The sequence below is a fragment of the Serratia sp. NCCP-200 genome, assembly GCF_059697885.1.
Genome location: NZ_BAAKUJ010000003.1, coordinates 771,925 through 829,450, shown reverse-complemented (window position 1 = coordinate 829,450; position 57,526 = coordinate 771,925). Strand labels below are relative to the sequence as shown.

The window sequence follows — 57,526 nt, the reverse complement described above, 5'->3', positions numbered from 1 at the left end:
TACAACATCAAAAGGGAAGAGGCTGGGTCGATGGCATTACCACTGATAAGCAAGCGCATCTTAATCGTTGAGGACGAACAGGTTTTCCGTTCTGTGCTTGTAGGTTATCTTGCATCCTTGGGAGCACAAACCAGCGAGGCGGCCAATGGCCTTGTGGCGTTGAGTGCGGTTGAAGAGTTCGCTCCCGATCTGATCCTGTGCGATCTCGCCATGCCGGAAATGGACGGCATCGAGTTTGTTGAGCATCTGCGCTTGCAAGGGATAAAGATACCGGTATTGGTGATCTCGGCGACCGATAAAATGGCGGATATCGCCAAGGTGCTGCGGCTCGGCGTTCAGGATGTGCTGCTGAAACCGTTGAGCGATCTCAATCGGCTGCGCGAAGCGGTACTGGCTTGCCTCTATCCTAATATGTTTACTTCGCAGGCGATCGAAGAGGCTGAGCTTTTTCAGGATTGGCAGGCATTAAGCCAAAACCCCTCCGAGGCCGTGAGATTACTCAAGCAGTTACAGCCACCCGTGCAGCAGTCTATTGCCGGTTGCCGTATTAATTATCGGCAATTAACCACCAGCGAAAATCCGGGGTTGGTGCTGGATATCGCGGCGCTATCGGATAAAGACCTGGCGTTTTATTGCCTGGATGTCACCCGTGCGGGAGATAATGGCGTGATGGCTGCCTTGCTGTTGCGTGCTTTATTCAACGGCTTACTACAAGATCATTTAGCCAATCAACAGCATCGCCTGCCGCAAATGTCTGCATTGTTAAAACAAGTTAACCAATTATTGCGCCAAGGCAAGTTGGAAGGCCAATTTCCGCTGTTGGTGGGCTATTATCATGCCGAATATAAGAATCTGGTGCTGGCCTCTGCCGGTTTGCATGCCAATGTAAATACAGGGGATAACCTGATTCAATTAAGTAATGGCGTACCTTTGGGAACGCTTGGCACCACTTACATGAATCAAATAAGCCAACGCTGTGATGCTTGGCAGTGCCAAGTCTGGGGTAGCGGCGGTCGGTTACGTCTGATGCTGAGTGCTGAATAAATCATCAATGGAACTCCAGCAATTGCCTCTGCCTATTCTCCATTAACGTCGTTTCCATAGGTAGTTGTCTTAATTTATTGCTATTTGAGCTTGGGGTAATACTCAGCGGATTTAAGCTGGTATACTTTGCGGGTTTTTCGTATGGCGGAGTAAGTGCGCAATTTGAGAGCGAAAATAGAGCTACTTAGATAGATCGTCAGGACCTCAGTAGCCATTTGCGGGTGATAAGCCCGTTTGTGAGCTCTTTAACCCATAGCGTGTCGAGACGAAAAGACCACCCAACGCGGGTAAAGAATTGTTGGTTGCGGGTAAAGAATTGTTGGTTTGGCTGCGGCCTAGGGCGGCGGACAAACAGAAGTAGCTTGATAACTTTTTGTTAAATTTGAAAATTAGGACTTCCCGATGAAAGTAACCGTTTTCGGTATTGGCTATGTTGGCCTGGTACAGGCAGCCGTGTTGGCTGACGTGGGTCATGATGTCATGTGTATCGACATCGATGAACAGAAGGTCGAAAACCTCAAAAAAGGCAATATTCCGATCTTTGAACCGGGCCTGACCTCTTTGGTACAGCAAAACTATGAAGCCGGTCGTCTACATTTCACTACCGATGCAAAAGCCGGTGTTGCTCATGGCGCTATCCAGTTTATCGCCGTGGGAACGCCACCGGACGAAGATGGTTCTGCCGATCTGAAATATGTCACCGCCGTGGCACGCACCATCGCCGAACATATGACAGACCGCAAAGTGGTGATCGATAAGTCAACCGTACCGGTAGGTACCGCTGATAAAGTTCGTGAAGTGATGACCGAAACGCTGCGCAAGCGCGGCAGCGACTTGGCGTTTGATGTTGTCTCCAACCCGGAGTTCCTCAAGGAAGGGGCCGCCGTTGCCGATTGTATGCGCCCTGAGCGTATCGTGCTGGGCACAGACAACAAAGACGTCATCGAGCCGCTGCGTGAGCTGTATGAGCCGTTTAACCGCAATCACGACCGCATGATCCTGATGGATATCCGCAGCGCAGAGCTGACCAAATATGCCGCCAACTGCATGCTGGCGACCAAAATCAGCTTTATGAACGAAATCTCCAATCTGGCAGAGATGCTGGGTGCGGACATTGAAAAAGTGCGTCAGGGGATCGGTTCGGATTCACGTATTGGCTATCACTTCATTTATCCAGGCTGTGGCTACGGCGGCTCCTGCTTCCCGAAAGACGTTCAGGCGTTAATCCGTACCGCAGAGCATATCGGCTATCAACCGAAATTGTTGCAGGCGGTAGAGCAGGTGAACAACCAGCAGAAATATAAGCTGACCCAGTTCATCAAGCATCATTTTGCTGATGATATAAAAGGGAAAACCTTCGCGCTGTGGGGCCTGGCGTTTAAACCTAATACCGACGATATGCGTGAGGCTTCCAGCCGTGTGCTGATGGAAACCTTGTGGGAGTTAGGCGCCAGCGTGCAAGCCTATGACCCGGAAGCCATGGCAGAAGCGCAGCGTATCTATGGGCAACGTGCCGATCTGAAACTGATGGGTACCAAGGAGGCGGCGTTACAAGGAGCCGATGCGTTGGTGATCTGTACCGAATGGCAGAATTTCCGCGCTCCGGATTTTGATGCGATTAAGGCAGCCTTGAAGCAGCCCGTCATTTTTGATGGCCGTAACTTGTATGATCCAGAACGTCTGCAAGCTCGCGGCTTTACTTATTATGGTATTGGTCGTGGCGCATCGATTAAGCCGGTCATCTAAGAGGTGAGCATGAAATTCCTGGTTACAGGCGCTGCAGGGTTTATTGGTTATCACGTTACGGAGCGTCTGCTAGCCATGGGGCATCAGGTTGTCGGTATCGACAACCTGAATGATTATTACGCTGTCAGCCTGAAACAGGCACGGCTCGACATGCTGGTTAATCAGCCAGCATTTCAGTTTATCAAACTGGATTTGGCCGATCGCAATGGAATTGCCGAGCTGTTTGCTGAACATCAGTTTGAGCGGGTCATTCACCTCGGCGCCCAGGCCGGGGTGCGTTATTCGCTGGATCACCCCTTGGCTTATGCGGATTCCAACCTGATTGGCCATTTGAACATTCTTGAAGGGTGTCGGCATAATAAGGTTGGGCATTTGCTGTACGCGTCCTCCAGCTCGGTTTATGGCCTGAATCGCAAGCTACCGTTTTCGACGGATGACTCTGTCGATCACCCAATATCCCTGTATGCTGCGACGAAGAAAGCCAATGAGCTTATGTCGCACAGCTATTCGCATTTATATGGTCTGCCAACCACTGGCCTGCGCTTTTTCACCGTATATGGCCCTTGGGGGCGTCCTGACATGGCGCTGTTTAAATTCACCAAGGCGATATTGGCCGGTGAGAGCATTGATGTATATAACCACGGTGAGATGCATCGTGATTTTACTTACATTGATGATATTGCCGAGGCGGTAGTGCGCTTGCAGGCCATTGTTCCTCAACCCAATGCCAATTGGACGGTGGAGCAAGGGTCTCCAGCCAGCAGTTCTGCGCCTTACCATGTCTATAATATCGGCAATAGTAGCCCTATTAAGTTAATGGAATATATTCATGCCCTGGAGGCTGCGTTAGGTATCACGGCGCACAAAAATATGCTGCCGATGCAGCCTGGTGACGTTTTGGATACCAGCGCGGATACCGAGGAGCTGTACCAGACTATCGCGTTTAAACCTGAGACTAGCGTTGATGAAGGGGTTAAACGGTTTGTTGATTGGTATCGGGCGTTTTATAACGTTCAGTAACCGAACGATAGAAGGGTAGAATAAAGGGGCTTTGGCCCCTTTTTCTTTTCCTGTACATGAGAATTTTGCTAGTCAACCGGAATAACGCGTGTGAAGGTCAGGGGGATTACCGTGGCTGCAAAGCAAAAAGGCTCCCATAGGGAGCCTTTTGAAGGTAACTAAAATGCTATTACAGCAGGAAATCGTCCAGAGATTTGCCTTGCTCTTCGATAGCTTTTTTAATCACGGCTGGAGTACGGCCCTGGCCAGTCCAGGTTTTCATTTCGCCGTTTTCGTCTTTATACTGGTATTTAGCTGGGCGTGCAGCACGCTTTGCTTTACCAGCGGCTTTGGTAGCAGCCATAGTTTGCAGCAGTTCGTTTGGATCAATACCGTCTGCAATCAGCATTTCGCGGTATTGTTGCAGTTTACGAGTGCGCTCTTCAATTTCTGCTTGAGCCTGGCTGTCTTCTTCGCGGCGTTCGTTAACAACAACTTCCAGCTTCTCCAGCATCTCTTCCAGTGTTTCCAGGCTGCATTCTCTTGCCTGTGCACGTAGAGTACGGATGTTGTTCAAAATCTTCAATGCTTCGCTCATTGTTCTAGCTCTCAAATTATATTGGTGGGGGGGCGTGACGATAATAATAGAGTGCTCCATTCTTTTCTGCAATAGCCAAATTGAAAGAGTGACTAAATTTATCTTTAAAAAACCGATATTGAGAACTGTCCGACTAATAACATAGGGGGATCAGGCTTTAATCCCTCCTGGTTTTTATGCCAAATTGTCGAGCCGGAAGGCATAATCGCCGAGCTTAAAGTCATTTTGGCCAGCTTGACATAATTATGCTCTATAACAGTATCGGGAAGGATTTGTGTGCATAATCACTTCCCCAAAAGGACTAGTACTGTAAAGAATGGGGGTATAGCGGTAAACAGTCTGTCAGCAGCGAGTAAGTTGTTAAGCGTTCCAATTAACCGGGTAGTCATCGCTCAAAACACATTTAATTGCATTGTTGGCGGGAGGGGCTGGGCAGGCTGTTTGCTGGCTGGCAGGACATATCCGTTTGAGCATTAATGAATTTAGTTAATCATTAACATTAATTAATTGTGCTTGATAAACCACAGTAATCTGTAAATAGATGTAAAAGTGTCCGTTGTGCGTGTAAAATGTTTCACATGAAACTTGGCTTGTGGCTATTTTCTTAGGTCAAGATAATGTCAGCCTGCTTGCTGAGTCTGACCACGGTCTATGCTACACTGTCAACCTGCACCTTCCGACAGTATATACCCGTTGTCTCTCAGGCCGCAGCGTTGTTAACCGCAACAGACTCATCAACCGGGGGCGAATATATTCGCCCTTATTGGCAAGGGCGCAGTGAAGCGCGCCAGCAAGGCCAGAGGATGAGTCTGCGGGGGGCTCAGCTACAACCAGAAAGTTTTAGGGTATATATTTTAAACCATTGGAGTCGCGGCCACATGGCTCAGCTTTATTTTTATTATTCCGCTATGAACGCGGGGAAATCGACGGCATTGTTACAATCTTCATATAATTATCAAGAACGTGGTATGCGCACGTTGGTGTTTACCGCGGAAATCGACCACCGCTTCGGCGTGGGCAAAGTGAGTTCGCGGATTGGGTTGTCGTCGCAGGCACAGCTTTATAATAACGCCACCCAGCTGTATGCCATGATTAATCAGGAACATCAGCAGCAGCCCGTGCATTGCGTGCTGGTGGATGAGAGCCAGTTTCTGACCAAAGAGCAGGTTGAAGAACTTTGCGAGGTGGTCGACCAACTGGATATTCCTGTGCTGTGTTATGGCTTACGTACGGATTTTCTTGGGGAACTGTTTGTTGGCAGCCATCATCTGCTTGCCTGGGCCGATAAACTGGTCGAACTTAAGACCATTTGTCATTGCGGGCGTAAGGCCAATATGGTGCTACGCCTGGGGGACGATGGCAAGGCGATGCATATGGGGGAGCAGGTGGTGATCGGGGGTAACGAAAGCTATGTTTCGGTATGCCGCAAACACTACAAGGAAGCGATCAAGATCCCAGAGTGATATTGCGCCAGAAGCGCCGCAGAAGGCCTATGCGGCGTTTTTGAATGCCGTCCTGTGGGGTAGGGTAGTATCGTTGTCAAAATCGTGTGGTGCTCATTGGGAACAATTTATCTCACGTATAAAAAAACCCGCCTTTCGGCGGGTTTTGACCATTCAGAGAACGGTTATTTCTTGGACTTTTTTTCCGCTTTGGCTGCAACTGGTGCCGCAACTACCGCCTCTTCTTCAGTCGCTTCGCTGAATTCGCGACCGTAGAAGGTATCCATCAAGATTTGCTTGAGTTCGGCAATCAGCGGATAACGTGGGTTAGCACCGGTACATTGGTCATCAAACGCATCTTCAGACAGTTTGTCGACCTTGGCCAGGAAGTCGGCTTCCTGTACGCCAGCTTCGCGGATCGAGGTTGGAATACCCAACTCTGCCTTGATTTCGTCCAGCCATTTCAGCAGTTTTTCGATCTTCTGTGCAGTACGGTCACCGGCAGCGCTCAGACCTAGGTGGTCTGCGATCTCTGCGTAGCGACGACGTGCCTGAGGACGGTCATACTGGCTGAAGGCGGTCTGCTTGGTCGGGTTGTCGTTGGCGTTATAACGGATAACGTTAGAGATCAACATGGCGTTTGCCAGACCGTGCGGGATGTGGAACTCAGAACCCAGTTTGTGGGCCATTGAGTGACAGACACCCAGGAAGGCGTTGGCAAACGCGATACCGGCGATGGTAGCGGCGTTGTGCACACGCTCACGAGCAACCGGGTTTTTCGCCCCTTCATGGTAGCTGGCTGGCAGATATTCTTTCAGCAGTTTCAGCGCTTGCAGCGCCTGGCCGTCTGAATATTCGTTGGCCAGTACGGAAACGTAGGCTTCCAGGGCATGAGTGACCGCATCCAGGCCGCCGAAGGCGCACAGGGATTTAGGCATGTTCATCACCAGGTTGGCATCGACAATCGCCATGTCCGGGGTCAGAGCATAGTCAGCCAGCGGGTATTTCTGGCCAGTGGCATCATCGGTCACAACGGCAAACGGAGTCACTTCTGAACCGGTACCTGAAGTGGTGGTGACGGCGATCATTTTCGCTTTCACGCCCATTTTCGGGAACTTGTAGATACGCTTACGGATATCCATAAAGCGCAGTGCCAGATCTTCGAAGTGAGTTTCAGGATGTTCGTACAGCACCCACATGATTTTCGCGGCGTCCATTGGTGAACCACCACCCAGCGCGATGATCACGTCTGGTTTGAAGGAGTTCATCTGCTCGGCACCTTTACGTACGATGCTCAGAGTTGGGTCAGCTTCAACCTCAAAGAACACTTCGGTTTCAATACCGTGCGATTTCAGAACTTTGGTGATCTGATCGGCATAACCGTTATTGAACAGGTAGCGGTCGGTAACGATGAAGGCGCGTTTTGCCCCGTCGGTAGCCACTTCTTCCAGCGCGATTGGCAGTGAGCCACGGCGGAAATAGATTGATTTCGGAAGTTTGTGCCACAACATGTTTTCTGCTCGCTTCGCTACAGTTTTCTTGTTGATCAAATGTTTTGGACCGACGTTTTCAGAGATGGAGTTACCACCCCAGGAACCGCAGCCCAACGTCAGTGACGGAGCGAGTTTAAAGTTGTACAGGTCACCGATACCCCCCTGAGAAGCCGGGGTGTTAATCAGAATACGTGCGGTTTTCATTTTGTCGCCAAAATATTCCACGCGTGCAGTCTGGTTATCTTGATCGGTGTACAGACAAGAGGTGTGACCGATACCGCCCATGGCGACCAGTTTCTCGGCTTTGCAGACGGCGTCTTCAAAGTCTTTGGCCCGGTACATCGCCAGGGTAGGTGACAGTTTTTCGTGAGCAAACGGCTCAGATTCGTCAACCAGTTTCACTTCACCGATCAGGATTTTGGTGTTGGCTGGCACTTTGATACCGGCCATTTCAGCGATTTTTGGTGCAGACTGGCCAACGATAGCGGCGTTCAGGCCACCGTTTTTCAGGATGATGTCCTGAACGGCTTTCAGCTCTTTGCCCTGCAGCATGTAGCCGCCGTGGGAAGCGAAGCGTGCGCGCACTGCATCGTATGCGGAATCCACCACAATCACGGACTGTTCAGACGCACAGATCACACCGCTGTCGAAGGTTTTTGACATCAGGATAGAAGCAACAACGCGTTTGATGTCGGCAGTTTCATCGACTACAACTGGAGTGTTACCGGCACCAACACCGATAGCGGGTTTACCAGAGCTGTAAGCAGCTTTAACCATGCCTGGGCCACCGGTTGCCAGGATCAGGTTGATGTCTGGGTGATGCATCAGTTGATTGGACAGTTCCACCGTTGGCTGGTCGATCCAACCGACGATGTCTTTCGGCGCGCCAGCAGCAATGGCAGCCTGCAACACGATATCTGCGGCTTTGTTGGTGGCGTTCTTGGCACGTGGGTGCGGAGAGAAGATAATGCCGTTACGGGTTTTCAGGCTGATCAGCGCTTTGAAGATCGCGGTAGAAGTTGGGTTGGTGGTTGGCACGATACCGCAAATCAGGCCAATTGGCTCTGCAATGGTGATGGTACCGAAAGTTTCGTCTTCGGAGAGGATCCCGCAGGTCTTTTCGTCTTTATAGGCGTTATAGATGTATTCGGAAGCGAAGTGGTTTTTGATGACTTTGTCTTCAACGATACCCATGCCAGATTCTTCAACGGCCATTTTAGCCAGAGGAATACGGGCATCTGCGGCGGCGAGGGCAGCGGCGCGGAAGATCTTATCAACTTGCTCTTGTGAGAAGTTGGCATACTCGCGCTGGGCTTTTTTGACACGTGCAACTAGCTCGTTCAATTCAGCGACATTCGTTACAGCCATGATGCTCTCCTGATAAATGTTAAACTCTTTCAGTAAATAAGCCGTTCGAGGAACTAGTATAGACATCTGTCAGGAAGGCGTCTGTTAGATCATGAGACTTTTCCCGCAGTTAGCGACCCATACTGCTGATTTACTTAAAGAGCTTTACCAAGTGCAAGTTGGTAGTAGGCAAGCGAGACAGAAATCGGTATCCATACCTCGTACTCCCTTTTGACTACGACTAAGAGCTTAACTATTCCTGAGTAGATATTTTGTGATGTACATCATAAAAATCGCAAGCTGACACCTTTCAGCTGGCATTTGTTGAGAGCGATTATCAACAAGGTGCTTGACGATGACGCGATGATACTTGATAACAGCATGCAACACACAAGGCATTAACAATAGCGAATTGTTTTGTAACATTCTGTTGGGGTAGGGAAAAATGCTGGCCGGGTGGATGGATTAGCTGGCGCAATTCCATTACATTAGCGCGCATCGGCAGTGTCTCTTTTTACAGCTATTTATGCGGAGTTTTTCGTGGGCCAATCTCTGTTGGATTTTTCCGGCTACATCAAGTTCTTTGTCGGCCTGTTTGCGCTGGTCAACCCGGTAGGTATTCTGCCGGTGTTTATCAGCATGACCAGCTATCAGGCCGAGGTCGGGCGTAACAAAACCAACCTGACGGCTAACCTGTCGGTGGCGATTATTTTGTGGACCTCGCTGTTCCTGGGCGAGGGCATATTGCGTATGTTTGGTATCTCCATCGATTCTTTCCGTATTGCCGGCGGCATTCTGGTGGTGACCATTGCCATGTCGATGATCAGCGGCAAGCTGGGTGAAGACAAACAGAACAAGCAGGAAAAGTCAGAGAGCGCGATCCGTGAAAGCATCGGGGTTGTTCCCTTGGCGCTGCCCCTGATGGCCGGGCCGGGTGCCATCAGTTCCACCATTGTCTGGAGCTCTCGTTACCACAGCTGGCAGAACCTGTTAGGTTTTACCGTGGCGATCGCCTTGTTCGCTTTCTGTTGCTGGCTATTGTTCCGGGCAGCTCCGCTGCTGGTGCGTCTGCTGGGGCAAACCGGCATCAACGTCATTACCCGTATCATGGGGTTATTGTTGATGGCGCTGGGGATCGAATTTATTGTCACCGGCATCAAAGCCATTTTCCCTGGGTTGTTATAACCTTAATAAAGCCGCGGACAACCCCGTTTGCGGCTTAATTTATTTTTAATTTTTCAAATTATCCCAGCTGATGCATTATTAAAGTGCATAACCTGCCTGCTTTTCATTCTATTGCCCCACCCTGTGGCACAAATCTCACTTTATCGGTTGATAAAGCACCAAGATGTTATTTTCTCCACTTTTAAACACCGCGTGACGGGGTTTTTATCTCCCTATGGGTAAAATTGTTGTTAATTTAATTACATCATTCTGTAGGGCTTGTCTCCGTTTCACACAGGTGTTATTAGTGATTAAGCACGCATAGGCAGGTGTTTATTCTCTGAACGGCATTTTTGTTAACTGAATGTTTCTTTTGAGCGGTTTTTTTCATCCGTGAAGAAAAGGTTGAAAATGAAGATGTTATTTATCCAATAAAATCATGGCGTTAACCGTCATCTAGGTGGATGGGAAGGCTAGGTGTCTGTAGGGCTATGGGATAATAAAAGAGAAATGCTTAACATTTCTGTAAAAATTATTAGCTATGAATTTTTGCTTCTGCTAATTTCCGAGCAACTTATCAGAAGGAAAAATCTTATCTTTGGCGCACCAAGTAGGAATGATTTTTGCTGATATCCGTATATTTAGCCCGCTTGATAACTATTTCACAATTATTGCTTAGCCGTGAAAAGGAGCCTGTAGTATGCCGCAAACCACGAAGCATCAACCGTTGGCCGTTATCATCGCCGCCGTGTTGGGGATGAGCGCCAGCCAAAACCTGCAGGCCGTTGAGGTTCCGGCCGGTGTGCAATTGGCACCACTGCAGCGCATGGTGATCAACAACGGTTCAGAAGTCGCTTCGTTGGATCCGCATAAGGTCGAAGGAACGCCTGAAAGCAATATTATCCTCAACCTGCTAGAAGGATTGATCAGCACCGATGCCAATGGTCATCTTGCTCCAGCAGTGGCGGAAAACTGGGAAAATGCCGATTACCAGACGTGGACCTTCCACCTGCGTCCAGGGGCAGTATGGAGTGATGGCTCTCCAGTGAACGCGCAGGATTTCGTTTACAGCTGGCAGCGGCTGGCGGATCCCAAGACCGGTTCCCCTTATGCCAGCTACTTGCAATACGCCCGAATTGAGAATATTGACGCTATTCTTGCCGGTAAGAAACCGCCTGAATCACTTGGCGTCAGCGCCATTGATGATAAAACGTTGAAGGTGACGCTCAGCGAGCCGGTGCCCTATTTTGTCAGCATGCTGTCCCATACCTCAATGAAACCGGTGAAACAGTCCGTGGTTGAGAAATTTGGCGATAAGTGGACACTGCCACAAAACTACGTGGGCAACGGGGCATATCGCTTATCCGAATGGGTCGTCAACGAACGTATCGTGCTCGAACGCAGCCCGAGCTACTGGAATAACGGTAAGACGGTAATCGAGCAGGCCACGTTCCTGCCGTTGTCTTCAGAAGTCAGCGACATTAACCGCTACCGTAGCGGTGAAATCGATATTACCAATAGCGCCATCCCGCCGAATCTGTATGCCAAAATGAAGCGTGAGATCCCGGAACAGCTGCACGTTAACCCTTACCTGTGCACCTTCTATTACGAGCTCAACAATCAGCGTGCGCCGTTTACCGACGAGCGCGTGCGTGCGGCAGTCAAATTGACGCTGGATCGCGACATTATTGCCAACAAGATCATGGGCCAGGGCCAAATCCCGGCATACAGCTTTACGCCAACCTTTACCGAGGGGGGCAACTTCAGCCAGCCAGAATGGGCTGGGTGGACGCAGGAAAAACGCAACGAAGAAGCGAAGAAACTGCTGGCGCAGGCCGGGTTCACCGCTGAGAAACCGCTCAAGTTTACCCTGTTGTACAACACCTCCGATCAAAATAAGCAACAGGCCATCGCTGCTGCCTCAATGTGGAAGAAGAACCTTGGCGCACAGGTCACATTGCAAAATCAGGAATGGAAAACCTCGCTGCAGAGCCGCCATGAAGGGCAGTTTGATGTGGCTCGTGCCACCTGGTGCGGCGATTACAACGAACCGAGCGCGTTTCTGAATATGCTGCTTTCCAACAGCAGTAATAACACTTTCTTCTATAAAAGCCCGGCGTTCGATGCGCTGATGGCCAGCACCCTGCAAGCGCCGGACGCCGCTGCACGCGGGGCGATTTATCAGCAGGCGGAGACCTTGCTGGACAAAGATTCTGCGTTGATCCCGGTTTATTATCGGGTCAGTGCGCGCCTGGTCAAACCTACGGTTGGCGGTTTCACCGGCAAAGATCCGCAAGACTATATCGATCTGAAAAACTTTTACATCATCAAACAGTAATCAAGGGATTACCGGCGGTGATAGCAGCCGGTAATACACAGGAAAGGCAGCGCCGTTTCGTTCCACGGCGTCCAGCCATAGCAACCCCCGGTTAACGGGCAACGCAGCTCCCACGACGGAGTTGTGATAATAAAAACTGGAGTTTATACACATGACCAACATCACGAAGAAGTCCCTGCTGGCAGCAGGCATTATTGCGGCGCTAGGCTTGACGGCGGCAGGAACTGCTTTTGCGGCCGATGTGCCAGCGGGCGTTCAACTGGCAGACAAGCAGGAAATCGTTAAGAACAACGGTTCCGAAGTACAATCCCTTGACCCGCACAAGATCGAAGGCGTGCCTGAAAACAACGTCACTCGCGATCTGATTGAAGGTCTGGCGAATAACAGCCTGGACGGTTCTGTGGTACCGGGTGTCGCAGAAAGCTGGGATAACAAAGATTTTAAAGTATGGACCTTCCACCTGCGCAAAGACGCCAAATGGTCGAACGGTGAGCCGGTGACGGCACAAGATTTCGTGTATAGCTGGCAGCGTTTGGTCGACCCGAAAACCGCCTCTCCTTATGCCAGCTATCTGCAGTATGCCCACGTGGAAAACGTGGATGACATCATCGCGGGTAAAAAAGACAAATCGACGCTGGGCGTGAAGGCCATCGACGATCATACCTTCCAGGTGACGCTGACCGAGCCGGTGCCGTATCTGGTAGAAATGACTCCCCACTACGCCATGAAGCCGGTGAATAAAGAAGCGGTAGAGAAGTTTGGTGAGAAATGGACCCTGCCAGAGAACTACGTCAGCAACGGCGCATACAAGCTGAAAGACTGGGTAGTTAACGAACGTATCGTGCTGGAACGTAACCCGCAATACTGGGATAACGCCAAAACCATCATTAACAAAGTCACCTTCCTGCCGATCGCTTCAGAAGTCACCGATGTTAACCGCTACCGCACCGGTGAAATCGACATGACCTATAACAACATGCCGATCGAACTGTTCCAGAAGCTGAAGAAAGAGATCCCGAACGAAGTGCACGTCGATCCTTACCTGTGTACTTATTACTATGAAATCAACAACCAGAAAGCACCGTTCACCGATGCTCGCGTACGTGAAGCGCTGAAGCTGGGGATGGATCGCGATATCATCGTCAACAAGGTGAAGAACCAGGGCGACCTGCCAGCTTACAGCTTTACTCCTCCTTACACCGACGGTGCCAAGTTGACCCCGCCAGAGTGGTTTGGCTGGACGCAGGAAAAGCGTAACGAAGAAGCCAAGAAACTGCTGGCTGAAGCGGGTTATGGCCCAGGTAAACCGCTGACCTTCTCGCTGCTGTACAACACTTCCGATCTGCACAAGAAACTGGCCATAGCCGCTGCGTCTATCTGGAAGAAAAACCTGGGTGCGGACGTGAAGCTGGTAAACCAGGAGTGGAAAACCTTCCTGGATACCCGCCATCAGGGCACCTATGACGTGTCACGTGCTGGCTGGTGTGCGGACTACAACGAACCAAGCTCCTTCCTGAACATGATGCTGTCCGACAGCAGCAGTAACACCCCGCACTATAAGAGCGCAGAATTCGACAAGCTGATGGGCAACGTCTTGACGGCGAAAACCAAAGAAGAGCGTGCCGATCTGTATCAGAAAGCCGAAGTTCAGCTGGATAAAGACTCTGCCATCGTTCCGCTTTATTACTATGTGAATGCTCGCTTGGTGAAACCTTACGTGGGTGGTTACTCAGGCAAAGATCCACTGGATAACGTTTACGACAAAAACCTGTACATCATCAAACATTGATGCGGCAAGGGCTGGCGGCACAGGTCGTCGGCCCATTTCAAGACAATAAGCCGTTATCAGGCTGAAGCACAGGGCTAGGGCAATGCTTAAATTTATCTTTCGTCGCCTGTTAGAGGCGATCCCGACACTATTTATACTCATCACCATCTCTTTCTTTATGATGCGCCTCGCACCCGGCAGCCCGTTTACCGGTGAGCGCGCGCTGCCACCCGAAGTGTTGGCCAACATTGAAGCCAAATATCACCTTAACGATCCGATCTGGAAACAGTACGGGCACTATTTGGTGCAGCTGTCGCAGGGCGATTTTGGCCCTTCATTCAAATACAAAGATTATTCGGTTAATGACCTGGTCAAGGCCTCGTTCCCCGTTTCAGCCAAACTGGGTTTTGCCGCTTTTGTTCTGGCGGTGGTGCTGGGAGTGAGCGCAGGGGTTATTGCCGCGTTGAATCAGAACACCAAGTGGGACTATACGGTGATGGGGTTCGCCATGACCGGTGTGGTGATCCCCAGCTTTGTCGTGGCCCCCTTACTGGTGCTGATTTTCGCCATTACCTTGAAGTGGTTGCCCGGTGGGGGCTGGAACGGTGGGGCGCTGAAGTTCATGATCCTGCCGATGGTGGCGCTGTCTTTGGCCTATATCGCCAGCATCGCGCGTATTACCCGTGGCTCGATGATTGAGGTGCTGCACTCCAACTTTATCCGTACCGCCCGTGCCAAAGGTTTGCCGATGCGCCGCATCATTCTGCGCCACGCATTAAAACCTGCGTTGCTGCCGGTGCTGTCGTATATGGGGCCAGCGTTTGTTGGGATTATCACCGGTTCGATGGTGATTGAAACCATCTACGGCCTGCCAGGAATTGGCCAGCTATTCGTTAACGGAGCGCTGAACCGTGACTATTCGCTGGTGTTAAGTCTGACCATTCTGGTCGGTGGCTTGACCATCCTGTTTAACGCGATCGTCGACGTGCTGTATGCCGTGATCGATCCGAAAATCCGTTACTAAGCTGGAGCACGCAAGATGTTGACGAAAAAGAACAGCGAAGCTCTGGAAAACTTCAGCGAACAGCTGGAAGTTGAAGGGCGCAGTCTGTGGCAGGACGCTCGCCGCCGCTTTATGCACAACCGTGCGGCGGTGACTAGCCTGTTTGTGTTAGCGCTGATCACCCTGTTTGTGATCTGTGCCCCCTGGCTGTCGCAGTTTGCTTATGATGACACCGATTGGGCAATGATGTCTGCCGCGCCTAACCTAGAGTCCGGGCACTATTTCGGTACCGATTCCTCAGGGCGTGACCTGCTGGTGCGCGTGGCCATAGGTGGGCGTATCTCGCTGATGGTGGGGGTCGCCGCGGCGCTGGTGGCCGTGGTCTTGGGTACCTTGTACGGTTCACTTTCTGGCTATCTGGGCGGCAAGACCGACTCGGTGATGATGCGTTTGCTGGAGATCCTGAACTCCTTCCCGTTCATGTTCTTTGTGATCCTGCTGGTGACCTTCTTTGGGCAAAACATCCTGCTGATCTTTGTGGCGATCGGCATGGTGTCGTGGCTGGATATGGCGCGTATTGTGCGCGGGCAGACGCTCAGCCTGAAACGTAAAGAGTTTATCGAAGCAGCGCTGGTGTGCGGCGTATCGACCCGCAATATCGTCCTGCGGCATATCGTGCCAAATGTACTGGGCGTGGTGGTGGTATACGCCTCGCTGCTGGTGCCGAGCATGATCCTGTTTGAATCCTTCCTCAGCTTCCTGGGCCTGGGTACTCAGGAGCCACTGAGCAGTTGGGGCGCATTGTTGAGCGATGGCGCCAACTCAATGGAAGTATCACCGTGGTTGCTGCTGTTCCCAGCCTGTTTCCTGGTTATCACTCTGTTTTGTTTCAACTTTATTGGCGATGGCCTGCGTGATGCCCTCGACCCGAAAGATCGTTAAGGAGTGCAACCATGAGCATTAATTCTCAACCACAAGACGGACTGCTGCTGGACGTCAAAGATCTGCGAGTGACGTTCGGTACGCCAGACGGCGATGTTACCGCGGTGAACGATCTCAACTTCGATCTGCGCGCGGGTGAAACCCTGGGCATCGTCGGGGAGTCGGGTTCCGGCAAGTCACAGACGGCATTTGCGTTGATGGGCCTGCTGGCCAGCAATGGCCGCATCGGTGGCTCGGCAAAATTCAACGGCCGCGAAATTCTCAACCTGCCAGAAAGCCAGCTCAACAAGCTGCGGGCCGAAGAGATCTCGATGATCTTCCAGGACCCGATGACTTCATTGAACCCTTATATGCGGGTTGGTGAGCAGTTGATGGAAGTGCTGATGCTGCATAAAAAAATGAGCAAAAGCGAGGCGTTTGAAGAGTCGGTCCGCATGCTGGATGCGGTCAAAATGCCGGAAGCCCGTAAGCGTATGCGGATGTATCCGCATGAGTTCTCCGGCGGGATGCGCCAGCGCGTGATGATCGCCATGGCGTTATTGTGTCGGCCAAAACTGCTGATTGCCGATGAGCCAACCACCGCGCTGGACGTTACCGTGCAGGCACAGATCATGACGCTGCTTAACGAACTGAAGCGTGAATTCAATACGGCGATCATCATGATCACCCATGATTTGGGCGTGGTTGCCGGGATCTGTAACAAGGTTTTGGTGATGTATGCTGGCCGCACCATGGAATACGGTAGCGCCCGCGATGTGTTTTATCATCCGAGCCACCCATATTCTATCGGGCTGCTTAACGCGGTGCCGCGTCTGGATGCTGAAGGTGAAGCGTTGATGACCATCCCCGGTAATCCGCCTAACCTGCTGCGTTTGCCGAAAGGCTGTCCGTTCCAGCCGCGTTGTCCGCATGCGATGGAGCAGTGCGCGAGTGCTCCGCCATTGGAGCAGTTTGGTGAGGGGCGCCTGCGCGCCTGTTTCAAGCCGGTGGAGGCGTTGGTATGACCGCAACCGATAAAAGAGTGCTGCTGGAAGTCGCAGACCTGAAAGTTCACTTCGATATTCATGATGACAAGCAGTGGTTCTGGCAGGCACCTAAAACGCTGAAGGCGGTTGACGGTGTCACCGTGCGCCTGTTTGAAGGCGAAACGCTAGGGGTGGTAGGGGAGTCAGGCTGCGGTAAATCCACCTTCGCACGGGCAATTATCGGCCTGGTGAAGGCGACCAGTGGCCGCGTTGCCTGGTTGGGCAAAGATCTGCTGGGCATGAGTGATGCCGACTGGCGCAAGACGCGCAGTGATATTCAGATGATTTTCCAGGATCCGTTGGCCTCGCTGAACCCGCGTATGACCATCGGTGAGATCATCGCCGAACCGCTGCGTACCTATAATCCGAAAATGCCGCGTCAGGAAGTGAAGGATAAGGTCAAAGCGATGATGTTGAAGGTGGGCCTGCTGCCGAACCTGATCAACCGTTATCCGCATGAATTCTCCGGCGGGCAGTGTCAGCGTATTGGCATCGCCCGCGCCTTGATCCTGGAGCCGAAACTGGTGATTTGTGATGAGCCGGTCTCCGCCCTGGACGTGTCTATCCAGGCGCAGGTGGTGAATCTGCTGCAGCAGTTGCAGCGTGAGATGGGGTTATCGCTAATCTTTATCGCCCACGATCTGGCGGTGGTTAAACACATTTCCGATCGGGTGCTGGTGATGTATCTGGGCCATGCGGTTGAGCTGGGAACCTATGATGAGGTCTATCATAACCCGCAGCATCCTTACACCAAGGCACTGATGTCGGCGGTTCCGGTGCCGGATCCTGACAAGGAGAAGGAAAAGCAGATCCAACTGCTGGAAGGGGAACTGCCATCACCGATCAATCCGCCTTCGGGCTGTGTGTTCCGCACCCGTTGTCCGATTGCCGGGCCGGAGTGCGCTAAAACTCGCCCATTGCTGGAAGGCAGCTTCCGTCATGCGGTATCGTGCTTGAAAGTCGATCCGTTGTAATGTATTGATTAATAATAAAAAACCTGCCATTTGGCAGGTTTTTTTATACCGTTAACCGACTTATTCTTTCCACAAAATGTGGCACAGCTTGTTATCTTTCTCGCGGCAGATCAGCACGCGGGCAAAGACATCGTTGATAGGCTCGCCATCGCTGTCCGCCAGGCCGATCACCACCTCGGCAAAGAAGTCGGGATTCAGATCGTAATCCACGTGCTCCTGCCAGTCTTCTGCCGGATCGTACAGCTCGGCACCGCCGCGCTCTTCAAACTGTAAATTGAACAGCAGAATATCCGCGGGATCCAGATTGTCGCCAGCCAGCTCCAGGAAGATGTCGTAGGCTTGTTCCAGCGTTTCATCTTCGGTAAGGCGATTATTCAAGTCCATATAAAAATCCTGATAACAAATGATTTGAGGCTATTAAACCATGCTCGTTGCCGCTTTTACAGCAACGGGCTGAAAAAGTAAAACAGGCGTTCGACCAGGCGGTGCCAGTACGGGCGCTTCAACCATTGCTCGGCATCCAACAGCTGCGAGCGGGCAATGTAATCATCTTGCACACAGGCCAGATCGGCACCAAAGCCGCTGTCGTCAATCACCAGGGTGATCTCAAAGTTCAACCACAGGCTGCGCATATCCAGATTGACCGTGCCGACCAGGCTGAGCTGGCCATCGACCAGCACGCTCTTGGTGTGCAACAGCCCGCCTTCAAACTGATAAATCTTCACGCCCGCTTCCAGCAGCTCCGAGAAGAAGGCACGGCTGGCCCAGCGCACCATCATTGAGTCGTTGTCGCGCGGAACGATAATGCTGACGTCAACGCCACGCAGCGCTGCCGTGCAGATGGCGTGCAGCAGATCGTCGCTCGGCACCAGATAGGGGGTGGTCATGATCAACTGCTCACGCGCGGAGTAGACCGCCGTCAACAGCGCCTGATGGATCATTTCTTCCGGGAACCCCGGGCCAGAGGCAATAACCTGGATGGTGTGGCCGCTTTCCTGCTCAAACGGCATGATATTCACGTCTGGCGGCGGTGGCAAAATGCGTTTGCCGGTCTCAATCTCCCAGTCACAGGCGTAAACGATACCCATCGTGGTTGCCACCGGGCCTTCCATGCGTGCCATCAGGTCGATCCATTGACCAACCCCGGCATCCTGCTTGAAGAAGCGCGGATCGACCATATTCATACTGCCGGTGTAGGCGATGTAATTGTCGATCAGCACCACTTTGCGATGTTGCCTGAGGTCCATACGCCGCAGGAATACGCGGAACAGGTTCACCTTGAGTGACTCAACCACCTCAATACCGGCGTTACGCATCATGCTGGGATAAGGGCTGCGGAAGAACTGTACGCTGCCAGCCGAGTCCAGCATCAAACGGCAATGTACGCCACGGCGTGCGGCGGCCATCAATGATTCGGCGACCTGATCGACCAGCCCACCAGGCTGCCAGATGTAAAACACCATCTCGATATTATGGCGTGCCAGTTCGATATCCCGCACCAGGGCATTCATCGTTGAATCGGTGGTCGTCAGCAGCTGTAGCTGGTTGCCTTTGACGCCATCAATCCCTTGGCGGTGGTGGCAAAGCTGGAACAGCGGGCGGGCCACTTCACTGTACTCGGTAGCAAAAATCCGGCTGCTTCCTTTAAGCTCATTCAGCCAGCGAGCGGTTGAGGGCCACATGGCCTTGGCTCGTTCGGCGCGGCGCTTGCCTAAGTGTAGTTCGCCAAAGGATAAATAAGCGACGATACCGACCAAGGGCAGAATATAGATCACCAGCAGCCAGGCCATGGCCGAAGGCACGGTGCGTCGTTTCATCAGAATACGCAATGTGACCCCGGCGATAAGCAGCCAGTAGCCAAACACCAAGAGCCAACTAATTACGGTATAAAAGGTTGTCATAAAGGCAAAAATTTCCGTTGGTAAGCCACCAATAATGAGTGTACGCACAGAACAACAAAGGTGAAACCTTTTCTCGGTAGTTAAGTTACATAAAAATGATTGACCAAAGGGACTTGCCGAAAACAAAAATCATGCTTTCTCTATTGTAGGCGTCAATACAGCGATAAACGGGCGACTTGGATCGCGCGTTGAAAGGGCTATAATGCCCGCGGTTGGCATTGATGGGTAACGTAAAATGAGACGCAGTAGAAATGAAGTGGGCCGCTGGAGGATGTTACGGCAGAGCCAGCGGCGCAGGCACCGTTGGCTGGAGCGCCAGTCGTGCAGCAATCGGCATATCATTCGTGTTCGCCGTCGTTTGGACGATCAACACCGCAGAGCCTTATTGTTCGTTGTGGCTTACGAGTGGTAAAACAAGAACAGCCCGTTATGGGCTGTTCTGCTATTGGCTGGACCTGGGTTATTTACCCAGATAGGCGTTCAACATCCACACCTGTTTTTCCTGCTCTTTGATGTAATCACTCATCAGCGAAGAGGTACCCTCGTCACCGGCCTCTGCGGCCAGCGTCAGCAGTTCGCGCTGCTGTTGCAACAAAATGGCGTAGCCTTCCAGCAAGCCGCGCAGGGTGCCTTTATCGTCGGTGACATTAGTGTCTTCCTTGATATCCGCCGTTTTCAGATAGTCACTGAAGGCGTGGCGAGGTTGTGAACCCAGAGTCAGAATACGCTCTGCCAGTTCATCCACCTTGGTCAGCAGGTCATTGTAGGTTTCTTCAAACTTGACGTGCAGTTCAAAGAAGTGCGGGCCGGAAATATTCCAATGATAGCCGCGCACGTTCATGTACAGCACCTGGTAGTTAGCCAGTAGGGCGTTCAGTGCTTCAGAGAGTTTTGCTGATTGTTTGGTGTCCAGGCCGATATGAGTCTTGGTCGCTTTCTTTGCCGTTGCCATAATAATCTTCTCCTGATTATTTGTTTCGATTATCTAGATTGATATCCATACAAAACAGGTTAACCGGATCTATCATAAGGTTAAAGTTGCTACTAAGCATCAATTCAATCGTTCAAACCAATTTACCCGTCATCTTTCAAGCTGCTTACATTCATCAATTGGCTAATTGGGTTGGGGCGCTGCATGCTGCGCCCACTTAACCTTATCGATTAAATTACACCTGCGCTCTTTTGCGCAAAGCAAATTTTAGCACACCGGCGCTCAGGCTGGTGAGCAATGCGGCGGCGATCAGCACGGCAATAAAGGCCTGATCAAAGGCGCCTCTAGCCAGCTGGATCAGCCTTTCTGCGCTGTCCGCGCCCATATTTCCGGCTAACCGTAGCGCCTCATCAATGCTGTCATATGCGAGATCGCCTGCAGGAAGATTGGCAGGCAATATCAGGCTGTGGCTATAGACCGCCGTCATCAACCCGCCCAGCAGCGTGACGCCTAACACGCCACCCAACTCCCACGAGACGTCTTCAATGGCGGCGACCATGCCCGCCTTGTCTTCTGGGGCGTTGAGCATAATGGCCGTTGAGGCGGCTGTGATGGCACCGCCGAGGCCGAAGCCCACCACAAACAGGCAAACCAACTGCATAATGACGTTGCCTTGATACCACAGGGCGACACCCGCAATGCCTAAGGCGGTGAGAATAAAGCCGCCCACCAACATGGCGCGCTCGCCATAACGCGGTAGCAAGGCCCCGGCCAGCGGGCCAGCCAGAGCCGAGGCTACCGGAATGGGTAAAATAAACAACGCGGCCAGCAGCGGCGTCATGCCTAGCACCAACTGTAACCGCTGGCTTAACACCAGTTCGACCCCGATCAGCGCGATCATTGAAACGATCGCCACACCGACACCGCTGGCAAACAGGCGATTGCGGAACAGTGAGAAATCGATCATGGGGTATTGCGACCTCTGCTGACGGCGGACAAACAGCGTCAGGAACAGCGTCCCGAGCGCCGCCGCAATGGCGAAGTCACTCAGGGAGAACGCGGGTTTGCTCAGCTCTTTCAGCGCATAGATCGACGCCACCAGGCCGAACATGATCTGTAGCGAACTGATAAAGTCGCAGGGGCGTTGACTGTCTCCACCGCAATGAGGGATCAGATACACCGCCAGCGGCAGGACCAGCATCACCACCGGCACGTTGATCAGAAATACTGAGCCCCACCAGAAATAGGACAGCAGAACGCCGCCCACCACCGGGCCAAGCGCGGCGGCACCGGAGGCCACGGCGGCCCAGATGCCAATCGCCAGCGCACGTTCACGCTCATCGGTAAAGACGTGGCGCACAATGGATAGCGTGGCTGGCATCATCATCGCAGCCCCGATGGCCAGGAAAGCCCGTGACGCAATGAGCAGCTCGGCACTGGGGGAGAACGCGGCGCACAGTGAGGCCAAGGCAAAGACCGGCAAACCGGCGATAAACATTTTCTTGTGGCCAAGACGGTCGCTTAACATGCCAGCGCCGGGCAGCAGGCCAGCAACCACCAACGGGTAGGCGTTAACGATCCACAGCTTTTGTGAGGCTGTGGCATCCAATGCCTGGGTCAGGCGCGGCAATGCGGTGTAAAGCACCGTCATATCGGTAATGATTAAAAATAGCGCACTGGAGATCATTGCCAGGATCAGCCAGCGGTTTTGGGCGTGCATAAAGAGTATCCTAGTAAACCGATGACGCGGCTGCGTCACCTTACGGTAACCACCCGGTAGTACCGGTGGTATACTGCTATAATATAAATCCATACGTACGTATTGAAAAGGGGCTTTCTCAATGGGGCGTCAACGGAGTATCGATCGTGACAAGGTGCTGGATACTGCAGAAGAGATTGTGGCGACCCAAGGTGCGGCAGGGTTAACCATCGATTCGGTGGCTAAAGCCATGGGGATCTCCAAGGGGGGAGTGCAATATTGCTTTGGTAGCAAAGATGCGCTCATCGATGCGATGTTTGACCGTTGGGGTAAGGTTTATGAGCAGGTTTTTGACGATATCGCGGGCAGCGATCCGGACCCATTAACCATTGTCCAGGCGCATATGCAGGCTACCCGCAGTTCCGATCAGGCTTCCAGCGCCAAGGCAGCCGGGTTGATGGCGACGTTAATTCAGACGCCAGAACACCTGGACAGTACGCGAGAATGGTATCGCAGCCGCATAGCAGGTCTGGATCTGACTACCGAGGCGGGGAGAAAGGCGCGATTGGCCTTCCTGGCTACTGAGGGAGCCTTCATGCTGCGGTTCTTCGGTTTTATGGATATCACTCAGCAGGAATGGGAAGCGATGTTTGCCGATCTGCAAAAGTGGGTTCTTACCGATACGGCTCGCAATGGTTGACCTATCACACTGATAGATGGCGATCGCTCCGGGTGGCGAGTATGTTTAGCGAATAAAGATATTCCCTCGAAGAACCCACTTTTAGCCAGCCACCTCCGTGCTGGCTTTTTTTTTGCTTAAAATACCTGCTTGAAGGGTTTCACCGTGACTTCGCCGTATACGCCAGCGTCCACGTACGGGTCTTGTGCTGCCCAGGATTTTGCCGCCTCCAGCGAAGGGAACTCGGCGATCACGGTAGAACCGGTAAATCCAGCCTGGCCTGGATCGTTGCTATCGATAGCCGGGTTAGGGCCAGCGACCACCAACCGGCCTTCATCACGCAGCGCCTGCAGGCGAGCCAGATGGGCGGGGCGAACGGCCATGCGCTGTTCCAGCGTACCAGGTACGTCTTGTGCGTAGATCAGATAAAGCATATTTCACCTTTAAAATCATTGCTATACAACGGTAATTACAAAGTAGCGCAAAACCTGTGACAAGGGAATGCCAATCCAGATAAAAATTCATTACCGTGCTGAGGATAGCTGCGCGTGCTGCGATTGACGAGTGAGGGAACACATGGTTAACAATCCGTATGCAAAGCGCAATAAAAGGCTAATTAAACGTTAATATCCCTATGAGTTTGCTGGTTTTAGCGCCTAATGATGCCGATTAAAGCGATAGTTTGTCTTTCGTTATTGAATATGATTGCTATTTGCATTTAAACTTGGCGCACCAGAGGAAACAGAATCATTATGCCGCTAAACAAAATGTTCCTTATTCGCCGAATTTCCGTGCCAATTGTCCTCTCCGTTGGTTTGCACAGTGCCCTGGTGGCCGCCTTGCTCTACGCTTCCGTCAACGAAGTGTTGGAGCTGCCGAAGCCGGAAGATGCCCCTATCAGCGTCATGATGGTGAATATGACCGCGCTGGCAGAACCGCCACCGCCGGCTGCGGCGGAACCGGAGCCACAGGTAGAACCTGAGCCTGAGCCAGAACCGATCCCGGAGCCCGAGCCGCCACCGCCGGTACCGGTAGCCATCCCTAAACCGGAGCCGGAGAAACCCAAGCCGAAGCCAAAACCTAAGCCGAAGGTAGAGAAGCCGGTCAAGCGTGAAGTGAAGAAGACCGAACCGCGTGAACCTTCGCCGTTCGACAATCAATCCGAAGCCAAGCCGATCGACAAGGCACCGGTTAAACAGGCACCATCAGCACCCGCGCCGGGAACTTCCCGTGAGTTGGGGCCGAAAGCTCTGAGTATCGGCAAGCCGATGTATCCACCGCGCGCCCAGGCATTGCAGATCGAAGGCAAGGTCAAGGTTCAGTTCGATGTCGATAGCGACGGGCGGGTCACAAACGTGCGTATTCTGTCTGCGGAACCACGTAATATGTTCGAACGTGAAGTGAAGCAGGCAATGCGTAAATGGCGCTATGAAGCCAAAACCGCGCAGAACCTGACGAAGACCATCGTCTTCAAAATGGAAGGCTCGACGGTTGAGTAAGCAATAAAAAAGGTCGCATTTGCGACCTTTTTGCTATCTGGCGTAGGCTTATTCGCCAACGCGGAAGTTCATCTTACCGTCTGGCAGGGCGCGAGGGCTGCCTGCGTCATCTACCGCTACATAGGTAAAGACCGCTTCCGTGGCACGGTAGCGCTGGCCGATCGGGGCAGAAGACACCTTCTTGACCCAAACTTCCACATTGATGGTAATCGAGCTGCGGCCACTGCGGATACAGTTGGCATAGCAGCACACCACGTCACCCACCGCGACCGGTTTGAGAAAGGTCATGCCGTCTACCCGCACGGTCACCACGCGCCCTTCGGCAATCTCTTTGGCCAGGATCGCACCGCCGATGTCCATTTGCGACATCAGCCAGCCGCCAAAAATATCGCCGTTGGCATTGGTATCTGCCGGCATGGCCAGCGTGCGCAGCACCAGCTCACCGCTAGGCAAAGGTCGTTGTTCGGTCATTATTTCTTCTGCTCTTCTGGCATATGACGGTAAATATAGATACCGCTCAACAGGGTGAAGACCAGCGTCAGCACGGTCAGGCCAAATACCTTGAAGTTAACCCAAACGTCCTGCGGCATCCAGAATGCCACATAGATATTGGCCAAGCCGCAGGCCAGGAAGAATAGGGCCCAGGCAATGTTAAGGTGGTTCCAGACGCTGTCCGGCAGGGTCAGCTCTTTACCCAGCATGCGTTGGATCAGCGGCTTTTTCAGTATCAACTGGCTGATCAGCAACGCCAGGGCGAACAGGGTGTAGATGACCGTGACCTTCCATTTGATAAACAGGTCGTTGTGGAACACCAGAGTCAAGGTACCGAATACGGCGACCATGGCAAAGGTGATCAGCGTCATCTTCTCAACCTTGCGATATTTCAGCCAGGTAAAGACCAGTGCCAGGGCAGTGGCGACGATCAAGGCACCCGAGGCGACGTAAATATCGTAAAGCTTATAAAAGGCAAAAAAGACAATCAGGGGTAGAAAATCAAGAAACTGCTTCATAAATCAATCCATCATAGGTTCATCGGGCGACTATACCGGATTTGGCGCGCTCTGTGTATCGCACTAAAGGGCAGATTATCGGTGTTCGTCCGGTAGATTGCTGCTGTAAACGCCAGAATTTGCATAAACTTACGATTGTTACCCTCGGTTATTTGCAAGCGCTGGGTGTACGACGCATATTAAGCATAATAATAGCCGCATAATTTACCATGGAAAATAGCTATGCAGTGGAAGTCTCTGCGGGCGTGGACGCCCGGTTTGACGCATTTGTTAGGATATGAACGCAGTTGGTTGAAGCCGGATATTCGTGCAGGGTTATCGGTCGCAGCGGTAGCTTTGCCGGTGGCGATCGCCTATGCCGAATTGGCCGGTGTCAGCCCGGTGGTTGGGCTTTACTCCTGTATTTTACCGATGATCGCCTATGCCATTTTTGGCTCGTCGCGGCAGCTGATTGTTGGGCCGGATGCGGCCACTTGTGCGGTGATCGCCGCCGTGGTGACTCCGCTGGCCGCTGGAAGTATGGAACTGCACTGGCAGCTCACCATCATGATGACCGCCATGACAGGGGCTTGGTGTCTGCTGGCCAGCCGCTTCCGGCTCGGGGCCTTGGCAGACCTGCTTTCGCGCCCGATCCTCAGCGGATTGCTGAACGGCGTAGCGGTGACCATCATCGTCGATCAGATCGGCAAAGTGCTGGGGTTCGGTACGCCACCGGCGCAGCTGATTGAACGTATTTATGCCTTGCCCGGTAACATTCTGCACAGCGATTGGCCGACGATGGGCATTTCATTGCTTACGCTGACGATGCTGGTGGGGGTTAAAAAATTGCGGCCTAACTGGCCTGCACCGTTGTTTGCCATCGTGCTGGTCGCCTTCATCACCTGGGCGGGTAATTTGCAGCAGCACGGTATTATTACCGTAGGGGGCTTCAGCGGCATGCTGCCTATCGTCCAGTGGCCGGATTTTCAGCCGGGCTTACTGCGTGACATGGTGATACCGGCGCTCAACCTGGCGGTGGTCAGCTTTGTCAGCATGATGCTCACGGCGCGCAGCTTTGCGGCGAAAAATGGCTACGAGGTTAATGCCGATGCGGAATTCCGTGCGCTGGGGCTGGTCAACATTGTTTCTGCGCTGTCGCAAGGGTTTGCTATCAGCGGCGCCGATTCGCGTACGGCGGTAAACGATGCCAACGGCGGTAAAAGCCAGCTGGTATCAATTATTGCCGCCATCGTCATTGGCATTGTGCTGTTGTTCCTGACTTCGCCGCTGCAATTTATTCCGGTGGCCGGATTAGGCGTGGTGCTGATGTACGCCGCCTGGTCGTTGATCGACATTCGCGGCATCTGGATCCTGCGCAAGCGCAATACCCAGGCGTTCCGGCTGGCAGCCTTCACCTTCGCCAGCGTGCTGCTGGTGGGGGTGATCAGCGGCATTGGCTTGGCGGTATTGCTTGGCCTGATGCAGTTTCTGCGCACCGTGTTCCGCCCCACGGAGCAACTGCTGGGAGTCAATGAGGAAGGCATGATCCACTCAATGGGCAACAACAACGGGGTGAAGGCGGTGCAGGGCGTGATGATGTACCGCTTTAACTCCCCGCTGACCTATTTTAACGTGGCCTACTTCAAGCGGCGCATCCTCAATCTGGTCGACAGCACGCCGTTCCAACCGCGCTGGGTGGTGGTGGATGCGGTGGCCAGCTTTACCCATGCGGATATCAGCGTGCTGGCGGCCATTGACGAGCTAAAACGTGATTTGTTACAGCGTAACGTTAGGCTGGTGTTGGCCGGACGGCGCACCGAATTAACGCGCTGGTTCCGTATCAATCGGGTGGGGCGCGATAAGGATTTGATCCTGGTGCCCGACCTTTATCTGGCGCTCAAGCTGATACAAAGCAAGGAACAGGCTGAACCGGGCACCGTGCAGTAAATAAAAAGGGCACGACTAAAGCGTGCCCTTAAACCTCAACTGATTCGGTTTATCTTTTATCTAATGAAACGCCAGAAGCGGGCGCGGTGTCACGCAGTAACATATACAGACGGAACAAATAAATCAGCAGCAGGGCAGAAACCAGGTTGCTCAATGCTGTCAGAACTATGCTGGCTACGTGTGGCGTCAATACCGACAAGTGACTGACCATAAACAGCACCAGTAGTTTGGCCGCCAACCACAGCATCATCGCCGGAACGATCACCCGCGCGTTAGCAAAGGCCAGCTTGCAGCTCAGTTTCAGTGAGGCAAACATGCCTTTCCCATCGGCCACGGAAATCACCGGGGCCAACGAGAACGAGATCGCCATGATCACACCGGGCACGACAAACAGCGTTAGGCCAAGCTGGGTCAGCAAGGTGCAGACAAACAGCAGCAACAGTAAACGCGGCAACAGCGGGGCAGATATCCCGATAGCCCGCAGCGCACTGGTGCGCTGGCCTTCAGAAACCAGGCGGATCAGCGTCAACATGCCCCCCACCAGCAGCACGTTACCCACTAAAGCGGAAATCGTCGCGGCGGCGGACACTTTCAACAGCACCATCTGCTGTTCAGGCGTCATTTGCTGAATGATTTCCTGGATCCCCATGCCGGCACCGGCGTTGGAGGCCAAATCACTTTCCGTCGCGGTCAGGATCTTCAACTGCTCGATATCGGGGCTAAACGCCTGATTAAGCAGCACAGAAATGAATGCGGTCAGCAGTGCCAACAGCACAATGCTGGCAACCTGATTACGGAAAAAGTTAAAACTGTCACGGTACAACGTGTTGGCCGTAATTGGCATGCTTGGCATGCAGACTCCTTGGCGTCGGGAACGTAGTTAAATCAGTGGACGATTGTACCTTGTTCCGCGCCGCTGTGGCACCCCGCGAATGGCACTGTGCTGATTTCTTGGACGATTATGGTCTCTGACATTGATAAAGGCAGGGGAACCGGCAAGGGCGGCAGGCCGTAGCGCTCACGGGCGCGATCGCAGGCTTCATTGCGCAGGCCGTTTTCCCCGGATTGATCGAATTCGCGGCAGGGGCTGGGGCGATTGGGGTAGATCGAACAGGACACCGCCTGACCAATCTCACCGACCAACGAGGTGCAGCGTGGTGACTTGCTGTTGGTCCCTTGCATACAGCGCAGAAAGGGGCTCAAGGGTTCAGTTAAGGATATAGGTACCACGCCGCCGCCATCTTCCGCTTCGGCCCAATAGAATGATACTCGAAAATAACCGCAGCAGGCGCCGCAGCTGGTGCAGGGATTTTGAATTTCGCTCATCTTGATTGCCACCGACTCCTTACCGGCCCAACCAAAACCAACAGGAATGATGAAATTACGCAGTGGCATTTTTTTTAGCAACTTTTTTCGGTAACAGAAATTCAAACATGCATCATATTTACAACAAAAGGCGTTTATTGATTCAGATCAATTATCGATTTATTAACACCTTAGGTGGCTTTGTTTTTGGTGGGAATTTAAATTTTTACACTTAAGATGTGATCTCGATGGGATCATAAATACCTGTTAATAGGTATATTCATCGGGACTGTAAACCACACAAATGGAATGGATAATGAAAAAGACAACTCTGGTGGTGTTAGGGGCTCTGATGGCTCCTATGGTAGCAAGCGCGCATCAAGCGGGTGATTTCCTGTTCCGTGCAGGGACTGCAACAGTTCGTCCTAATGCAGGTTCGGACAACGTTTTAGGGCTGGGGACGCTCGATGCTAAAAACAACACTCAGCTCGGCCTGACGTTCGGTTATATGGTGACCGACAATATCGGTGTTGAACTGCTGGCAGCTACACCATTCCGTCATAAAGTTACCTTGGCGGGTCAGGATATTGCAACAGTTCACCAACTGCCGCCAACGCTGATGGCACAGTACTACTTTGGTGACAAGCAGGACAAACTACGCCCTTATCTGGGTGTTGGCGTAAACTACACCACGTTCTTCGATGAGAAGTTCAACGACTACGGTAAAAGCGCGGGTCTAAGCAACTTGGATCTGAAAGATTCTTGGGGTGTTGCTGCCCAGGCGGGGATGGATTACAACCTGGATGAGCACTGGATGCTGAACATGTCGGTCTGGTGGATGAATATCGAAACAAAGACCCGATTTGATGTTGCTGGTGGCCCAAGTCAGAGCATTGACACTCGTCTGGATCCATTTGTATTTATGTTTGGTGCGGGCTACCGCTTCTAAGCTACGCTGCAATAAGGAGGCGCTGTTCGGCGCCTCCCTCTTTAGTTATTTAATGCGCATATCGTTTTCGACGGATTTAACTCCTGCCACGCCGCGTGTGACCTGAATAGCACGGTTAGCATCGGCACTGGAGCTGACAAAACCGCTCAGCTGTACCCGGCCCTTAAAGGTTTCAACGCTAATCTCGGTGGACTTGATGGTCTTATCCGCCAGCAGTGCTGACTTCACCTTGGTAGTGATGACCGTATCGTCAATATAGCCGCCAGTCCCTTCTGATTTTGCCGTTGGAGCACAGGCAGAAACTGCCATCGCCAAAATAGCTGCCATGCACAGCGCCGAAAGGGTTTTAAATAGCTTCATAAATGACTCTCCTTGCAAATGTTATTGTTGAAATTAAACGCTGATTTCAATCAGCTAACGAAATCGTATGCACTGAGCCACTGAATATTTAGCGGCAAATATGATTGTGGGGCAGGATGCTGGTTTGTTCAAATTGTTTGCAAAAAAATCTGTAGCAAGACTGAGGGTAAACAAAGTGTTATCACCGGATACCTTTGCAATATCCGGTGATTGAGGGGCGAGATTAAACGCGGGTAGCGGCTTTCATTTCACGTACAAACTTGCCTAGCTTGGCCAACATTTCTGCCGGTTGAGCCAGATTCTGTTCGATGATTTTTACAATTGCCGAACCGGAGATTGCCCCGGCGGCCCCGGCTTGCAACGCATCCTTGACCTGTGATGGTTCAGAGATGCCAAAACCTTGCAGCGGTGGCGCCGCATGATACTCGCGCAGCTTATTGACCAGGTGGTGCAGCGGTAACTGCGCCCGGCTTTCCGTGCCTGTTACCCCGGCTCGTGACAGCAGGTAAGTGTAACCCCGGCCGTGGGACGAGATTTCACGCAGTAAATCCTCATCCGCATTTGGTGGGCAGATATAGATTGGCGCGATGCCGTGGCGAGTTGCTGCCGCGCGGAAAGGTGCGGACTCCTCGAAAGGCACGTCCGCGATCAACACTGAATCTACACCGGCCTGCGCACAGCGCTGATAAAATGCGTCAATACCGCCGTGGAACACCAGGTTGGCGTACATCAGCAGGCCAATCGGAATATCAGGGTGCTTCTGGCGGATTGCCGCCAGCATTTCAAAACAGTGCGTTGGCGTAACCCCAGAAGCGAAAGCACGCAGTGCTGCGCTTTGAATGGTTGGGCCATCGGCCAACGGATCCGAGAAGGGGATCCCCAACTCCAAGGCATCTGCACCGTTTTCCACCAGCGTATCGATAATCTGTAACGATAGCGTCGGGTTTGGGTCGCCGAGGGTGACAAACGGCACGAAGGCGCCTTCTTTATTATTTTCCAACCGTTTGAACAGTTGCTGATAACGTTCCATCAGATTTCTCCCCGTGCTTTCAGAATGTCGTGAACGGTAAATATGTCTTTGTCGCCGCGGCCGGACAGGTTAACCACCAGGATCTGTTCTTTCTGCGGCTCTTCACGGATCATTTTCAGCGCGTGTGCGAGGGCATGGGAAGACTCCAACGCCGGGATAATCCCTTCGTGGCGGGAAAGCGCTTTGAAAGCCTCCAGCGCTTCATCATCGGTGATCGACACGTACTCTGCGCGGCCGATGCTGTTCAGATAGGCGTGCTGCGGGCCAACGGAAGGGAAGTCCAAACCGGCGGAAATCGAGTAAGACTCTTCGATCTGGCCTTCAGAGGTTTGCATCATCGGTGATTTCATACCGAAGTAGATCCCCACCTTGCCATGCTTCAGCGGCGCACCATGCTGGCCGGTTTCGATCCCCAGGCCAGCGGGTTCAACGCCGATCAGGCCAACGCTGTCATCATCGATAAAGTCGGCAAACATGCCGATGGCGTTGGAACCACCGCCAACGCAGGCCAATACGGCATCCGGCAGACGGCCTTCACGCTCCAGCACCTGAGCTTTGGTTTCTTCACCGATCATGCGTTGGAATTCACGCACGATGGTCGGGAACGGGTGCGGGCCTGCGGCAGTGCCCAGCATGTAGTGGGCCTTATCGTAAGAGCCAGACCAGTCGCGCAGCGCTTCGTTACAGGCATCTTTCAGCGTGGAAGAACCGCTGTGCACCGGGATCACTTCAGCCCCCATCAGGCGCATACGGAATACATTAGGTGACTGGCGTTCAATGTCCTTGGCACCCATGTAGATGCGGCATTTCAGACCGAGCAGGGCGCATGCCAGCGCAGAGGCCACACCGTGTTGGCCAGCGCCGGTTTCCGCGATGATCTCGGTTTTGCCCATGCGTTTGGCAAGCAGCGCCTGGCCCAATACCTGGTTGGTCTTATGGGCACCGCCATGCAGCAGATCTTCACGCTTTAGGTAGAGTTTGGTTTTGCTACCGGCAGTCAGGTTTTTGCACAGCGTCAGTGCCGTTGGGCGGCCCGCATAGTTTTTCAGCAGATCGATAAACTCTGCCTGGAACTCAGGGTCACGCTGGGCGCTGACGAAGGCTTCTTCCAGTTGTTTCAGGGCTGGCATCAAAATTTGCGGCACGTACTGACCGCCAAATTCGCCGAAGTAAGGGTTAAGCAGCGTCATTATTTTTCCCGTTATTATCCGTTAAATGAGGTTCGCAATCAGTAGGCGCGCAGGGTTTGGAACACCGCTGCCAGACGCCCGGCATCTTTGATGCCGGGTTGGCTCTCTACGCCAGAGTTGAAATCGAGGCCCGCACAGCCCAGTTGGGCCGCATCTATACAGTTGTCTGCACTCAGGCCGCCAGCCAGCATCACGTTGTCCAGCGTTTGGCCCCGCAACACCGACCAGTCAAATCGAACCCCGGTACCGCCAGCGCCGTTATCCAGCAGGTAACGATCGACCTGTTGCAGATCGCGAGCGGGCAGGCTGTCTTTTACGCTCAAGGCTTTCCAGATCTGACAGGTGGCTGGCAGCTCGGCGCGCAGGGCGTTGATATAAGCCTGGTCTTCCGCGCCGTGCAGTTGCACCGCATGCAGACCAAGGCGCTCAGCAGTTTGCGCTACCGTAGCGATGGGCGCATCACAGAAAACGCCCACGTATTTCAACGGCGCTCCGGCGATCACTTCCCTGGCGCGGGCAATGTCCACGTTACGCGGGGAACGGCCAACGAAGATCAGACCGCCGTAGTTGGCACCGGCCTGATAAGCGGCGGCGGCATCTTGCGGCCGGGTCAGGCCACAGACTTTGTTGTCACCGAGGATCACGCGGCGTACCGTGCTGCGCAGGTTGGCCTCCGACATCAATGCGCTACCGATCAGAAAACCGTTGGCATAGCGGCTGAGTTCACGGATCTGGCGATAGTTATTGATGCCGGACTCGCTGATCACCGTTACGCCATGTGGCACTTTAGGAGCCAGGGTGCGGGTGCGATCCAGATCGATAGACAGATCGCGCAGATCGCGGTTGTTGATGCCAATCACTTTGGCTTCGAGCTGTACCGCACGCTGTAATTCTTCTTCGCTTATCACCTCGGTCAGCACGCCCATATTCAGGCTGTGTGCCACCGCAGCAAGTTGGCGGTACTGTTCGTCATCGAGCACTGACAGCATCAACAGAATGGCGTCGGCCTGGTAGTGACGTGCCAGATAGATTTGGTAAGGGTCGATCATAAAGTCCTTACACAGTACCGGCTGGGTCACGGTTTTACTCACCAGCGGCAGAAAATCGAAGCTGCCCTGGAAGTATTGCTCATCGGTCAGCACCGAGATCGCCGAGGCGAAGTCCTTATACACCGAGGCGATTTCCACCGGGTCAAAATTCTCGCGGATCAGCCCCTTGGAAGGAGAGGCTTTTTTGCATTCGAGAATAAATGCCGTTCTGGCGCCTTGTAGCGCATGATAAAAGCTACGCTCGCTTGGCACGATTTCGTTTTGAAAGCTGGCTAAGGGCTGTTGTTGCTTACGTGCCGCGACCCACTGCGCCTTGTCACGAACAATCTTGTTGAGCACGGTTTCCTGCATCATTTATCCTCTTGCTGCCAAAGCAGTGACACGCTGGTAAGCCTGCCCACTGTGGATCATTTCCAATGCCTGCTGCGCGTTCTGGCGCAGGTCTTCCTGTCCGAATAGTTTCAGCAACAGTGCGACGTTGGCGGCGACCGCCGCGGCGTGCGCTGGCTCACCTTTACCTTGTAACAACCTTGCCAGAATGTCACGGTTTTCTTCCGGCGACCCACCCAGCAGGGAGCCCAGCGGGTAGCTGTCCAACCCAAAAGAGTTAGGCGTCAGCTGATAACTTTCAATTTCGCCGTCATTCAGCTCCGCGACGTGAGTGGTGGTGTGGATCGCCACTTCATCCATTCCGCCACCGTGCACGACGGCGGCGCGCTGATAACCCAATACGCGCAGGGTTTGGGCGATTGGCAGCACCAGCTCCGGGCTGTAGACCCCAATCAACGCCAACGGTGGGCGAGCCGGGTTAATCAACGGCCCGAGTACGTTGAACACCGTGCGGGTCTTCAACTGTTGGCGTACCGGCATCGCATGGCGAAAACCGGTGTGATACTGCGGCGCAAACAGGAAACATACGCCCAGTTCATCCAAAGCCTTGCGGGATTCTTCCGCAGGCAGATCCAGGCGGATCCCGAAAGCGGCCAACAGATCGGATGAACCGGAACGGCTGGAGACGCTGCGGTTGCCGTGCTTAGCCACCTTAACTCCACAGGCTGCAGCGACAAAGGCGCTGGCCGTAGAGATATTGATGCTGTTGGTGCCGTCACCGCCGGTGCCGACGATATCCGCGAAGGCATAGTCCGGGCGTGGGAACGGTAGAGCATCGGCCAAGAGCGCCTTGGCTGCCCCGGCGATTTCTTCCGGGTGCTCACCGCGGATCTTCATGCTGATCAATGCCGCCGCCAGTTGGCTAGGTTCCAGCTCACCGCGCACGATAGCGCTGAATAACTGCTGGCTTTCTTCCTGGCTCATCGACTCTGAGCGATACAGTTTTTCAAGAATAGGTTGCATAGTCGGTTCCCCTTGATTATTTCGCCAGCGCCCAGGCCAACGTCTGCTCAAGCAAACGCGCGCCTTGGGTGGTCAGAATGGATTCTGGATGGAATTGGAAACCACATACGCGGTGTTCATCGTGACGCACTGCCATCACCATGTCGCCGAAGCGAGCATTGACGGTCAGCCCTTCAGGGATATTGCTGCCGACCAGCGAATGATAGCGGGCGACCGGCAGCGGATTGGCCATACCGGCAAACATCCCCTGGTTATCGTGAGTAATGGAAGAAGCCTTGCCGTGCAAGATCTCACCGGCCTGGCCAACGTGGCCGCCATAGGCTTCCACAATCGCCTGATGGCCGAGACAGATCCCGATGATTGGCATCTGGCCGCGCAGGCGTTGCAACAGCTCTGGCATACAACCAGCGTCGGCTGGAGTACCAGGGCCTGGGGACAGCATTAAAATAGGCTGTTCCATCTGTTGCAGGCGCGCGATGATGATCTCGGCGGCAATCTGGTTACGGTAAATGACTACCTGATGACCGCTGGCACGCAGTTGATCGACCAGGTTGTAAGTAAAGGAGTCGACGTTGTCGAGCAGTAAGATATCGGCCATTAGAAAATCTCCTTGGCCTGGTGCGCGCTGGCGATGGCACGCAGCACGGCACGTGCCTTGTTACGGGTTTCATCGGCTTCTGCCTGTGGAACGGAGTCCAGCACCACACCGGCACCGGCCTGCACAGTGGCAACACCGTCCTCAACATACGCGGAACGAATGACAATACAGGTATCGAGATCGCCGTGAGCGGTAAAGTAGCCCACTGCGCCGCCGTAGCTGCCACGACGGGTGCCTTCAGAGGCGGCAATCAGCTGCATGGCGCGTACTTTCGGGGCGCCGCTAAGCGTGCCCATATTCATACAGGCCTGATAGGCATGCAGCACGTCGAGATCGCCACGCAGCTTGCCGACCACGCGGGAAACCAGGTGCATCACGAATGAGTAACGGTCTACCTTGGTCAGGTCGGCAACATAGCGGCTGCCAGCTTCACAGATGCGGGCCAGATCGTTGCGGGCCAGGTCGACCAGCATCAGGTGTTCCGCCAGCTCTTTATGGTCGGTACGCATTTCCAGTTCGATACGGCTGTCGAGATCCAGATCCAGCGAACCGTCGGCGCGGCGTCCGCGAGGACGAGTACCGGCGATCGGGTAAATTTCGATTTGACGGCTGGTAGCTTCATATTTCAGCGCGCTTTCCGGCGAGGCACCGAACAGCGTGAACTCGTCGTCCTGCATAAAGAACATGTAAGGGCTTGGATTGTTTTCCTTCAGCGTCTGGTAAGCCGCCAGCGGGTTAGGGCAAGGCAGGGAGAAGCGACGAGAAGGCACTACCTGGAAAATCTCACCGTGACGGATCGCCTGCTGCAACTGGCTGACCACCGCGCCGTACTCTTCATCGCTTTGATTGCAGCTTAGCTGCATGTCTTCCAGTTTTTGATGAGGAATGGCGATCGGAGTTTGTTGCAATTGCACCTGAAGCTGTTGGAGACGCTGCTGCAAACGCAGAGTTTCAGCGTGGTCACCGGTAAATACGCTGGCTTGCAAACGGGCCACACCGCGCTGGTGATCCAGCACCAGCAGCGTTTCCGCCAGGTAGAAACAGAAGTCCGGGCAGCGTTGGTCTTGGCGCAGCTCCGGCAGGTCTTCAAACCCGGCCACCAGGTCATAGGCAAACAGGCCGCCGAGCAGCATAGCTTCACGCTCATCGGCTGGGGCGTCGACCAGCGTCAGCATCGTGCGCAATGCATCAAACACCGACAGTGAACGCAGGCGGGCATCTTCGTCTTGTACCGTATCAATTGCCGGGAAGGTCAGCTCACGGCCATTAGGGCGAGCCTGGATTTGAACGTCGGCAGGCAAGGCTTCATCCAACAGTGGCAGCAGGGCTGCACCGTTAGCGGTCAACGCCTGAAGGCTGACCTTACGGCCCAAGGCGGTAATGCGCAGGGCACTGTCAACAATCAGCAGGCTTTTCAGGTTTTGCTTGCTGTTGATTTCCGCCGAGTCCAGCAACAGGGTGGCAGGGCGCGCGCCGCACAGCTGATGAAAAATCGCCGTCGTATCGCTGCGGTAACCGGCCTGTGCCGTGAGGAGTTTGAGCTGTGGTTTGATGTTCATCTTCGGTAGTTCCAGTCAAATCTTGTCCATAAAAAAGCCCGCTGTAATGAGCGGGCCTAGGGAATCTGCAGTGTCAGATGACAGGTATGCGTGATTACTCGACCCTTGATTGGGAAGTACGCCACCAGCGAAGAAGAGAAGTGTGCTTAGTCATCATGTTGCTCTCTGTATTTTCATCCAACACGGTTATTGCCGTGAACTTGTGTACTAGTTAACTGGAACGAAGGGGCAATGTCAACTCTCTTTTTGCACAATATGTTAGCGGCTAGCGTAGAATCGTTAATCTGGCGGGAGCGCCATCGGCAGAATAGATTTCCGTCCGGCCAACCATAACGGGTATGATAGAAAGCCAAGCCATCGCGAGATATCCCTTTTGACAGACAGCAGCCCACAACCCTCCGCTTTTACCCTGTACGATCTCCACAGCCACACCACCGCTTCGGACGGTTATTTAACGCCGACTCAACTGGTGCAGCGAGCCGTTGAGATGCGCGTTGGCGTGCTGGCTATTACCGATCACGACACCACCAACGGATTGGCAGAGGCTGCGGCCGCGATAGCCGATCTTGCCTTGCCCTTGCAGCTGGTTAACGGCGTGGAGATTTCTACACTGTGGGAAAACCATGAGATCCACATTGTTGGGTTGGGGCTCGACATCACCCATCCGGCGCTGCTACAGCTGCTGGTCGAACAGACCGAACGCCGTAATCTGCGGGCGCAAGAAATCGGTGTTCGGTTAGCAAAAGCGCGCATTCCCGATGCCTATGCCGGAGCGCAGCTGCTGGCGGGGGATGGGGCGGTTACCAGAGGGCATTTTGCCCGTTTTCTGGTGCAGCAGGGCATAGCTGGCAACATGGCGCAGGTGTTCAAGAAGTATCTCGCCAAAGGGAAAATCGGCTATGTTCCGCCACAGTGGTGTACAATAGAACAAGCCATTGATGTCATTCATCAATCCGGTGGCCAAGCGGTGATGGCGCATCCGGGCCGTTACGATCTGACGGCAAAATGGCTGAAACGTCTGTTGGCCTATTTTGCCGAACACGGCGGTGATGCGATGGAGGTGGCGCAGTGTCAACAAGCCCCCCATGAGCGTACGGTATTGGCTAAATATGCGCAGGACTACCAATTATTAGCGTCTCAGGGTTCGGATTTCCATCAGCCCTGTTCGTGGATTGAGTTGGGGCGCAAACTGTGGTTACCCGGCGGTGTTGAACCGGTTTGGCGCGATTGGCCACTGCCCCAACAGAACTTAGTAGATTGATTTAACACGGGCGTTGTTTTGCGCGTGCATCATTTTCAGGAGTTAGAGATGAGCCAGCTATTTTATATTCATCCGGACAATCCGCAGCCGCGTCTGGTTAATCAGGCCGTAGAGGTGCTGCGCAAGGGCGGCGTGATCGTCTATCCAACAGACTCTGGCTACGCGCTGGGCTGCAAACTTGAGGAGAAGACGGCGTTGGAGCGTATCTGCCGTATTCGCCAGTTGGACGGTAACCACAACTTTACGCTGATGTGCCGCGATCTGTCCGAGCTGTCGACCTATGCCTATGTGGACAATTCGTCTTTTCGCCTGATCAAGAACAATACGCCGGGCAATTACACCTTCATCCTGAAAGCGACCAAAGAAGTGCCTCGTCGCCTGATGAATGACAAGCGTAAAACCATCGGCCTACGTGTGCCATCCAACCCGATCGCTCTGGCATTGCTGGAAGTGCTCAATGAGCCGATGATGTCGACCACGCTGATGCTGCCAGGCAATGACTTTGCCGAATCCGATCCGGAAGAGATCAGCGAACACCTTGGCAAGCAGGTGGATCTGGTGATCCACGGCGGTTTCCTGGGCCAGCAGCCAACCACGGTTATCGACCTGACCGAATCCTCCCCGGAAGTGATCCGTGAAGGGGCTGGCGATCCAGCGCCTTTCCGCTAAACTGCCGGACGAAGTCAGTGCCAAGGAGGGATAAAGCCTGTATAATAAACGGTTGGTTTTGACCAAGTGCTAATCTTTGCGGCCGTCTCTCCTTGCTGAGAGTGGCGGCAAAGTCCCCCCGACGCCTGTGAAGGCGACATTAGAGGTTGCTCAATGAGCGAAAAGTTACAGAAAGTATTAGCGAATGCTGGCCATGGCTCGCGTCGTGAAATAGAAACCATGATTGAGGCGGGTCGCATCAGCGTCGACGGTAAGATCGCCAAACTGGGCGACCGCGTTGAAGTGGTCGCCGGGATGAAAATTCGTCTGGACGGTCACGTTGTCTCAATCAAAGAATCCGAAGAAGCGGTTTGCCGCGTGCTGGCTTATTACAAGCCGGAAGGCGAACTCTGTACCCGTAGCGATCCAGAAGGCCGCCCAACGGTCTTCGATCGCCTGCCAAAACTGCGTGGCTCTCGCTGGGTAGCGGTAGGGCGTTTGGACGTGAATACCTCAGGCTTGCTGCTGTTTACCACAGACGGTGAACTGGCTAACCGCCTGATGCATCCAAGCCGCGAAGTTGAACGCGAATACGCTGTGCGCGTGTTCGGCCAGATCGACGACGAAAAGCTCAAGCAACTGAGCAAAGGTGTCCAACTGGAAGATGGCCCTGCGGCATTCCGCACCATCTCCTTCCAGGGTGGCGAAGGGATCAACCAGTGGTACAACGTCACGCTGACCGAAGGCCGTAACCGTGAGGTGCGTCGCCTGTGGGAAGCCGTTGGCGTGCAGGTAAGCCGCTTGATCCGCGTGCGTTACGGCGATATCGATCTGCCAAAAGGCCTGCCTCGTGGCGGCTATACCGAGCTGGATCTGAAGGCGATCAACTATCTGCGTGAGCTGGTGGAACTGCAACCGGAAACCGTCAGCAAACTGCCGGTGGAACGCGATCGCCGTCGTGTGAAGGCCAACCAGATCCGCCGTGCGGTAAAACGTCACAGCCAGGTTGCTCCCGGCAGCCGTCGTGGCGCACCAGGTAGCAGCAAACCGGGTAAACCGGCCAAGTCTTCCAAGCGTAGCTAAATTTATCACCGTGGCCTTGCCTTCTGGCTTGGCCACGGGTTATTCAGTTACCAGTCAATACCCTGCTGAGCCTTGATCCCCGCTTCAAACGCGTGCTTCACCGGCCGCATCTCCGTCACGGTATCCGCCAGCTCCAGCAAATCGCGATGACAGCCACGCCCGGTGATAATCACCGTCTGGTGTGCAGGACGCTGCTCAAGGGCTTCCAGCACCTCTGACAGCTCTAAATAGCCGTAGGTGACCATATAGGTCAACTCGTCCATCAGCACTAGATCCAGGCTGCTGTCGGCCAGCATCCGCTTACCGTGTTGCCAGACGGCCTGACAGGCGGCGGTATCGCTTTCCCGATCCTGGGTTTCCCAGGTAAAGCCGGTTGCCATGACCTGAAATTCCACGCCGTGCTGTTGCAGCAGGTTTTTCTCGCCGTTAGGCCACTGGCCTTTGATAAACTGGATCACTCCGGCCTTCATCCCGTGGCCGACGGCACGGGTGACGGTGCCAAATGCAGCGGTGGTCTTGCCTTTGCCATTGCCGGTAAAGACCAGCAACAGACCACGGGTTTCCTGCGCGGCGGCAATGCGGGCATCCACCTGTTCTTTCAGCCGTTGCTGGCGTTGTTGGTGACGATCTTCAGCCATGTTAAATGCTTCCTTATTCGGCGGCGCCGGGTTTACGGTTGGGCTGAGCATCGAAGCTCATGCCGGTTTTACGGCGGCTGTCATCGCCCATCAAATACAGATACAACGGCATGATATCGGCCGGTGTTTTCAGCTTGTTTTTATCTTCCTGCGGGAATGCAGATGCACGCATTTTAGTGCGAGTTCCCCCAGGATTGATGCAATTTACCCGCAAGTTACGGTTTTTATACTCATCGGCCAATACCTGCATCATCCCTTCGGTAGCAAACTTGGAAACGGCATAGGCCCCCCAGCCAGCACGGCCGGTGCGGCCGACGCTGGAGCTGGTGAACACCAACGATCCCGCATTTGATTTCAGCAGCAACGGCAGCAGCGCCTGGGTAAGCATGAAGGTGGCATTCACGTTGACCTGCATCACTTCGTTCCACATGGTCATCGAAAGCTCGGCCATTGGGGCGATGTCGCCCAACAGACCAGCGTTTTGCAATACGCCGTCCAGACGTGGCACCTTGGTGGCCAAGTCTTCCGCCAGGGTTTGGCACTGCTCTGGCGTGGTGTGTAACAAATCCAGCGTTACGATATGCGTCGGGGCGCTGGAGATGGCGGCAATTTCGGCCTGGACGGCCTGCAGTTTGCTTTCCGTGCGGCCAAGAAGCACTAGCTGTGCGCCGTAGCGAGCGTAAGTCAGCGCCGCCTCTCGACCAATGCCGTCGCCCGCCCCGGTGACCAGAATAATTCGTTGTTCGAGCAGATCCTGCTTAGGTTGGTAATGCACAATAATTCCTCGCGCCTGTTTGGCGGCTCCCGCGCTATGGCTGGGAGCTTGGGTGGATTGCGGATCGCTGGCAGGAGCAGGGTTGCTCAACCACAATGGCGATCCGCTGCGAATTTTTGTCAGTAATTTAATGAATAATGTCTGTTATATGCCTGAAATGGATCGCATTTTCAATGAGTAACCTACAGAAACGGCATTCTTTTGTAACAAAAACGGTACAATAGTGGCTTGGTTATCGCTGCGGGCAACCCCATAGCACGGAGGTGTGCCGTATGCTCATCAATCTGAATTTTCATTTAGGCGCGACAGCCGTGGTGCCATTTGCTAAAAAGTACCTAGGGGCGCTGCATGCTGCGCCCGCTCAACTAACAAACTGTAAATAAAGGCGGTATCTGTGGAGTTTATATCTGTTTATGGCCTTTTCCTGGCCAAAGTTGCCACGGTGGTGATTGCTATTGCCGCGCTGGCGTTGCTGGCGGTAAGCCTCGGGCAGCGCAAGAGCCAGCAGAAAGGGGAACTACAGCTTACCGACCTGGGTGAGCAATATCGTGAAATGCAGCGGGAAATGCGCCTTGCCCGCATGGGGGCGGCAGAGCAGAAGGCCTGGAGCAAGCAGTTCAAAAAGCAGAACAAGGCCGACGACAAGCTGAAAAAACAGCGCGCCAAGGCCGGTGCGGTAGAGGCCGTCAAACCTTGCCTGTATGTACTGGACTTCAAGGGTAGCATGGATGCCCATGAGGTCAGCTCACTGCGTGAAGAGATCTCTGCCGTGTTGGCAGTAGCTACGGCTAAGGACGAGGTGTTGCTGCGTTTGGAGAGCCCTGGTGGGGTGGTGCACGGCTATGGTCTGGCAGCGTCGCAACTGGAGCGCCTGCGTAAGGGCGGTATCCGCCTGACGGTGGCGGTGGATAAGGTCGCGGCTAGCGGCGGTTATATGATGGCCTGCGTGGCCGACCGCATTGTGGCGGCCCCGTTCGCCATCATTGGTTCGATCGGCGTGGTTGCGCAGATCCCCAACTTCCATCGCTTGCTGCAAAAGAGCAATATCGATGTGGAATTGCACACCGCGGGCCAGTTCAAACGCACCTTGACCCTGTTTGGTGAGAATACCGAACAAGGGCGGGAAAAGTTCCGTGAAGATCTGAACGAAACCCACGAGTTGTTCAAACAGTTTGTTCATCAGCAACGCCCCTCATTGGCTATCGAAGAGGTCGCGACCGGTGAGCATTGGTATGGCACTCAGGCAAAAGATAAAGGGCTGGTTGACGCGGTCGGCACCAGTGACGATCTGCTGATTGCCGAGATGGAAAACCATGAAGTGGTGGGGGTACGCTATGCCCGCCGAAAACGCCTGATCGATCGCTTTACCGGCAGTGCGGCAGAGAGTGTCGATCGTCTGCTGTTGCGCTGGTGGCAGCGCGGTGAGAAACCGCTGTTGTAAGCCGGTAAATCGGTGAATGCACGGGGCCTGATGGCCCCGTTTTTAATGGTTAACCCACCAGATGGTATTTCTCGGAAAGCACATGAGCCAGGTGCTTAAACATATTAAATACGGCGGTGGTTTTTGCCGTTGGCAGACCCTCGGGATCTAAAAAGAACTCGCCGCGGAAAACCAACACGCTGCCTTTCTGCTCAACGTCGGTGGCCACCATGCCGTGCATATAATCTTCATGTTGGCGGATGATGTTATTTGCTTCAGTAAGCAGATCTGCTCGTTCGATGGGTTGAGTGTTGTTACGCATTTATTTCTCCTGCTAGCGAAAATTCTGAACGTATTCTAGCGCGGGTTCGCGTTTATCCGCAAACCAGCTAAGGTTTAATTGCCGTCTGGACGGCCAGTGATTTGACCGTCCGTGGCGAAATGAGGTTTTCCGCGCTAATTAAGTTGCGTCGCGTTTGTTATCAGGTAGAGTGTGGGATTTTGCGGCTTCCGGTGGAAGGATTTGTTTACGCTCAACGCAGGTCATAGCTGGCCTGGCTTCTGGGGTTTGGCGTGAACAGGTTAGACTGGTGAAATGCGTTCAGGTTGACCAGTTAGGCAACCATTAGAAAAAAACAGGTTGATCTCTTGCCAGAGTACCGCAATATAAATAAGAGATACGAATTGCCGCGGTACGGCGAGACAAATGGCTTCTTTTTAGAAGTATTAAATTCAGGTAAAGGTAATTATGGGCAAAGCTCTCGTAATAGTTGAGTCCCCGGCAAAAGCCAAAACTATTAATAAATATTTAGGTAATGACTACGTGGTGAAGTCCAGCGTCGGTCATATCCGTGATTTGCCGACCAGTGGCTCAGCTAGCAAAAAGAGCGCTGAGTCAACCGAAGACAAAACCAAAGACAAAGCCAAAAAGAAAGTCAAGAAAGATGAAAAGACCGCGCTGGTCAATCGCATGGGCGTCGATCCTTACCACGGGTGGGAAGCGCAATATGAGATTTTGCCCGGTAAGGAAAAAGTGGTCGCCGAGTTAAAGTCGTTAGCCGAAAATGCTGACCACATTTACCTCGCAACCGACCTTGACCGCGAAGGGGAAGCCATCGCCTGGCACCTGCGGGAAGTGATCGGTGGGGACGACAAGCGCTTTAGCCGCGTGGTGTTTAACGAAATCACCAAAAACGCGATCCAGCAGGCGTTCCAAGCGCCAGGCGAGCTGAATATCGATCGTGTCAACGCACAGCAGGCGCGTCGCTTTATGGACCGCGTGGTGGGCTACATGGTGTCGCCACTGCTGTGGAAAAAAATTGCCCGTGGCCTGTCTGCTGGCCGGGTGCAGTCCGTTGCGGTACGGCTGGTGGTGGAGCGTGAGCGCGACATCAAGGCGTTCGTACCCGAAGAATACTGGGAACTGCATGCCGATCTGCTGGCGAAAGGCGAAATTGCACTGCAGATGGAAGTCACCCACGCCCACGATAAGCCGTTCAAACCGGTTAACCGTGAGCAGACCCATGCCGCGCTTAACCTGCTGGAAAAAGCCCGTTATACGGTGCTGGATCGTGAAGACAAGCCAACCAGCAGCAAACCGGGTGCACCGTTCATCACCTCCACGCTGCAACAGGCTGCCAGTACCCGCCTGAGCTTCGGCGTGAAGAAAACCATGATGATGGCGCAGCGTCTGTATGAAGCCGGTCATATCACCTATATGCGTACCGACTCCACCAACCTGAGCCAGGACGCGGTCAACATGGTGCGTGGTTATATCGGTGACAACTTCGGCGACAAGTACCTGCCGAAGGCGCCTAACCAATACAGCAGCAAAGAAAACTCCCAGGAAGCGCACGAAGCGATCCGTCCTTCCGATGTCAGCGTATTGGCTGAACAGCTGAAAGATATGGAAGCGGATGCGCAGAAACTGTATCAGCTGATCTGGCGTCAGTTTGTCGCCTGTCAGATGACACCAGCGCAATACGACTCCACCACGCTGACGGTGAAAGCCGACGACTTCCTGCTGCGTGCCAAAGGCCGTACGCTGCGTTTCGATGGCTGGACCAAGGTGATGCCTGCGCTGCGTAAGGGCGATGAAGATCGCACCTTGCCGTTTGTGGAAGTGGGCAGCGAGCTGGATCTGCAAAAGCTGATCCCGAGCCAGCACTTTACCAAGCCACCGGCGCGTTACAGTGAAGCTTCACTGGTTAAAGAATTGGAAAAACGCGGAATTGGCCGTCCATCTACTTACGCCTCGATCATCTCGACCATTCAGGATCGTGGCTATGTGCGGGTAGAGAGCCGCCGGTTCTACGCGGAAAAAATGGGCGAGATCGTCACCGACCGCCTGGAAGAAAACTTCCGTGAGCTGATGAATTACGACTTCACCGCGCGCATGGAAAATGGCCTGGACCAGGTCGCCAACAACCAGGCGGAATGGAAAGCGGTGCTGGACGAATTCTTTGCCGAATTCAGTGAGCAGCTGGAAACCGCCGAGAAAGACCCTGAAGAGGGCGGTATGCGCCCGAACCAGATGGTGATGACCAGCATTGACTGCCCGACCTGTGGCCGCAAAATGGGCATCCGCACAGCCAGTACCGGGGTGTTCCTTGGTTGCTCCGGTTATGCGTTGACGCCGAAGGAGCGCTGTAAAACCACCATCAATCTGGTGCCGGAAGCGGAAGTGCTGAACATCCTGGAAGGGGATGATGCAGAAACCAACGCCCTGCGTGCCCGTAAGCGTTGCCAGAAGTGCGGCACTGCGATGGACAGCTACCTGATCGACAACCAGCGCAAGCTGCACGTGTGTGGTAACAACCCGGCCTGTGACGGCTACGAAATCGAGCAGGGCGAATTCCGCCTGAAAGGTTACGACGGCCCGATCGTGGAGTGTGAAAAATGTGGTTCCGAAATGCACCTGAAAATGGGGCGCTTTGGCAAGTACATGGGCTGCACCAACGAAAACTGCAAGAACACCCGTAAGATCCTGCGCAGCGGTGAAGTTGCGCCGCCGAAAGAGGATCCGGTCCCGCTGCCAGAGTTGCCGTGCGAGAAATCGGACGCCTACTTTGTGTTGCGTGATGGGGCGGCTGGCGTGTTCCTGGCGGCCAACACCTTCCCTAAATCGCGCGAAACCCGTGCGCCATTAGTGGAAGAGTTGCTGCGCTTCAAAGATCGTCTGCCTGAGAAATTGCGCTATCTGGCCGATGCGCCGGTGGCCGATCCGGAAGGCAACAAGACGATGGTGCGCTTCAGCCGTAAAACCAAGCAACAGTATGTCTCATCAGAGAAAGACGGCAAGGCCACCGGCTGGTCCGCATTCTTCGTTGATGGCAAATGGGTTGAAGGCAAGAAGTAACCCGGACGCAGGGCAACAGCAAAAAACCAGCTCACTGAGCTGGTTTTTTATTGGCGAAAATCGGCTGGCGGATCTATTCTTCCCTGCTTTTTCTTATTTTTTATCGGCAAGGCTCGGCGTTGATAATCATGCGAAAAGATCGTTATCATCTTGTGAAGCGGCTCTATACTTGGTGGCGCGACATGATATAATGGTTATATAAAAACGTTTTTTATGATTAAAGCTTATTAGCAACGGCGTTTTCATCAGCATCTGGGCGAAATCACTGTGTTTAAGGCTTGTGAGAATTAAGCATACCGGGCAACACCGAGATACCTGGCTGCGGCAGGCCGCAGTGTTTTAACCTAGGATGGTATTCAAATATGAAATTGCAGCAGCTTCGTTACATCGTAGAAGTGGTGAATCATAACCTCAACGTCTCTTCCACGGCTGAAGGTCTCTATACCTCGCAACCGGGTATCAGCAAGCAGGTGAGGATGCTGGAGGATGAGCTCGGCATCCAGATTTTCGCCCGTAGCGGCAAGCACCTTACCCAGGTGACGCCTGCTGGCCAGGAAATTATCCGCATTGCTCGCGAAGTGCTGTCCAAAGTGGAGGCCATCAAGGCCGTTGCCGGGGAACATACTTACCCGGACAAAGGTTCGCTGTATGTGGCAACCACCCATACCCAGGCACGCTACGCCTTGCCCAATGTGATCAAAGGCTTTATCGAGCGTTATCCGCGCGTATCGCTGCATATGCACCAGGGCTCGCCAACGCAGATTGCCGAAGCGGTTTCCAAAGGCTCGGCAGACTTTGCCATCGCTACCGAAGCACTGCATCTGTATGACGATTTAATCATGCTGCCGTGCTACCACTGGAACCGGGCGGTAGTAGTGAAGCCCGATCATCCTTTAGCGGGAAAAAGCCACATCACCATTGAAGAGCTGGCCGAGTATCCTATCGTTACCTATACCTTCGGCTTTACCGGACGCTCAGAGCTGGATACCGCGTTTAACCGGGCGGGGTTGACGCCGCGCATCGTGTTTACCGCTACCGACGCCGACGTGATCAAGACTTATGTACGCCTGGGACTGGGTGTTGGCGTGATCGCCAGCATGGCGGTCGATCCGGTGCAGGATCCGGATTTGGTGATGGTGGATGCCCGCGATATCTTTACCTATAGCACCACCAAGATAGGTTTCCGTCGCAGTACTTTCCTGCGCAGCTATATGTACGATTTTATCCAGCGTTTCGCTCCGCATCTGACGCGCGACGTGGTCGATACCGCCGTGGCTTTACGCACCAATGACGAGATCGAAGCCATGTTCAAGGACATCAAACTGCCGACCAAATAGGCCGTTAACTTGAGCCGCATTACACCATTTAAACCGCCGAAGGGCGGTTTTTCATTGTCTGATAACTGCTAACTCATTGACCTACCAGTAGCTTCCCGCCTTTGATTGCTCTTGCCTATCGTTATGATCAAAACGTGTTGTTATCAAAACGTTACATGGCGTTTGTGTTATCTTTAAATAACACCTCAGAAATCACCCTGGTTTGACATAATAAAAAATGGAGGAGCTATGTCGTCCGATCTTCGTAAAACGAGTATGGATAAGCTGGTAGCACTGGGTAGTGAGTATCACTATTACAGTTTGCCACTGGCGGCCAGACAGTTAGGGGATATTGACCGGCTGCCGAAATCGATGAAAGTGTTACTGGAAAACCTGTTGCGCCATGTGGATGGTGATACGGTACAGGTTGACGATCTGAAAGCGATCGTAGGTTGGTTGCAAACCGGCCATGCCGACCGCGAAATTGCTTATCGCCCGGCTCGGGTGCTGATGCAGGACTTCACCGGCGTGCCTGCTGTGGTGGATTTGGCGGCAATGCGTGAGGCCGTTCTGCGCCTGGGCGGGAAAGTCGATCAGGTGAATCCGCTATCACCGGTCGATCTGGTTATTGACCACTCGGTCACTGTCGATGAGTTTGGCGACGATGACGCCTTTGGCGAAAACGTGCGTATCGAAATGGAGCGCAACCACGAGCGCTACACCTTCCTGCGCTGGGGGCAAAAGGCCTTCAACCGCTTCCGCGTGGTGCCGCCCGGCACCGGCATCTGCCATCAGGTGAACCTGGAGTATCTGGGGCAAACCGTTTGGCATACCGAAGAGAATGGCCAACGCATTGCTTACCCCGATACCCTGGTGGGGACCGACTCCCACACCACCATGATTAACGGCCTTGGTATCCTCGGTTGGGGCGTTGGCGGTATTGAGGCCGAAGCGGCCATGTTGGGCCAGCCGGTCTCGATGCTGATCCCGGATGTGGTGGGCTTTAAACTCAGCGGTAAGTTATCCGAAGGTATTACGGCCACAGACCTGGTGCTGACCGTCACCCAAATGCTGCGTAAGCACGGTGTCGTCGGCAAGTTTGTTGAGTTTTATGGTGATGGGCTGGCCGATTTACCGCTGGCGGACCGGGCAACCATTGCCAACATGTCGCCAGAGTTTGGGGCAACCTGTGGCTTCTTCCCGGTGGATGACGTGACGCTGGGCTACCTGCAGTTAAGTGGTCGTAGCGCTGAGCAGATCGCATTGGTGGAAGCCTATGCCAAGGCTCAGGGGATGTGGCGCAATCCAGGCGATGAACCGGTGTTTACCAGCACGCTGTCGCTGGATATGTCGACGGTTGAGGCAAGCCTGGCAGGGCCAAAACGCCCGCAGGATCGTGTCGCGCTACCGCAGGTGCCAACAGCATTCACCGCCGCGACCGAGCTGGAGATTGGCGGTAAGAAAGATAAGCAGGAAGTGAAAAGCTTCACGCTGGGTGGCAAAAGCCTAGAGCTAAATGCTGGCGCGGTGGTGATCGCAGCCATTACCTCCTGTACCAACACCTCCAACCCGAGCGTGATGATGGCCGCTGGCCTGTTGGCCAAAAAGGCCGTTGAAAAGGGCTTGAAGACCAAGCCTTGGGTGAAAACCTCTCTGGCACCGGGTTCCAAAGTGGTGACCGAATACTTCGACCGCGCCAAACTGACTCCGTACCTGGAACAATTGGGCTTTAACCTGGTTGGCTATGGTTGTACGACCTGTATTGGTAACTCTGGCCCGTTGCCCGAGCCGATTGAGCAGGCGATCAAGGAAGGGGATCTCACCGTAGGGGCCGTGCTGTCCGGTAACCGTAACTTTGAAGGGCGCATCCATCCGCTGGTAAAAACCAACTGGCTGGCTTCGCCGCCACTGGTGGTTGCCTATGCGCTGGCAGGTAACATGAAGGTTGACCTGACCAAAGATGCGTTGGGCGTAGGTCGCGACGGGAAACCGGTCTATCTGAAGGATATCTGGCCTACCAGCCAGGAGATTGCCCAAGCCGTGGCCGAGGTCAGCACCGAAATGTTCCATAAGGAATATGGTGCCGTGTTTGATGGCGATGCCAGTTGGCAAGCGATCCAGGTGACCGGTTCCGCGACGTACGAATGGCAAGCCGACTCTACCTATATTCGCCATCCGCCATTTTTCAGTACCATGAAGGCGCAACCAGATCCGGTGCAGGACATTCACGGCGCGCGTATTCTGGCAATCCTGGCAGACTCGGTGACCACTGACCATATCTCGCCTGCGGGCAACATCAAGCGTGACAGTCCGGCGGGGCGCTACCTGAGCGAACGTGGTGTCGAGGTGAAAGAGTTCAACTCTTACGGTTCGCGCCGCGGTAACCATGAAGTAATGATGCGGGGCACTTTCGCCAACATCCGTATCCGTAACGAAATGGTTCCGGGCGTTGAGGGCGGTTATACCCGGCATCTGCCTTCGCAGAATCAGATGGCGATCTATGATGCCGCCATGCAGTATCAGCAGGAGCAGGTGCCACTGGCGGTGATTGCGGGTAAAGAGTATGGCTCCGGCTCCAGCCGTGACTGGGCAGCCAAAGGTCCACGTTTATTGGGGGTGCGAGTGGTGATCGCGGAATCCTTTGAGCGCATCCACCGTTCCAACCTGATAGGTATGGGCATCTTGCCGTTGGAATTCCCGCAGGGTATAACGCGCAAAACGCTGGGTTTGACGGGGGAGGAACTGATCGACGTGAGTGGTTTGCAGGCGTTGCAACCCGGCCAGACGGTACCGGTCAATATCACCTATGCCGATGGTCGGCAGGTGGTGGTGAATACCCGTTGCCGCATTGATACCGGCAATGAGCTGACTTATTACCAGAACGACGGCATCCTGCACTACGTTATCCGTAAAATGCTGTAGAGAGAACAAGGGCGCCAAAAGGCGCCCTTGTTGTTATTTTTTGTCCAGCAAGTGGCCCATTTTAGCGGCCTTGGTGGCCAGATAACGCTCGTTTTTCGGGTTACGGCCAACGATCAATGGCACGCGCTCGGAGATATTGATGCCCGCTTCGCTCAGGATCTCGACCTTCTTCGGGTTATTGGTCAGCAGGCGCACCGCATCCACCCCCAGCAGTTTGAACATATCGGCGCACAGGGTGAAGTCTCGCTCATCGGCGGCAAAGCCCAGCTGATGGTTGGCTTCCACCGTGTCCGCCCCTTTATCCTGCAAGGCATAGGCGCGTATCTTGTTCAACAGACCGATATTACGGCCTTCCTGGCGGTGATACAGCAGAATGCCACGGCCTTCCTCGGCGATCTGTTCCAACGCGGCTTCCAGTTGGAAACCGCAGTCACAGCGCAGGCTGAACAGCGCATCACCGGTCAGACATTCGGAATGAACCCGTGAGAGGACCGGTGTTTCGCCGGTAATATCGCCGAAAACCAGTGCCAGATGATCCTGCCCGGTGGCCAGTTCTTCGAACCCCACCATCAGAAAATCGCCCCATGGTGTTGGCAGTTTGGCTTCCGCCACACGTTTAAGCTGCATGTCACTCTCCAAAAACACTACCTGTCAAATCGCTGCGTGCATCCTACGACTGGAACAGGGGACTGACCAGCATTAAAACAGACGGCGACGATCGCTATTTCATTCATTGTCAGCTATTTTGCCATAACTTGTGGCCGAGCGGTGCTCAGCAAAGCAGCATATGGTGTTTTACCGCTCCTATTGTTGCAATAGGTCAGTTATCTATCTAATTTCTCTTGTTTTGCTGAGTTCGCAAGATTGTTACACTGCGGGTTAACCACAGCGGAAGGATAATGGGATGTTAAAGATAGCAAAACGCACGGCGGGCGGAGCGATTGTGCTGATGTTGTTGCCGCTGGCGGTCTGGCTTTTTGGCTGGCGCTGGCAACCCGGTGGTAATGACGGCCTGTTAAAAGCGCTGTTCTGGGTAACGGAAACCGTCACTGCGCCCTGGGGTATTCTCACCAGCCTGATCCTGTCGGCCTGGTTTCTGTGGTGTCTGCGCTTTCGGCTGAAAGCGGCGGTAGGGCTGTTCATCCTGTTGTCTGCGGCAATCGGGATTGGGCAGGCGATCAAATCTTCCATCAAAGAGCAGGTACAGGCACCGCGGCCGTTTGTCGTGTGGCTGGAATCGACCCATCAGATTGATGAAAAATACTTCTACTCGCTGGACAGGAAGCAGCGTAGCGCGCTGGTCAAAGAGCAGTTGCTGGACCAGGCGCTGGTACCTGAGTGGTTGAGTAAACACTGGCAGTTTGAAACCGGCTTCTCGTTCCCTTCAGGCCACACGATGTTTGCCGCTATGTGGGCATTGCTGGGGGTCGGGCTGTTGTGGCCGAGGCGGCATTATAAAACCGTAGCGGTGTTGATGATTTGGGCGTTTGGCGTGATGGCGAGCCGCCTGATGCTAGGCATGCATTGGCCGCGGGATCTGGCGATGGCAATTGCCATTAGCTGGTTGCTGGTTACCCTGGCCAGTTGGCTGACTCAGCGTTGGTTTGGGCCACTCACCATTCCACCGCAGGAGCAGCAGGAAATCAGCGAGCGGGAACGCGAGCAGTAATTCGCACGGTGCCTGTATTCAGGCACCGGTATTGATTACCTGATTAGCGATGCTGATAACAATTTACGCCCAGATATTTGTTGAATGCCTCATATAGCACCGCACCGGTTGCCGAATGATTCATTGCCACATGATGTTCAAAACCATTGTTGCAGATCCACGCCAGCAGATTTTCGAGATGCGGTACTTCAATAACGGCACGACAGCCTACGGTATCGAGAGGATCGTCCACCGATTGGCCTTCGCCCACGTAGGCTTTGACTTCGCCGGTAAAATCATCGGATGACAGACGGAAATAGGTGAGCGGGCCGCTTTTCATCCTGCCATGCACGGCACCACAGGTATTTTCTTTACCGACCGTGGTGCCGATGATATCGGCGGTGCCCATCGCCGGTGATTCAAGGCTGCTGCTGGCAAAGTTACCGCAGTGGAACAGCACACATTTGTTACGGTCGTCGCCGAAGTTATTGTTCCAGTCGGCAATTGAGGCCGGATTCAACGAAGCACTGGCCAACGCGTACATGGAAAGTGCGCCCATGACATCCACTTCACAGGCGCTAGGCATTAACTGCCCGGACATCACGCTCATGATCGAACAAACGTTGATCCCCAGATTTTCCTGCAACGAGGTCCAGCACTGGATTGCGGTGGTATCAATATCATTCGCCGCCACCCATTCGCTGATCACCACGAACAATTTGGCCATGGTGTTGAGCTTGTCGCTGGGAATGTCTTTGGCGTCCGCGTTCTCCACCAACAGCCCGAGTTTTTCCTGTACTCGCAGATCGCTGTCACTGATGTGCTTAATGCGGGTGAATATTTCAGACAGATCGAGGGTTTCTACCGCCACGCCCATCTTCTCCAGCAGCTTTTCGCTGTAGCGGACGGTATTAAAGCTGGCAGGACGTGCGCCTATCGCGCCGATGCGCACGCCTTGCATGGATTTCACGACGCGGCAGATCTGAGCGAAACGTTGCAGATCGGCGGCAAAAATCTCGCTATTCAATGCGCAGACATGTTGTGTGGTTAGCGTAAAGGGAATGCCGTATTGGCGCAGGTTGTTGCACAGTGAGATCTTGCCGCAGAAGCTATCGCGGCGGGTCGCCAGGCCCATCTTATCAAGATTATCTTCTTGCGCGTGGATTAACACCGGAACGTCCAGACCGGATAAACGCAGGGTTTCCGCGACGGCCTTTTCATCGCCGAAGTTGGGTAGCAGGATAACCACTCCGTGGATAGCATCGCGATGCTGGCGGAAAAGTTCGGCACAGACTTTGGCATCCTGGCGGGTTTCTACACCTCCCAGATGCGTCTGTCCGTCGGTTAACATGATGGTGTTGATCCCCTGGCGGGAGAACAGGGCTTCAGCCTGTTCGCGAGCCTCTGCGACTAAATAACTCGGGAAAAACCCACGGTTGCCAATGATTACGCCAAACGTTAATTGTTGTGGAATACGAGACATGACATCACTCCAATATCAGGTTATTTGGGCTGAAAGCGGCAGCGCGCCACGGCTTCTAGCCACTGTTTATAGTTGTCTTGCATGGTTTGTTGCCGACCGCTTTGAGGGTGCAGACGTTCGCCACCACTTGCCAGTTCCATCAAGGTTTCCCCGTCTTGCCACCAGCCGATGAATTTCCCCGCCAACAGTGAAGCTCCCAGAGCGGAAACCTCGGCGGCGGAGTGAATGACCAATGGACGTTGCAAAACATCGGCCTGTAGTTGCATCAACCAGCGGTTTTTGGTGGCGCTACCGTCAACACTCAAGGTAGCGAGCTGTTTGCCACAGGTTTTTTCCATGGCGAAAAAGACGTCGGCAATTTGGTACACCATGGATTCCAGTGCTGCACGGGCCAATACGGCGGGCGTGGCAGCATCCGTCAGGCCACAAACCATGCCACGTGCCTGGATATCCCACCAAGGTGCCCCTAACCCAGAGAGGGCCGGGACGTAATACACGCCTTGGTTGTTTTCCACCGATTGCGCCATGGCCGTTAATTGCAGCGGATCGTTGACGCCTAACATTCCCCCTAACCAGGCCGCACCCGAGCCGGTATGGGTAATGTTGCCCTCCAGCGCGTAATTCAGCCTGCCGTCGTGCCAGGCTAGGGTGGTGCTTAGCGGGGTATCACGATTGACCGGTTCGGCTAATGAGTACATTAACGATGAACCGGTGCCATAAGTGGCTTTTACCACCTGGCCACAGGCGTTTTGTTGCGCGTAAAGCGCGGCGTGAGAGTCACCAATCAGCGCCAGGATGGGGGTACCAACCGGTAATCCCGCAATGTCGGCAGTCTGCACTTCGCCGTGGAGAGAGGAAGAAGGGCGGACCTGTGCCAATGCGGCTTGCGGTATACCAAACAGGGCCAGCAGTTCATTATCCCATTGGGCTCGATAAATATTGAACAACTGGGTACGGGCTGCATTGGAGTAGTCGGTGGTAAACGAACGGCCAGCGGTTAGCTGCCAGTTCAGCCAACTGTCGAGAGTACCTATGCATAGCTCACCCTGCTCAGCCCGCCGCATACCGTCGGGGATCCCCGCTAACAAGGCTCGGATCTTGGCGGCCGGGAACAGAGGGTCTACAGGCAAACCGGTAAGCCGAGTGATCAGTTCACTGTAACCCTGAGAGCACAGTGTTCGACAATAGGTTTCCGATCGCCGGTCCTGCCAACTGACGACGGGCGTCAGCGGCTTGCCGTCCAAACGCTGCCATACCAGCACGGATTCACGCTGGTTACTGATGGCGATCCCGGCTACCGTCACCGTGCCCAACTGTCGCAGGCAACCCCCAAGTGCTTGGCAAACGGCTTGCCAGATGGCTAGCGGATCCTGTTCGGCCAGGCCCGGGAGTGGATGGTTCATCGCCACACCCACGCTACAACGGGCGACTATCTGCCCATGGCGATCTACCGCGACCACCTTGGCATTAGTAGTACCTTCATCAATAGCCAGAATAATCGGGCTGGACATGGTTATGCTCCTTTACAAAGCGCCGTTGCGTTTCGTATCACACTTGCCGCATCAATACCGTGATGGGCTCGCATATCCTCGCGGCCTGCGGCAATAGCGTAGCCACCGTCAGCGATACCAAGCCTGATCAGGGGTATCGCGCAGCCCGCTTCTGCCAGCACTTCAGCCACCAGGCTCCCGACACCGCCGTTGATGTTGTGCTCTTCAACGGTAATGACGTGGCGGGATTTTTGCAGGATGGCCAAAAGCTGTGCGGTGTCACAAGGGCGGATGGAGGGGACGTTAATCACGGCTGCGCTAATGCCACGGTCGGCAAGCTGTGCAGCGGCGTTGACGATTTCATACACCGTTGAGCCCATGGCCACCAACGCAACGTCCGCACCCTCGCGCAACACGTCGATGGCACCTGGCGTAAAATGATAATTCTCGTCGTGTAACTCAGGCAGAGCCTTACCATCAAGGCGGATATACACCGGCCCGACATGTTGCAAAGCGTAGTCAATGATCTGACGGCATTCCACCGGGCAGGAAGGGGCATAAATCTCGATGTTGCCGAAACCGCGCAACACGGCAATGTCATCAATACTGTGATGGGTACTGGCCAGCGGGCCATAGCTGGCCCCAGAATTAAGCCCGAACAGTTTGACGTTGCTGTTGTTGTAGCAAACATCCACTTTGATCTGCTCGTTAGCCCGTGAAATCAGGAAGGGGGCAGCGTTGCAGGTAACGGCAATTTTACCGCCCATAGACAGACCGACAGCCGTGCCGACAAGTGTCTGCTCTGCAATACCAACGTTAACCAATCTGTCGGGAAACTGTTTCACAAACGGCGATATTTTTGCCGTAGAGGTTGAGTCTGCCACTACCGGTACCAGATCTATGCCGCGGTTAACGGCGTCTATAAAGGCATTCACCATCACGGTGGCCAGGTGTTCGCTATTACTCATCTTTCAGTTCCTCCAGGGCCAGTTCTACTTCGTCACCTTTAGGTATCCGGTGATGCCATTCTGCGCGCCCCTGTATAAAGGAGATGCCCGCGCCTTTGGTGGTATTGGCGATCACGACCTGGGGTTTCCCCTGGGGTTGTAATCCTTCCAGCGTAGTGACTACGTCCTGCATGTCGTTACCACGGCATTGCGTCACAGCCAGACCAAACGCCCGCCATTTCTCATCCAGTGGATCGGTATTGAGGATGTCTTTGGTCGCGCCCGCTAGTTGCAGATTGTTTTTATCATTGATGATAATCAGGTTGTCGAGCTGATAGTGGGCGGCGACCAGCGCGGCCTCCCAGTTGCTACCTTCGGCCAGTTCACCATCACCGGTGACCACAAAGACCCGGCGCTTGCTGTTGCTACGTTTTGCTGCCAAAGCGATACCTACCGCGACGGGTAAGCCATGCCCCAGGGCTCCGGTGTTCAACTCAACCCCGGGGGTTTTATGTTTCACCGGATGCCCCGGCAGATGCGAATCGGCGTGCTGATAGGTCGGCAGCCACTCTGGCGGGATGAAACCTGCTTCGGCCAGCACGCAGTAATAACCGCCAGCCGCATGGCCTTTTGACTGGATGTAGATGTCCCTCTCATCGCTGTTAACCAGCTCAGGGGAACAGTTCATTACCCGAAAATAGAGCGCCGTCAGAATTTCAACCTGTGACAAATCGGCTCCGGTATGCCCACCCGCCGGACTATTGGCATTGAGCACAATGATGCGCCGACGGATGGCACGCGCGGTTTTTTCCAGATCCGTAACGGACAGTGAGAACGGATTCATAGTATTACCTCTGCATTAAAAATCATAATTGAATATATATTCAATAAGGGCAAAAAAAATCGCTGATAAACAGACATAGTGACGTCCTACACCTTTCCAGCACCTTCCATTAACGTTTTCTGAGCGACCACGGCCGCCTTCTGCTGCATACGGTTTTGCATTTGGTCAATGATGACCGCGACGATGATCACTATGCCCTTGATCACCATTTGCCAGAACTCACTTACGCCCATCATCACCAATCCGTCGGCCAGGAAACCAATGACAAAGGCGCCGACCAGCGTACCGAGGATGGTGCCTCGTCCACCTGCCAGAGAGGTGCCACCCAGGACCACGGCGGCGATGGCATTCATCTCAAAGGCGGTCCCATTTGCCGGGTGGCTGGCAACCAACTGGGCGGAGACGACGATCCCGGCGATAGCGGCGCAGAAGCCTGACAAGGTATAAACCCAGACTTTGACCTGCCGCACTTTGACACCGGAAAGCTCGGCGGCTCGTTCGTTATCTCCTATCGCGTAGACGTGCCGGCCAAAAGGCAGACGGCGTGCCACGTAGGCGATGACAATGGCCAGCACGATCATGATCCAGATAGCCCACGGAATACCGAATAGCGTGCCGGACCCAATGAGATCGAAGCCGGTATTACCCAACTGAGGATTGCCGGCCAGCCCTGGGAAGGTTTCGCCGCCAGAAGTCAGCATCGCGGCGCCTCGCAGGATGTACATGGTGCCGAGCGTGCAGATAAAGGGGGCGACGTTGTAACGGGTAATAA

51 protein-coding genes and 1 other annotated feature (1 of these 52 cut by a window edge) are annotated in these 57,526 nt (G+C 53.8%); of the genes, 24 read left to right on the top strand and 27 right to left on the bottom strand.

Going from position 1 to position 57,526, the window contains the following annotated elements:
* The first annotated feature begins 30 nt into the window (after positions 1-30).
* From rssB to AC6HVW_RS13910, 3 genes are all read left to right on the top strand, one after another.
* On the top strand, positions 31-1,044 hold the full coding sequence (gene rssB / locus AC6HVW_RS13920; RefSeq protein ID WP_037376114.1) for a two-component system response regulator RssB: 1,014 nt from the start codon (positions 31-33) through the stop codon (positions 1,042-1,044).
* Between the two features lie 402 nt (positions 1,045-1,446).
* Positions 1,447-2,790, top strand: coding sequence for a UDP-glucose dehydrogenase family protein (locus AC6HVW_RS13915; protein ID WP_071683397.1), 1,344 nt, complete (start codon positions 1,447-1,449; stop codon positions 2,788-2,790).
* Between the two features lie 9 nt (positions 2,791-2,799).
* Entirely contained in the window at positions 2,800-3,810 is a 1,011-nt protein-coding gene (locus tag AC6HVW_RS13910) for an NAD-dependent epimerase (RefSeq protein WP_071683398.1), read from the top strand.
* 169 nt (positions 3,811-3,979) lie between these two features.
* Here AC6HVW_RS13910 and hns read toward each other — a convergent pair whose 3' ends face one another.
* Entirely contained in the window at positions 3,980-4,387 is a 408-nt protein-coding gene (gene hns / locus AC6HVW_RS13905; RefSeq protein ID WP_021181225.1) for a histone-like nucleoid-structuring protein H-NS, read from the bottom strand.
* 878 nt (positions 4,388-5,265) lie between these two features.
* Here hns and AC6HVW_RS13900 point away from each other — a divergent pair.
* Positions 5,266-5,850 carry a thymidine kinase gene (locus tag AC6HVW_RS13900; RefSeq protein ID WP_071683399.1) on the top strand — a complete coding sequence of 195 codons (585 nt, stop codon included), beginning with the start codon at positions 5,266-5,268 and terminating at the stop codon, positions 5,848-5,850.
* 164 nt (positions 5,851-6,014) lie between these two features.
* Here the strand turns inward: AC6HVW_RS13900 and adhE are convergent, their stop codons facing one another.
* Entirely contained in the window at positions 6,015-8,690 is a 2,676-nt protein-coding gene (gene adhE / locus AC6HVW_RS13895) for a bifunctional acetaldehyde-CoA/alcohol dehydrogenase (RefSeq protein ID WP_071683400.1), read from the bottom strand.
* Between the two features lie 519 nt (positions 8,691-9,209).
* On the opposite strand from adhE, the gene AC6HVW_RS13890 reads away from it, so the two are divergent.
* The 7 genes from AC6HVW_RS13890 to oppF all read left to right on the top strand — a co-directional run bounded on the left by AC6HVW_RS13890 (position 9,210) and on the right by oppF (position 17,883).
* Positions 9,210-9,854, top strand: a complete 645-nt coding sequence (locus AC6HVW_RS13890) for a YchE family NAAT transporter (RefSeq protein WP_021181228.1) — start codon at positions 9,210-9,212, stop codon at positions 9,852-9,854.
* A 679-nt stretch (positions 9,855-10,533) separates the two neighbouring features.
* Positions 10,534-12,171 (top strand): ABC transporter substrate-binding protein, encoded by a 1,638-nt coding sequence (locus AC6HVW_RS13885; RefSeq protein ID WP_071683401.1) that lies wholly within the window; start codon positions 10,534-10,536, stop codon positions 12,169-12,171.
* Between the two features lie 151 nt (positions 12,172-12,322).
* Positions 12,323-13,960: an oligopeptide ABC transporter substrate-binding protein OppA gene (gene oppA / locus AC6HVW_RS13880; RefSeq protein WP_071683402.1), complete on the top strand. Its 1,638-nt coding sequence runs from the start codon at positions 12,323-12,325 to the stop codon at positions 13,958-13,960.
* Between the two features lie 82 nt (positions 13,961-14,042).
* Positions 14,043-14,963 carry an oligopeptide ABC transporter permease OppB gene (gene oppB / locus AC6HVW_RS13875; RefSeq protein WP_021181231.1) on the top strand — a complete coding sequence of 307 codons (921 nt, stop codon included), beginning with the start codon at positions 14,043-14,045 and terminating at the stop codon, positions 14,961-14,963.
* 15 nt (positions 14,964-14,978) lie between these two features.
* Entirely contained in the window at positions 14,979-15,884 is a 906-nt protein-coding gene (gene oppC / locus AC6HVW_RS13870; RefSeq protein ID WP_021181232.1) for an oligopeptide ABC transporter permease OppC, read from the top strand.
* 11 nt (positions 15,885-15,895) lie between these two features.
* Positions 15,896-16,888 (top strand): ABC transporter ATP-binding protein, encoded by a 993-nt coding sequence (locus AC6HVW_RS13865; RefSeq protein ID WP_021806595.1) that lies wholly within the window; start codon positions 15,896-15,898, stop codon positions 16,886-16,888.
* Positions 16,885-17,883, top strand: a complete 999-nt coding sequence (oppF, locus tag AC6HVW_RS13860; protein WP_021181234.1) for a murein tripeptide/oligopeptide ABC transporter ATP binding protein OppF — start codon at positions 16,885-16,887, stop codon at positions 17,881-17,883. The genes AC6HVW_RS13865 and oppF overlap by 4 nt, the downstream gene beginning before the upstream one ends.
* A gap of 60 nt (positions 17,884-17,943) precedes the next feature.
* Here oppF and AC6HVW_RS13855 read toward each other — a convergent pair whose 3' ends face one another.
* Together AC6HVW_RS13855 and cls are read right to left on the bottom strand one after the other, a co-directional pair.
* Entirely contained in the window at positions 17,944-18,267 is a 324-nt protein-coding gene (locus tag AC6HVW_RS13855; RefSeq protein WP_021181235.1) for an HI1450 family dsDNA-mimic protein, read from the bottom strand.
* Between the two features lie 56 nt (positions 18,268-18,323).
* On the bottom strand, positions 18,324-19,784 hold the full coding sequence (gene cls / locus AC6HVW_RS13850) for a cardiolipin synthase (RefSeq protein WP_021806594.1): 1,461 nt from the start codon (positions 19,782-19,784) through the stop codon (positions 18,324-18,326).
* A 235-nt stretch (positions 19,785-20,019) separates the two neighbouring features.
* On the opposite strand from cls, the gene AC6HVW_RS13845 reads away from it, so the two are divergent.
* Positions 20,020-20,196 (top strand): YciY family protein, encoded by a 177-nt coding sequence (locus AC6HVW_RS13845; RefSeq protein ID WP_004945296.1) that lies wholly within the window; start codon positions 20,020-20,022, stop codon positions 20,194-20,196.
* Positions 20,197-20,244: 48 nt separating this feature from the next.
* Here AC6HVW_RS13845 and AC6HVW_RS13840 read toward each other — a convergent pair whose 3' ends face one another.
* Entirely contained in the window at positions 20,245-20,736 is a 492-nt protein-coding gene (locus tag AC6HVW_RS13840) for a Dps family protein (protein WP_021181236.1), read from the bottom strand.
* Positions 20,737-20,950: 214 nt separating this feature from the next.
* Positions 20,951-22,435 carry an MFS transporter gene (locus AC6HVW_RS13835; RefSeq protein WP_497569486.1) on the bottom strand — a complete coding sequence of 495 codons (1,485 nt, stop codon included), beginning with the start codon at positions 22,433-22,435 and terminating at the stop codon, positions 20,951-20,953.
* A 121-nt stretch (positions 22,436-22,556) separates the two neighbouring features.
* Between AC6HVW_RS13835 and AC6HVW_RS13830 the strand changes: the two genes are divergently transcribed.
* Entirely contained in the window at positions 22,557-23,114 is a 558-nt protein-coding gene (locus AC6HVW_RS13830; protein ID WP_065685693.1) for a TetR/AcrR family transcriptional regulator, read from the top strand.
* A gap of 116 nt (positions 23,115-23,230) precedes the next feature.
* Here AC6HVW_RS13830 and AC6HVW_RS13825 read toward each other — a convergent pair whose 3' ends face one another.
* The gene (locus AC6HVW_RS13825; RefSeq protein WP_021806591.1) at positions 23,231-23,527 is read right to left on the bottom strand and encodes a YciI family protein; all 297 of its coding nucleotides are present in this window, start codon (positions 23,525-23,527) and stop codon (positions 23,231-23,233) included.
* A gap of 318 nt (positions 23,528-23,845) precedes the next feature.
* Here AC6HVW_RS13825 and tonB point away from each other — a divergent pair, with 318 nt between their 5' ends.
* The gene (gene tonB, locus AC6HVW_RS13820; protein ID WP_497569485.1) at positions 23,846-24,592 is read left to right on the top strand and encodes a TonB system transport protein TonB; all 747 of its coding nucleotides are present in this window, start codon (positions 23,846-23,848) and stop codon (positions 24,590-24,592) included.
* 48 nt (positions 24,593-24,640) lie between these two features.
* On the opposite strand, the gene yciA is transcribed toward tonB, so the two are convergent.
* Together yciA and AC6HVW_RS13810 are read right to left on the bottom strand one after the other, a co-directional pair.
* Positions 24,641-25,063, bottom strand: a complete 423-nt coding sequence (gene yciA, locus AC6HVW_RS13815) for an acyl-CoA thioester hydrolase YciA (RefSeq protein ID WP_223535621.1) — start codon at positions 25,061-25,063, stop codon at positions 24,641-24,643.
* Positions 25,063-25,602, bottom strand: a complete 540-nt coding sequence (locus tag AC6HVW_RS13810) for a septation protein A (RefSeq protein WP_021181242.1) — start codon at positions 25,600-25,602, stop codon at positions 25,063-25,065. Before AC6HVW_RS13810 ends, yciA begins: the two co-directional genes overlap by 1 nt.
* A 222-nt stretch (positions 25,603-25,824) precedes the next feature.
* Here AC6HVW_RS13810 and AC6HVW_RS13805 point away from each other — a divergent pair, with 222 nt between their 5' ends.
* Positions 25,825-27,528: a SulP family inorganic anion transporter gene (locus AC6HVW_RS13805; protein ID WP_071683404.1), complete on the top strand. Its 1,704-nt coding sequence runs from the start codon at positions 25,825-25,827 to the stop codon at positions 27,526-27,528.
* 49 nt (positions 27,529-27,577) lie between these two features.
* Here AC6HVW_RS13805 and AC6HVW_RS13800 read toward each other — a convergent pair whose 3' ends face one another.
* Positions 27,578-28,372 (bottom strand): YciC family protein, encoded by a 795-nt coding sequence (locus AC6HVW_RS13800; RefSeq protein ID WP_024529248.1) that lies wholly within the window; start codon positions 28,370-28,372, stop codon positions 27,578-27,580.
* Positions 28,373-28,413: 41 nt separating this feature from the next.
* Positions 28,414-28,854 (bottom strand): YkgJ family cysteine cluster protein, encoded by a 441-nt coding sequence (locus AC6HVW_RS13795; RefSeq protein ID WP_071683696.1) that lies wholly within the window; start codon positions 28,852-28,854, stop codon positions 28,414-28,416.
* A gap of 295 nt (positions 28,855-29,149) precedes the next feature.
* Here AC6HVW_RS13795 and ompW point away from each other — a divergent pair, with 295 nt between their 5' ends.
* Positions 29,150-29,782 (top strand): outer membrane protein OmpW, encoded by a 633-nt coding sequence (gene ompW / locus AC6HVW_RS13790; RefSeq protein ID WP_024486833.1) that lies wholly within the window; start codon positions 29,150-29,152, stop codon positions 29,780-29,782.
* 45 nt (positions 29,783-29,827) lie between these two features.
* Here the strand turns inward: ompW and AC6HVW_RS13785 are convergent, their stop codons facing one another.
* The 7 genes from AC6HVW_RS13785 to AC6HVW_RS13755 all read right to left on the bottom strand — a co-directional run bounded on the left by AC6HVW_RS13785 (position 29,828) and on the right by AC6HVW_RS13755 (position 36,921).
* Positions 29,828-30,142 (bottom strand): BON domain-containing protein, encoded by a 315-nt coding sequence (locus AC6HVW_RS13785; protein ID WP_021181247.1) that lies wholly within the window; start codon positions 30,140-30,142, stop codon positions 29,828-29,830.
* 223 nt (positions 30,143-30,365) lie between these two features.
* Positions 30,366-31,172, bottom strand: coding sequence for a tryptophan synthase subunit alpha (gene trpA / locus AC6HVW_RS13780; protein WP_021806584.1), 807 nt, complete (start codon positions 31,170-31,172; stop codon positions 30,366-30,368).
* Positions 31,172-32,362 (bottom strand): tryptophan synthase subunit beta, encoded by a 1,191-nt coding sequence (gene trpB / locus AC6HVW_RS13775; RefSeq protein WP_021806583.1) that lies wholly within the window; start codon positions 32,360-32,362, stop codon positions 31,172-31,174. Before trpB ends, trpA begins: the two co-directional genes overlap by 1 nt.
* Positions 32,363-32,400: 38 nt before the next feature.
* Complete coding sequence (gene trpCF, locus AC6HVW_RS13770) at positions 32,401-33,762, bottom strand: bifunctional indole-3-glycerol-phosphate synthase TrpC/phosphoribosylanthranilate isomerase TrpF (RefSeq protein WP_497569501.1); 1,362 nt, start codon at positions 33,760-33,762, stop codon at positions 32,401-32,403.
* A gap of 3 nt (positions 33,763-33,765) precedes the next feature.
* Entirely contained in the window at positions 33,766-34,764 is a 999-nt protein-coding gene (gene trpD, locus AC6HVW_RS13765) for an anthranilate phosphoribosyltransferase (protein WP_071683407.1), read from the bottom strand.
* A 16-nt stretch (positions 34,765-34,780) separates the two neighbouring features.
* Positions 34,781-35,362 (bottom strand): glutamine amidotransferase-related protein, encoded by a 582-nt coding sequence (locus AC6HVW_RS13760; protein WP_021806581.1) that lies wholly within the window; start codon positions 35,360-35,362, stop codon positions 34,781-34,783.
* On the bottom strand, positions 35,362-36,921 hold the full coding sequence (locus AC6HVW_RS13755) for an anthranilate synthase component 1 (protein ID WP_071683408.1): 1,560 nt from the start codon (positions 36,919-36,921) through the stop codon (positions 35,362-35,364). Before AC6HVW_RS13755 ends, AC6HVW_RS13760 begins: the two co-directional genes overlap by 1 nt.
* A 28-nt stretch (positions 36,922-36,949) precedes the next feature.
* Positions 36,950-37,054 (bottom strand) — a sequence feature (Trp leader region).
* Between the two features lie 240 nt (positions 37,055-37,294).
* Here AC6HVW_RS13755 and rnm point away from each other — a divergent pair.
* The 3 genes from rnm to rluB all read left to right on the top strand — a co-directional run bounded on the left by rnm (position 37,295) and on the right by rluB (position 39,913).
* Positions 37,295-38,182, top strand: coding sequence for an RNase RNM (gene rnm, locus AC6HVW_RS13750; protein WP_071683409.1), 888 nt, complete (start codon positions 37,295-37,297; stop codon positions 38,180-38,182).
* Between the two features lie 48 nt (positions 38,183-38,230).
* Positions 38,231-38,851 (top strand): L-threonylcarbamoyladenylate synthase, encoded by a 621-nt coding sequence (locus AC6HVW_RS13745; RefSeq protein WP_021181255.1) that lies wholly within the window; start codon positions 38,231-38,233, stop codon positions 38,849-38,851.
* Between the two features lie 153 nt (positions 38,852-39,004).
* Positions 39,005-39,913 (top strand): 23S rRNA pseudouridine(2605) synthase RluB, encoded by a 909-nt coding sequence (gene rluB / locus AC6HVW_RS13740; protein WP_071683410.1) that lies wholly within the window; start codon positions 39,005-39,007, stop codon positions 39,911-39,913.
* A 47-nt stretch (positions 39,914-39,960) separates the two neighbouring features.
* Here rluB and cobO read toward each other — a convergent pair whose 3' ends face one another.
* Both cobO and AC6HVW_RS13730 read right to left on the bottom strand, forming a co-directional pair.
* On the bottom strand, positions 39,961-40,551 hold the full coding sequence (gene cobO, locus AC6HVW_RS13735) for a cob(I)yrinic acid a,c-diamide adenosyltransferase (protein WP_021806577.1): 591 nt from the start codon (positions 40,549-40,551) through the stop codon (positions 39,961-39,963).
* A gap of 13 nt (positions 40,552-40,564) precedes the next feature.
* Complete coding sequence (locus AC6HVW_RS13730) at positions 40,565-41,326, bottom strand: YciK family oxidoreductase (protein WP_059200952.1); 762 nt, start codon at positions 41,324-41,326, stop codon at positions 40,565-40,567.
* A gap of 394 nt (positions 41,327-41,720) precedes the next feature.
* Between AC6HVW_RS13730 and sohB the strand changes: the two genes are divergently transcribed.
* Positions 41,721-42,767 (top strand): protease SohB, encoded by a 1,047-nt coding sequence (gene sohB, locus AC6HVW_RS13725; RefSeq protein WP_021806573.1) that lies wholly within the window; start codon positions 41,721-41,723, stop codon positions 42,765-42,767.
* 49 nt (positions 42,768-42,816) lie between these two features.
* Here the strand turns inward: sohB and AC6HVW_RS13720 are convergent, their stop codons facing one another.
* Complete coding sequence (locus AC6HVW_RS13720; RefSeq protein ID WP_021806572.1) at positions 42,817-43,068, bottom strand: YciN family protein; 252 nt, start codon at positions 43,066-43,068, stop codon at positions 42,817-42,819.
* A 426-nt stretch (positions 43,069-43,494) separates the two neighbouring features.
* Here AC6HVW_RS13720 and topA point away from each other — a divergent pair, with 426 nt between their 5' ends.
* The 3 genes from topA (at position 43,495) to acnA (ending at position 50,342) form a co-directional block, all read left to right on the top strand.
* Positions 43,495-46,104, top strand: coding sequence for a type I DNA topoisomerase (gene topA / locus AC6HVW_RS13715; protein ID WP_021181262.1), 2,610 nt, complete (start codon positions 43,495-43,497; stop codon positions 46,102-46,104).
* 362 nt (positions 46,105-46,466) lie between these two features.
* On the top strand, positions 46,467-47,441 hold the full coding sequence (gene cysB / locus AC6HVW_RS13710) for an HTH-type transcriptional regulator CysB (protein ID WP_021181263.1): 975 nt from the start codon (positions 46,467-46,469) through the stop codon (positions 47,439-47,441).
* A gap of 228 nt (positions 47,442-47,669) precedes the next feature.
* On the top strand, positions 47,670-50,342 hold the full coding sequence (acnA, locus tag AC6HVW_RS13705; protein ID WP_071683412.1) for an aconitate hydratase AcnA: 2,673 nt from the start codon (positions 47,670-47,672) through the stop codon (positions 50,340-50,342).
* Positions 50,343-50,375: 33 nt separating this feature from the next.
* On the opposite strand, the gene ribA is transcribed toward acnA, so the two are convergent.
* Complete coding sequence (ribA, locus tag AC6HVW_RS13700; protein WP_024486958.1) at positions 50,376-50,969, bottom strand: GTP cyclohydrolase II; 594 nt, start codon at positions 50,967-50,969, stop codon at positions 50,376-50,378.
* Positions 50,970-51,246: 277 nt separating this feature from the next.
* On the opposite strand from ribA, the gene pgpB reads away from it, so the two are divergent.
* Positions 51,247-52,011, top strand: coding sequence for a phosphatidylglycerophosphatase B (pgpB, locus tag AC6HVW_RS13695; RefSeq protein ID WP_071683413.1), 765 nt, complete (start codon positions 51,247-51,249; stop codon positions 52,009-52,011).
* A gap of 43 nt (positions 52,012-52,054) precedes the next feature.
* On the opposite strand, the gene AC6HVW_RS13690 is transcribed toward pgpB, so the two are convergent.
* The 5 genes from AC6HVW_RS13690 to AC6HVW_RS13670 form a co-directional block, all read right to left on the bottom strand.
* Complete coding sequence (locus AC6HVW_RS13690; protein ID WP_071683414.1) at positions 52,055-53,473, bottom strand: L-fucose/L-arabinose isomerase family protein; 1,419 nt, start codon at positions 53,471-53,473, stop codon at positions 52,055-52,057.
* A gap of 20 nt (positions 53,474-53,493) precedes the next feature.
* Positions 53,494-54,984 carry an FGGY family carbohydrate kinase gene (locus AC6HVW_RS13685; RefSeq protein ID WP_497569484.1) on the bottom strand — a complete coding sequence of 497 codons (1,491 nt, stop codon included), beginning with the start codon at positions 54,982-54,984 and terminating at the stop codon, positions 53,494-53,496.
* 2 nt (positions 54,985-54,986) lie between these two features.
* On the bottom strand, positions 54,987-55,931 hold the full coding sequence (locus AC6HVW_RS13680; RefSeq protein ID WP_071683416.1) for a transketolase family protein: 945 nt from the start codon (positions 55,929-55,931) through the stop codon (positions 54,987-54,989).
* Positions 55,924-56,754: a transketolase gene (locus AC6HVW_RS13675; protein WP_024486496.1), complete on the bottom strand. Its 831-nt coding sequence runs from the start codon at positions 56,752-56,754 to the stop codon at positions 55,924-55,926. Before AC6HVW_RS13675 ends, AC6HVW_RS13680 begins: the two co-directional genes overlap by 8 nt.
* Positions 56,755-56,840: 86 nt before the next feature.
* Positions 56,841-57,526: the 3' portion of an ABC transporter permease gene (locus AC6HVW_RS13670; protein WP_071683417.1), read on the bottom strand. It continues 415 nt past the right edge of the window; only the last 686 of its 1,101 coding nucleotides appear in the window; the start codon falls outside the window, past its right edge; its stop codon occupies positions 56,841-56,843.

What these genes read in the sequence shown, in the direction of transcription:
- hns (WP_021181225.1), bottom strand. Translation starts at nt 4,387, where the DNA reads ATGAGCGAAGCATTGAAGATTTTGAACAACATCCGTACTCTACGTGCA.
- acnA (WP_071683412.1), top strand. Translation starts at nt 47,670, where the DNA reads ATGTCGTCCGATCTTCGTAAAACGAGTATGGATAAGCTGGTAGCACTG.
- AC6HVW_RS13900 (WP_071683399.1), top strand. Translation starts at nt 5,266, where the DNA reads ATGGCTCAGCTTTATTTTTATTATTCCGCTATGAACGCGGGGAAATCG.
- tonB (WP_497569485.1), top strand. Translation starts at nt 23,846, where the DNA reads ATGCCGCTAAACAAAATGTTCCTTATTCGCCGAATTTCCGTGCCAATT.
- AC6HVW_RS13915 (WP_071683397.1), top strand. Translation starts at nt 1,447, where the DNA reads ATGAAAGTAACCGTTTTCGGTATTGGCTATGTTGGCCTGGTACAGGCA.
- trpD (WP_071683407.1), bottom strand. Translation starts at nt 34,764, where the DNA reads ATGCAACCTATTCTTGAAAAACTGTATCGCTCAGAGTCGATGAGCCAG.
- AC6HVW_RS13760 (WP_021806581.1), bottom strand. Translation starts at nt 35,362, where the DNA reads ATGGCCGATATCTTACTGCTCGACAACGTCGACTCCTTTACTTACAAC.
- AC6HVW_RS13745 (WP_021181255.1), top strand. Translation starts at nt 38,231, where the DNA reads ATGAGCCAGCTATTTTATATTCATCCGGACAATCCGCAGCCGCGTCTG.
- cysB (WP_021181263.1), top strand. Translation starts at nt 46,467, where the DNA reads ATGAAATTGCAGCAGCTTCGTTACATCGTAGAAGTGGTGAATCATAAC.
- topA (WP_021181262.1), top strand. Translation starts at nt 43,495, where the DNA reads ATGGGCAAAGCTCTCGTAATAGTTGAGTCCCCGGCAAAAGCCAAAACT.
- oppF (WP_021181234.1), top strand. Translation starts at nt 16,885, where the DNA reads ATGACCGCAACCGATAAAAGAGTGCTGCTGGAAGTCGCAGACCTGAAA.
- AC6HVW_RS13795 (WP_071683696.1), bottom strand. Translation starts at nt 28,854, where the DNA reads ATGAGCGAAATTCAAAATCCCTGCACCAGCTGCGGCGCCTGCTGCGGT.
- AC6HVW_RS13805 (WP_071683404.1), top strand. Translation starts at nt 25,825, where the DNA reads ATGCAGTGGAAGTCTCTGCGGGCGTGGACGCCCGGTTTGACGCATTTG.
- pgpB (WP_071683413.1), top strand. Translation starts at nt 51,247, where the DNA reads ATGTTAAAGATAGCAAAACGCACGGCGGGCGGAGCGATTGTGCTGATG.
- AC6HVW_RS13675 (WP_024486496.1), bottom strand. Translation starts at nt 56,754, where the DNA reads ATGAATCCGTTCTCACTGTCCGTTACGGATCTGGAAAAAACCGCGCGT.
- AC6HVW_RS13720 (WP_021806572.1), bottom strand. Translation starts at nt 43,068, where the DNA reads ATGCGTAACAACACTCAACCCATCGAACGAGCAGATCTGCTTACTGAA.
- AC6HVW_RS13840 (WP_021181236.1), bottom strand. Translation starts at nt 20,736, where the DNA reads ATGGCAACGGCAAAGAAAGCGACCAAGACTCATATCGGCCTGGACACC.
- ompW (WP_024486833.1), top strand. Translation starts at nt 29,150, where the DNA reads ATGAAAAAGACAACTCTGGTGGTGTTAGGGGCTCTGATGGCTCCTATG.
- AC6HVW_RS13810 (WP_021181242.1), bottom strand. Translation starts at nt 25,602, where the DNA reads ATGAAGCAGTTTCTTGATTTTCTACCCCTGATTGTCTTTTTTGCCTTT.
- ribA (WP_024486958.1), bottom strand. Translation starts at nt 50,969, where the DNA reads ATGCAGCTTAAACGTGTGGCGGAAGCCAAACTGCCAACACCATGGGGC.
- AC6HVW_RS13845 (WP_004945296.1), top strand. Translation starts at nt 20,020, where the DNA reads ATGAGACGCAGTAGAAATGAAGTGGGCCGCTGGAGGATGTTACGGCAG.
- rluB (WP_071683410.1), top strand. Translation starts at nt 39,005, where the DNA reads ATGAGCGAAAAGTTACAGAAAGTATTAGCGAATGCTGGCCATGGCTCG.
- AC6HVW_RS13865 (WP_021806595.1), top strand. Translation starts at nt 15,896, where the DNA reads ATGAGCATTAATTCTCAACCACAAGACGGACTGCTGCTGGACGTCAAA.
- trpA (WP_021806584.1), bottom strand. Translation starts at nt 31,172, where the DNA reads ATGGAACGTTATCAGCAACTGTTCAAACGGTTGGAAAATAATAAAGAA.
- AC6HVW_RS13885 (WP_071683401.1), top strand. Translation starts at nt 10,534, where the DNA reads ATGCCGCAAACCACGAAGCATCAACCGTTGGCCGTTATCATCGCCGCC.
- trpB (WP_021806583.1), bottom strand. Translation starts at nt 32,362, where the DNA reads ATGACGCTGCTTAACCCTTACTTCGGCGAATTTGGCGGTCAGTACGTG.
- trpCF (WP_497569501.1), bottom strand. Translation starts at nt 33,762, where the DNA reads ATGCAGGAAACCGTGCTCAACAAGATTGTTCGTGACAAGGCGCAGTGG.
- oppC (WP_021181232.1), top strand. Translation starts at nt 14,979, where the DNA reads ATGTTGACGAAAAAGAACAGCGAAGCTCTGGAAAACTTCAGCGAACAG.
- AC6HVW_RS13830 (WP_065685693.1), top strand. Translation starts at nt 22,557, where the DNA reads ATGGGGCGTCAACGGAGTATCGATCGTGACAAGGTGCTGGATACTGCA.
- cobO (WP_021806577.1), bottom strand. Translation starts at nt 40,551, where the DNA reads ATGGCTGAAGATCGTCACCAACAACGCCAGCAACGGCTGAAAGAACAG.
- AC6HVW_RS13800 (WP_024529248.1), bottom strand. Translation starts at nt 28,372, where the DNA reads ATGCCAATTACGGCCAACACGTTGTACCGTGACAGTTTTAACTTTTTC.
- oppB (WP_021181231.1), top strand. Translation starts at nt 14,043, where the DNA reads ATGCTTAAATTTATCTTTCGTCGCCTGTTAGAGGCGATCCCGACACTA.
- AC6HVW_RS13910 (WP_071683398.1), top strand. Translation starts at nt 2,800, where the DNA reads ATGAAATTCCTGGTTACAGGCGCTGCAGGGTTTATTGGTTATCACGTT.
- AC6HVW_RS13785 (WP_021181247.1), bottom strand. Translation starts at nt 30,142, where the DNA reads ATGAAGCTATTTAAAACCCTTTCGGCGCTGTGCATGGCAGCTATTTTG.
- AC6HVW_RS13690 (WP_071683414.1), bottom strand. Translation starts at nt 53,473, where the DNA reads ATGTCTCGTATTCCACAACAATTAACGTTTGGCGTAATCATTGGCAAC.
- oppA (WP_071683402.1), top strand. Translation starts at nt 12,323, where the DNA reads ATGACCAACATCACGAAGAAGTCCCTGCTGGCAGCAGGCATTATTGCG.
- yciA (WP_223535621.1), bottom strand. Translation starts at nt 25,063, where the DNA reads ATGACCGAACAACGACCTTTGCCTAGCGGTGAGCTGGTGCTGCGCACG.
- cls (WP_021806594.1), bottom strand. Translation starts at nt 19,784, where the DNA reads ATGACAACCTTTTATACCGTAATTAGTTGGCTCTTGGTGTTTGGCTAC.
- AC6HVW_RS13685 (WP_497569484.1), bottom strand. Translation starts at nt 54,984, where the DNA reads ATGTCCAGCCCGATTATTCTGGCTATTGATGAAGGTACTACTAATGCC.
- AC6HVW_RS13855 (WP_021181235.1), bottom strand. Translation starts at nt 18,267, where the DNA reads ATGGACTTGAATAATCGCCTTACCGAAGATGAAACGCTGGAACAAGCC.
- AC6HVW_RS13835 (WP_497569486.1), bottom strand. Translation starts at nt 22,435, where the DNA reads ATGCACGCCCAAAACCGCTGGCTGATCCTGGCAATGATCTCCAGTGCG.
- adhE (WP_071683400.1), bottom strand. Translation starts at nt 8,690, where the DNA reads ATGGCTGTAACGAATGTCGCTGAATTGAACGAGCTAGTTGCACGTGTC.
- AC6HVW_RS13755 (WP_071683408.1), bottom strand. Translation starts at nt 36,921, where the DNA reads ATGAACATCAAACCACAGCTCAAACTCCTCACGGCACAGGCCGGTTAC.
- AC6HVW_RS13680 (WP_071683416.1), bottom strand. Translation starts at nt 55,931, where the DNA reads ATGAGTAATAGCGAACACCTGGCCACCGTGATGGTGAATGCCTTTATA.
- AC6HVW_RS13825 (WP_021806591.1), bottom strand. Translation starts at nt 23,527, where the DNA reads ATGCTTTATCTGATCTACGCACAAGACGTACCTGGTACGCTGGAACAG.
- rssB (WP_037376114.1), top strand. Translation starts at nt 31, where the DNA reads ATGGCATTACCACTGATAAGCAAGCGCATCTTAATCGTTGAGGACGAA.